This window comes from Pelagicoccus sp. SDUM812002 (assembly GCF_031127835.1).
Lineage (GTDB): Bacteria > Verrucomicrobiota > Verrucomicrobiia > Opitutales > Opitutaceae > Pelagicoccus.
On sequence record NZ_JARXHX010000003.1, the window covers coordinates 402,080 to 453,839 of the forward strand.

A 51,760-nucleotide genomic window follows, 5' to 3' on the forward strand; every position below is an offset into this window, starting at 1 on the left:
AACCACTACCTCGCCGCCATTGAGTACGACAAATCCGGCTTCTCCCTCGCCTGGATCGATCTCTCCACCGGAGAATTCCGAATCGCCCACGACTCCAAGCCTGACGACCTCCTCCCCGTCCTCATCTCCATCGATCCAGCCGAACTCCTACTCATCGAAGGCACCCAAGAGTCCTGGAAAAAACAATCGCACAACGCCCCCGTATTCGAAGAGCTCATACATTTCTCAAACTCTCGCTCCACCAGCGAGCAACCGGGGTTCCAATTCGACGGCGACTCCGGAACCCAAGCCGTCATGGAAACGCTCGGCGTCATCAACCTCGAAGGCTTCGGCATCGAGAAGAACCACGACGCCCTCGGCTGCGCCGGTGCGCTCCTCCACTACGCCCGCGAAACCCTCCGCTTCGAACCGAAAAACCTGTCATCAATCCGCGAATACAGCGCCAAGGCATCCCTGCTCATCGACCCCGCCACCCTACGCAATCTCGAGATCTTCAAGTCGACTCGCGGCCTGCGCGAAGGCTCACTCATCGACGCCATCAACGGCTGCAAGACCGCCGCCGGCGCCCGCCTCCTCGAGCAGTGGCTCATCGCCCCCCAACGCGACATCCCTGAGCTCCAGCGACGCCTCGACTCCGTCGAGCAATTTTTCCGCAACCCCATGGGAGCTGCCGAGCTGCAAACCTCCCTCAAGTCCGTACGTGACATCAAGCGCATCCTCTCCCGCATGCAAAACCGCCTCCGCAACCCACGCGAACTAGGCGGCGTCCGCGACACCCTCCTGCAAATTCCAGATTTAAAAGCCAACATTTCAGAAGTCGCTACGGACACGCATGCAAGCAACGAAACCTCGCAGACCTCCCCTCTCGACAACCTCATCAACCGACTCCACGAGCTCCCCGCCCTTACCGAGCTGCTCGACCGGGCCCTCAAGGAAGAGCTTCCCAGCAAGCTCGACGACGGCGGCTACATCGCCACCGGCTACGACCCCGAGCTCGACCGCATGCTCTCCCTCACAACCGACAATAAAGTCTGGCTGGCCGACCTCGAAGCCGCGGAGCGAACCCGCACCGGCATCAAGAATCTCAAGGTCAAGTACAACGGCGCCTTCGGCTACTTCATCGAAGTCACCAAATCGAATCTCGCGAACGTACCCGAAAACTACATACGCAAGCAAACCACCGTCAACGCCGAGCGCTTCATCACCGAGGACCTCAAAGCCAAAGAAAAGGAAATCTTCCACGCCGAAGAAAATTCCAAGCGCCGCGAAGAAGAGCTCTTCCTCGGGCTCGTCGAAGCCGTGCTCGAAGAAAGCGTCGCCCTCACCCAAACCGCCGAAGCCCTCGCCGAGCTCGACGTATTCTGCGGATGGGCCGAGATCGCCCGCCGCTGGGACTACTGCAAGCCCGAGCTCAATGACACCGACCTCCTCGAGATCGAGCAAGGCCGCCACCCAGTCGTCGAACAAATGCTACGCAAAGATACTCAAGGCATGGCCGGCAGCCACGCCTTCGTACCCAACGGCATCGGCATTTCCGCATCACAAAACCAAATACACCTCATCACCGGCCCCAATATGGCCGGTAAGTCCACCTTCATCCGCCAGGTCGCCCTCATCACCCTGATGGCCCAAATCGGCAGCTGGGTGCCCGCCTCCGCCGCCAAGATCGGCATCGTCGACCGCATCTTCTCACGCGTCGGCGCCAGCGACGACCTCGCCCGCGGCAACTCCACCTTCATGGTCGAGATGAACGAGACCGCTAACATCCTCAACAACGCCACCGAGCACTCCCTCATCATCCTAGACGAGATCGGCCGCGGAACCTCCACCTACGACGGGCTTTCCATCGCCTGGTCGGTCATCGAGCACCTCCACCGCGACCCCGAGACCGGCCCGAAAACCCTCTTCGCCACCCATTACCAGGAGCTCACCCAACTCGATAAACACCTCGGCCGCCTCGAAAACTACAGCGTCGCTGTCAAGGAGTGGAACGACGATATCGTCTTCGTTCGCCAGGTAGTAAAAGGTGCCGCCGACCGCAGCTACGGCATCCAAGTCGCCCGCCTCGCCGGCCTCCCAACGCCCGTCATCGACCGGGCGAAGGAGATCCTAGAACGCCTCGAGTCCGACGACGCCAGCGTCACCGTATCCAGCCCCACCCCCATCCCCGTAGCCAAGCCTCGCAAGAAGATCAAAGTCGCTAAAGACGAAAACCAGCTCGGCCTCTTTTGAACGTAGCAGCGCCCCCCGAAAGAGACGGCTTCCACGCTGTGGGAGGAATCGACGATCGCGGAGACCGTATGAAAAGAAGAGATTTTATACAAAAAGCCGGATTGCATCTCTTTGCTTATCATCGACCTTACAGTGTCTGGAACGGAGCAAATAAATATGTACGGAATAATCGGAAAGATGATCAGCACTGAGGGTAGCCGAGACACCCTCATCAACATTCTGCTCGAAGGCACGAAAGATATGCCTGGATGCATTAACTACGTCATATCGAAAGACACATGCGATCAGAACGCCCTGTGGATTACGGAAGTATGGAAAGACAAAGAGAGCCACGAAGCCTCACTATCTTTACCGAGCGTCCAGGAAGCAATATCGAAGGGTAAGCCTCTGATCGCTGGATTCGCGGATCGTCACGTTATAGAGCCGATCGGAGGACAAGGAATATAACCCCATCGTCCCGCAATCGAAGCCTCGCTCTTGGGTGGGTGCAGTGCTACTTCGACGTCAGACAGATTTACGATGAAACCTAAGCTCCAACTCTTATCTATCACCTGTCTGGCCATCTTCGTAACAAGCAATCTTTGGCCTTCCGATACCTTAGCTAGGATAAGCGATCAAGTCGTGTATCCAGCCGAAGATGGAAACCACGACATGGAGAACATACAGTCCATCGTAGTGGTAAGAGTTTCGAAAGTGGATGGTGCAGATCCGGTCAGGGAAACAAAGAACCTCAAAGGAAGACCGCCTTACGTCCTGTTGGAAGAGGGTACTCACCAACTTGAAGTAGCGAGAAGCAAAGTGTTTGAGAAACCTGAGGACCTCGAGGAAACAGAAATGATCGAGTGCTCGGTGAAGGCTGGTTCGGTTTACGAACTCAAATACACTGAGAGTGGAATCATACTCGAAGAGAGAAAAAAGAAGTAGCGAAACCTCCAAGTCGCTAGAACTCCGACCCGACCGCGGCGCGACGCTTCCCGTTGCACAGGAAAGAATGAACACCCCTGACAAACAAAATATCCTCGTCCTCGGCGGCTCCGGAACGGTGGGGAGCGCTGTCGTGGAGGCTTTTTCTGCAGCCGGAGATTTTGAGGTCCATGCCGTTTCACGACAGGGCCAAAGTGAGATCCCAGGGGTAGTCTCTCATTGCTTCGATCTTCACGCTTCCAGTATCGTGTCCAATCTCCCGGCAATCGAATTCGACTACATTGTCGATTGCGCCCAACCCCGATACCACGCGGAGGACGCGGCCGATTTCGGAATCGACCACATAAGAAAGATCGAAGCTGCGTGCTCGGCACGTACGAAAAAGTTGATCTATACCAGCGGAGTGTGGGTCTACGGCGATCAGGCTCGACCAAACAGGATTAGCGAGCAGAGCCCTCTCGCCCCGCTGGAATTTGCAAAGGCGAGGATGCCAATCTTGGAGTATCTCCAGGAGAGCTCTTATCCTTGGATTCAGCTTTGCCTGCCGAGTATCGTTTATGGATCCGTTGGTCCTTTCCAGGAAATGGTGAGGAAAGCACGCGAGTCCGATTTGGTATCAATCTACGATGAGGCGGTCCTTTGGTCCGTCGTCGAAAGATGCGACCTCGCTCAGGCATATCTATCGGTGATCAATGAAAGACTCAACCAACCGGTCTACTGTATCGCTGAACCTGATACAGTGTCCGTAGTCGCATTCTTCGACGCTATCGGACAAGCGGTCAAAAAACCGATTCCTCGAAAAACGCGCGAAGCCCTGAGCGAAAGCCTATCCAAAGGAGATCACGAGGTAACCTTCGCCAGTCAACCAGTGGACAGCGAGCTGATTCGAAGACAGGCAGGCTGGAAGCCCAAGCACCGTTATTCGAAGGATTTCTGGAAATTTGTTAACAATGGAGATCTCGAAGAAGAGACTTGAAAGCACACGGCTCGAGGCTGGATTAGGTTAACTGCATAACGGGCAAACCTGCGCTACTCCACCTCCGCAGTGTAGAATTTTTGGTGGGCAAAGAGATCGAGCTTGTGCATAGCCAGGCCCAACGCGGCAAAATGCTCTCCCGCATCCGCATCTAGTCCACCCGCGGAAACCTGACGTTGCACGCGGCGAAACCGGGCTCCTACGGAAAGGGTATCTTCCGTTTCTCCGAGCATGCGCAGGAGTTGCTTTACTTTCTCCGCTTTTCGTCTGCCGGTCACCACGGATCGATGGGCCGATTCGTAGGTGATCTTTCCTGAGCTCGCGTCCTTGAATACGCCGCATTCAAACGAGCGGCATTGGTGCGGACGGTCTTCGTAAATGCGACAAGTGCAGTCCCCGCAAAGAGCCGGGCAGGGTTGGCGAACGAAAGCGATTGGTAGCTTGGCACGAGACCGTTTGACAGGCAGACCCAGAGTCTTGAAATACTCAGGATCTTCATCGCCACCCAATCGAACATTGTCAAAAAGGGATCCGTCGCAGCACATTCCACAGGATAGGCAAAGTTTTTCGGCAGCATTCACACCTGAGCTTCCGCATTCAACCCCGCCACTAGCAAGCAAAGACTGTGAGAGTGGTCAGAAACTGAAAAGCTGCAAAAGGCCCCTTCGACAGGAAATGATGATTCCACTGAATACGCCAAAACCTTGACCCTTGCCACCGTCCCAAAACAAGCTGGCACTTTCCAACCTGACACAAACCCAGAAGAAAAATTTGCACATGAAAGACCAAAAAATCGGATTCGTCGGACTCGGCCGCATGGGCGGCAACATGGCTCGTTGCCTCAAAGACAAGGGCTACTCGGTTTCCGCTCTCTTCGATATCGACCAAGACCTCGCCAAAGACCTCGCCTCCGAGATCGACTCCACCGCATGCAAAACGCTCGCTGAGGTGACCGCTAGCGCAGACATCATCCTAACGGTGGTCACAAACGACTCCGCCATGGACGCCATATATTTCGGCGACGACAACCTCTTCATCGCCGCCGAGGGCAAGCTCTTCATCAACTGCGCCACGCTCACGCCTTCCATTCACGTAAAGCTCGAGGAAGCCGCTGCCAAGATCGGAGCCAAGACGCTCGAGGGCTGCATGGCATCCTCCATACCACAAGCCCGCCACGGAGAACTCTACCTTATGATTGGCGGACAAGAGGCAGAGTTCGAAGCAGCTAAGCCGCTTCTCGACGACCTGAGTAAAGCCCTCACTTATGTGGGCCCTTCAGGCAAAGCATCGGAAGTCAAAGCTCTCGTAAATATGGTCATGAACATTAACACCGGCGCCCTTGCCGAAGGCCTTGGACTGGGCGCCGCCCTTGGCATCGACCTTGAAATGCTCTGCAAGGTATTCAGCCAAACCGGAGCCAACTCCCGCGTCCTCGAGACAGATGCGGAAGACATGCTTAACCGCGACCACGACTGTTTCTTCTCCGCCTCGCACGCGGCTAAGGACTCCGGTATCGCGCTTGATTTGGGCAAGTCAAAAGGAGTATCCATGCCACTGGCCCAAGCCACGCTCGAACAATACAACAAGCTGTGCGAACTCGGGCTAGGCGAGCTCGACAAGTCAGGCATCGCTGAACTCACCTTTCCGGGCCGCAAAGGAAGCGAATAGACTAACTCAACCCCGTATTTACATGTTCGATACAGTCAAAAACAACCAAGGCGAGCGGCTGGACTGCAGCTATCAACAGGCCGACCCTCAAGCTCCATCCGAATGGCTCTACGTCCTCGGACACGGTGTCACCGGCAATAAAGATCGCCCGATCATAGTCGAATCCGCAGCCGCCTTGAATGCAGCGGGATTCGATACACTCGCCTTCTCCTTTTCGGGAAACGGCGACTCGGAGGGCCGGTTTGAGGATTCAAACGTCAGCAAGGAAGTTGAAGACCTTGGCTCCGTGCTCGACGCCATAGGCGACCGAAAGATCGCCTACCTCGGACACTCCATGGGAGGCGCGGTCGGCGTTCTGAGAGCAGCGAACGATCCACGCATCCAGCGTCTAGTCTCGCTCGCAGGAATGGTCGACACAAAGAAATTCGCCCTCACTGAATTTGGCGATGAAACGCCTGACCAAGGCCTCATGTGGGATGAAGAAAGTTACCCGCTCAGCCAAGCCTTCATGACCGATCTCTGTGAAACGGTCGGAAGCGTCATTGAGGCCGCAAAGCGAGTATCCATTCCTTGGCTACTATTGCACGGTACGGAAGACGACGTCGTCCTCATCGAAGACAGCGAATCCATCGCCGCACTTTCAAAGGAAGAGGTCACCTTTAAAAAAATAGAAGGAGCAGACCACTCGTTCGACGGAGCTCGAGAAGTGGCCACCCAAGCCCTCACAAATTGGGCCTTGAAAGTCTAGCAATCCACCAGATAGGGCAGCTTCTTTATAACTTCCCCCACTTGCCATTTCAACCTACGGTTAATCGATCCAGCGGTAGGAAGCGGCCTTGCGCCGCCATCAGCTAGAACCCTTCGGGATTTGCGACGAACTTACCTCGGCATGCTTTCAGGTAGTTTAGAGCATGCACCTGACCGGACATTTCCAATTCGCCATTATAGATCGGATCGTGCCAGCCCTCGATGTCGATCGTACCCTTGTATCCACCACGACGCAGTTCGCTGATGATGTCTGTCCAGTTACTGTCTCCAAATCCTGGATGCCGATGTTCCGAGAACGGCTTAGGACCTTCCACCCCAAACTCCCTTATCACCTCCGGGTAGTTGCTAGCGTCCTTGCCATGAACGTGAAAGACTTTGTCGACCCATTTGCGTAGCTGCGGCATAGGTTCGATCAATTGCCCCATTTGATGGCAAGGCTCCCATTCCAGACCGACGTTCTCTGCTGGAAGGGCATCGAACATCATTTCCCAAGCCGTGGGATTGAAAGCGATATTCCAGTCTCCCCGTTCCCACGAGCCGCCCATCGGACAATTCTCGAAGGCTATCTTGACGCCCTTATCCGCAGCATGCTTTGATAACTCTCCAAAAACCTCCACGTAACGTCCAATCGAATCCGGCACCGGCACATCCTTCACCCTGCCGGCAAAACCACAGACGATATCCGTCCCGAATAGGTGAGCATTTTCGATACACTGTCGCCAACCTTCCCGCGTCTGCTCGTCCAACTCCGAATCGCCTAATGGATTTCCATAGATCCCCAGTGTCGACACGATGGCATCGCTACCGTCCAGAGCTTTCTCCGTATCTTGAGCGAGCTTCTCCAGACTGACTCCAGCTAGGGTCTGCCAGAAGTTTACTTGGAAGCACTCGAACCCGTGCGGCAAAATCGCTTTAATGTAATCTGGCGTGAGTTCACCTTTCCCGGTCAAAGTTCCAATTCGTATATCGTATTCGGTGTTTACGGACATTTCTAATTTCAGGGTATCGTTAAAGATCAAAGTGCAACCGTCTTGTCGTTTCGATCCGACTCGAAGCATGCGTCTAGAACGCTTTGGATAGCAGCGCCGCGTGCGAAGTCAGGCTGATCCTGCACGCCGGTCTCGACCGCCAAAATAAACCGTTGGAAGTTTGAAGGCGTAGCTCCGCAATCCAGCTTTTCCCAAGGCATCGACTTGCGTCCTAGGATGCGGCTGATTTTCAAAGTCGAGTAACTTTCATCCAGATCGATCTCGATGGAGGCCATGTCACCATAGAGGTTGAGGCGCAGCGAATTCGAATGAGGCTGTGCCCAGCGAGTCGTGTGGATCGTCGCCAAGGCACCATTACTGAACTCGGCCGTGATAATTGCCGAATCATTCGCATCCAACTCGTATCCACCCATCAAGTTGTTTTCCCCTTTGTCGAAGGTCTTGAGCTTGCAGTTCACGGATCGATAGGATCCCACAGGCATGCCAGCGAAGTCCAAGATGTGCACACCAATATCACCCAGCACGCCCATGCTACCTGCTTTGGTGGACAGTCGCCACAGCCACTGCGGGCTCGTCTCCCAAAAGCCCCAATCATCCTGGGCCAACCAACCTTGAAGGTAGTGGGCATGAACATGACGAATCGTACCCAGTTCACCACTACGGGCTAACTTAGAAGCCATCTGGATAGCGGAGCTATTACGGTAGGAAAAGTTCACCATGTTGATCACTCCAGCCGCCTCGGCTGCGGTGCTCATCTCATGCGCATCTTTGGCACACAGGGCGAGCGGCTTTTCACAAAGCACATGCTTGCCAGCTGCGATCGCTTTGAGAGTCAAAGGATGGTGAGCCGCGTCCGGAGCCACAATGGTAACCGCGTCGCAATCGACCTCCTCAAAAAGTCGATCCACATCCGTGTATCGTGCTTCGAGCCCGAATTTCTTTCCGAATTCGCACACTCGTTTCTCGTCGATATCGCAGGCCGCCACTACTCGACAACCCTCGATCTTTTGGAAGGACTCCACCTGATGGTGGGCCATTCCACCCGTGCCGATTACAGCCAACTTAACCATATAGCAGCGAAACTCGCAGGCTTTCTTGCTCAGCACAATTGATTTCTTTCCCAGACCCTCGAGACACATCTCGGTCAACTAAACTCGGCTAAATCCATTCAACTCGCCTGCGGGTTACCCCTAATCGCTTAACCGTATTCGCTTTCGTAATACTATCCGTGATCCCCCCAACTCCTCCAAGCCACTTCACCCCGTCCTGCTCCTTGACAGGAAAGTTAAAGTGGTCTGGCCTCTTTACTAATGGTCTGACCACTATATTATACCACGTAGTTTGAAAAAAACGCTTTTATCGATGAAACCGACAACACGATTTGGACGCATCGACACGGTCACACAAGTATTGCGGGAAGAATACTCAGGACCGGAACGTGATTGGCTGCCACCCGAGCGCGCTTTGGCAAATGAGTTGAAAGTGAGCCGCCCCCTCCTTCGTGAAGCCATCAAACGGTTGCAGATGCAGGGATACCTCGAGCCCATACATGGAGTTGGAGTAAAGGTTGTTCATCATCCGACAGCTCCGATCAAAACGCTTCTGGAGAACGAGATTTCATCGGTTCTGGACCAAAAGCGGCAATTCGCGGAGCTGCGATGCTTAGTCGAACCGCAAATCGCGGCTTGGGCGGCCCTCAACGCAGCTACCGATCCTAAAACCGTGATTCGCTTGCGTTCAATTCACGTCCGAATGCGAACTGCACCTACTTACGAGGATAAGGTGACGTTCGACATCGACTTCCACCGCACGCTCGCAGAGCTCGCCCAAAACCAAGTACTCTCGCTCATGCTGTCAGCCGTAGCCGATATTGAACTACAAAGTCGCACCCACACCCTCGCGGCAGTCGGCGTGAACGTTGCTCTACATCAGCACGAATCCATCCTCATCGCCATCGAAAGCGGCGATGCCGCGACCGCCAAGAATGCTATGCAAACACACGTGAATGCCGCAAGTGAAGCCCATCTTGCCTCCGACTAATTTTATAACTCGATGCGCGACCAACTCGAAAAACTCCTTCGCCCCGAACAAATTCTTACCGAGCGCGAAGACCTTATTCCTTACGGATTCGACGGTACCGCTATGCTCAAGGAAAAAGCGATAGCAGTCGTTTTTCCTGAAACGGTCCAGGAAGTCGCCTCACTCGTAAAGTTTGCCAAGGCTCACAAAACACCGATCGTCACTCGTGGTTCTGGCACCGGTTTATCTGGCGGATCCATACCTGTAGCGAATGGTATCGTCGTATGCTTGGTGCGGATGGACCGTATCCTCGAGGTAGATACACGCAATCTAACCCTCATGGCGGAAGCAGGTGTTCTCACTCAGGCGATCGACGATGCAGCAGCTGCAGAGGGACTCATCTACCCGCCGGATCCCGGTTCCATGAAGATCTCCACCATCGGAGGAAATGTTGCCAACAACTCGGGCGGACTACGGGGACTCAAATATGGAGTCACTCGAAACTATGTAATGGGGATGGAAGTCGTCCTTCCAGATGGAGAAACCGCCTGGCTTGGGAACAAATGCGTCAAGGATGTTGCAGGTTATTCGCTGAAAGACCTCTTTATCGGATCCGAGGGCACGTTAGGGATTGTAACGAAAGTACTACTACGTCTCCTCCCTCGGCCGCAAGCAAGGAAAACGCTTCTGGCAACGTTCAACGATATCGAACAAGCGGCTCAAACAGTATCCGATATCATTGCAGCTAAGATAATTCCTTGCACCCTAGAATTTCTCGACCAAACGACAATACGGTGCGTGGAGGACTTCGCGAAAATCGGGCTTCCAATCGAGGCGAAGGCCCTCCTGCTTATGGAAAGCGATGGTCCTCTTTCAGTGGTTACGGAAGAAACAAGGCGCATGCAGGAAATCGCTGAAAAAAACCATGCCATCAGCCTTCGCCTCGCCGCTAACAACGAGGAGGCCGTCCAACTCGCAACCGCTCGCCGGTCCGCTTTTTCCGCGCTCGCTCGCATCCGTCCTACCACAATTCTGGAGGACGTCACGGTTCCGCGAAGCGAACTAGCATCAACCGTGCGTTTCATCGAATCGGTCGCCCAGAAGCACCACTTGACCATCGCTAACTTCGGACACATGGGGGACGGAAACCTACACCCGACCTTCCTTACCAACGAGCGCGACGTGGAGGAGGTCGAACGAGTCGAATTGGCCATGGTCGAGATTTTTGAATACACGATAGCTGTTGGTGGTACGATCACCGGAGAGCATGGAGTCGGCCTAGCCAAAAAAGCGCAACTCACAGCCCAGTTCGCCGACGCTTCGTACCCTCTGCTGCAAAGTATTAAGCGCAGCATCGACCCTGACAATTTGCTCAATCCAGGTAAACTCTTCGACGTCTAGCCCACGAAGGAACTCAAGCCAACGCATGCTATCCGCAAAAAACTTCCTCAAAGAGCTCGACTACTCTGTCCTCCAGCAATGCATGCACTGCGGTATGTGCCTACCGGTTTGCCCCACCTACACCACGACCAAAAAAGAGCGGAACAGTCCACGCGGGCGTATCTCCCTGATGCGAGCAGTCGCTGACGACGAACTTCGAATCAGCGAGGCTTTCGGCGAGGAGATGTATTACTGCTTGGGCTGCCTCGCCTGCACCACGGCATGCCCAGCTGGTGTAGACTATGCAAATCTCTTCGAAAACGCTAGAGCGCAGGTCGAGGAAGAAGGCATCCTTGATACCCCGGAGCGCAGCTTTTGGCGTTGGTTGACACTAAAAGTCCTCTTCAGTCATCCCCGTCTTCTTCGCGCCTCGGGACGTCTCCTTTACCACTATCAACAGCTGAAGCTTGACGAACTCATTAGGAAATCAGGCCTCCTCAATTGGATCGTGCCCGAGCTCGCTAAGCTCGAGCCGATGACGCCCAAAATCTGTCATTGCTTTTCCGATACAATTATCAAGGAACGCGAAATCCCAAGAGAATCGAGATACAAGGTCGGCTTCCTGTCCGGTTGCGTGCAGGATCTAGCGTTTTCCGATGTAAATCGCGACACGGTAGATGTGCTTCTCGCCAACCGATGCGAAGTCGTAACCCCTCGAGTTCAACCCTGTTGCGGATCCCTGCACGGACACAACGGAGCCCACGAACTCGCCAAGGACCTCGCTCGAAAAACGATCGACCAGTTCGACGACCTTGGCTCGTTCGACGCCATCATCTCAAACGCTGGCGGCTGCGGCTCGCATCTCAAACATTACCACCGCCTACTGGCCGACGATCCCGACTACGCCGAGAAAGCAAGCCTCTGGGATAGCAAACTCAAGGATATCCACGAATTCCTTACTATGATCGAGCGAGTCCCTTTTCCCAGTACGGCAGGGCAACAGAACGTCACCTACCACGATTCCTGCCACCTTTGCCACGGTCAAAAGATCAGCCAACAGCCACGAGACCTGCTGAAATTGATTCCGGGACTTAAGTTTGAAGAACTCCCTGAAGCGAACCACTGCTGCGGAAGCGCGGGGATTTACAATATCACGCAGCCCGAGGAATCGCAGCGCCAGCTCGACCGAAAACTAGACCAACTTGCCAAGACGCGATCGGAAACCGTAGCGACCGCAAACCCCGGCTGTCACCTGCAAATCCAAAATGGTATCAACGGCCGCCAACTCGAGAAGCGGGTCGCCCACCCTATCACGCTGCTAGCGGAGGCCTACCGATCCCAAGCCTCTGAGTCTCTTCCAAAACGATAGCCAGTAACATCGTTCGCCGACAACCTGCGTCTGAAGCTCCCAGGACGAAGTCTTGAGAGAATCCTAGGGTTCCAACGGCTCCTCTACAAAAGCTTCCTCAGCGGGCGTTTCGAAGTGGTTGTTCAATTCCCTCATCATCTCGGAGAGAGTGTCCTCCATCGTTTTCACGAACACTTCTTCCGTACGCTCGTAATTGCTCATCATATTCGGGGTTTCCCGACTTCTGAAAGATCCGAGTGTATTCACCTCACCATACCGTTCAAGTCTGGCTCGAATCACAGCAGTGATCTCACCCATCCTATCTTGCTCCCATCTGGTAGCGAAAATATCAAGCAACGGTCCGTCGCCTGGCTGCTCTCGCTCGCCTAGGAGGTGGACATTCACCGGCAAACGATACAACTGCACGAGTGACCCCATAGAGTTGAGGTACTGTCGAAAACGACGGTCCTTTGTAGAGTCGGCTATATCAGGAAAACGCTGCTCGAGCATCAGATCCGAGGCGATAGTCATACGCACATACAAGGTCTCTCCTGGCTCCAAGAATATGAAAGTATCGCTATCAGGCTTCTCCTGAAACGTTTCGCATCCCGCGATCAGGAACAAAACTGCGAGCGAGCATAAATGACCTAGGGACAATTTGGTATACTTCTTTGATGACGGCATAACATACGTTGGGTACGCGCAAACTTCGAACCCAGTTGCATGAGTTCAAAACAATCTCTGTTCGCACTAGATTAGCTAAACAACTTTCCCCCGTTACGCGAACCGCCAAGCAACTACTCGCCAGAGGTTGCTTCCTCTGAGTGCGACCCGTCCTTCGTAAACTAGGGTCAAAGGGAATCAAACCCAGTGGATCTAAACCTCCGCACCTACTGGATCGCCCTGCCTCGGAGCTTGCTCCCATTCCTGCATTCGATCATCACTCCGCTCCATGCCCCGCAAACCATACGACTGGCAACTCCCTCCCGAAATAGAGTCTCGGCTCAGCGAGGACTCTTACGGTCCGCAGAGAGCCATTTCCGAAGCCGAACACCTTCTGCTCGTCTTACACCGTCCGCCCAACGAGGACGACCTACGGCGCGAGCACATCCTCTTCCTCCTTACGCCTGACGAAAAGCTGCTTTGTAACGGTAGCCCTGATGGAATCCCCAAACTTGACCAACTGATCTCCGACTACCGGACCCGCTGGGAAGAGCTGGAAAACCGCTACAAGCTCGACTCCGGAGCCTCTGAGCTCTTCGACCTTATCGAGGCTGTTACTCCGCTCAAGCGCTCCTCCGCAAACATGGCCAATGCCATCCAAAAGGCCCGCGAGTTGAGCAAAGACTACCGGTACTTTATCGGAGTTCGAGACGCGGCCATGGATGTCTCCCGCGCCTTTGAAATCCTCCTAGCCGATCTTCGAGCCGCCCTCGATTTCCGTATCGCCCAAAAAGCGGAACAACAGTACGTGCGCTCGGAAGAAATCGCTGCTGCCCAACATAAGCTAAATGTACTGGCGGCATTCACATTTCCAGTTATGGCCTTCGCGACCCTACTCGGCATGAACCTACAGCACGGATTTGAGAAACAAAGTCCCTTCATCTTCTGGGGGGTGCTAACGGGTGGCGTCCTCATCGGCGTTTTCGTTAGGAGTTGGATACTGCGGAAACCGAGGTCTTAGGATGCTAAAACTTGTTCAAATATATCACCTTTTTGGATACACCTTGACTCCGAGGAAGCTGAAATAACAACCGCTTCTTGGAAAGCCTGCCTCTACTTCCCGCGCGAGATGGTAAGGGTGTCGGCAGCAAACCTGCTCCCCCGCAACGCGTCACCTGATTCGCGTTCCATTTTTTTATCGCTCCATTGGAAGCGATTCTATGCTCTCTGACGCATCCGTAGCCCAAATGTCGACCACTGCTAAAGCCCCTTTCCATGTGATGACCAAGCCGATTGGTCCGATCTGCAACCTGGATTGCAAATACTGCTTCTACTTGGAAAAGGAGGCCCTCTATACGGACGGTAAATGGCGTATGGCTCCGGACGTTCTGGAAAACTACATCCGCCAATACATCGAGGCTCAGCCCACTCCGCACGTCAGCTTCGCCTGGCAAGGCGGCGAACCTACCCTACTCGGCGTCGAATTCTTCCGCAAAGTTGTCCAGCTGCAAAAGCAGTACGCCAACGGCAAGACCATCGAAAACGCCTTCCAGACTAACGCAACCTTGCTCGACGGTGAATGGGCGCAATTTCTTAAAGAAAACGACTTTCTCGTTGGAGTCTCCATCGACGGTCCGAAGGAAATCCACGACGCCAACCGGGTCGACAAGAAGGGCAACTCAACCTTCGACGACGTTATGCGTGGAATCGAGTTCCTGCAGAAGGGCGGCGTACGCTTCAATACCCTCACCTGCCTCAACCGTGTCACCTCCAAAAAACCGCTGGAAATCTACCGATTCCTCAAAGAAATCGGCAGCGAATTTCAGCAGTTCATCCCTATCGTCGAACGCCGCCCCGGGCAGCAAGCCAAGAAATGGGGGCTCGACCTCGCCGCTCCGGAGGAGGGCGCCAACCACGAAGAGAAGCTCCCTGTATTTGGGTGGAGTGTTCTGCCCGAAGACTTTGGCGACTTCTACATCAGGATATTTGATAAGTGGATACGCAAGGACGTCGGCACTACCTTTATACAAATGTTCGAAACCGCCCTCAGCAAATGGCTCGGAACTCCAGGCGGAATTTGCGTGCACGCCGAAACCTGCGGGGACGCCCTAGCAGTCGAGCACAACGGCGATCTCTACTCCTGCGACCATTTCGTGTATCCACAATACAAGCTCGGCAACCTCAAGGACACTCCATTGGTCGACCTCGTAAGCCTGCCAAAGCAACGGCAATTCGGACTCAACAAACGGGATACACTTCCGCAGTATTGCCTGGACTGTGAGGTCCGTTTTGCCTGCAACGGCGGCTGCCCAAAGGACCGCTTTTTGCACACGCCTAGCGGAGATCCCGGCCTTCACTACCTTTGCAAAGGCTACCGCAAATTCTTCAACCACATCGACGTCCCGATGAGAGCGATGGCCCACCTCAACCGCAATCGCCGCCCCGCTAGCGAAGTCATGGAGCTTGCTATCTCGAAGAAGCTCCCCGGCTACAAGCCGATGAAGTGAAGGTACCTTTTCAAAAAGCGCCCAACATGACAGAGAGTAAAACCCGACTTCCTAAGAACATCGAACTCGTCCCCGACGGCGAGGCCCTAGTGATTCGACGCACATGGCGTTCCGGACCTTCCTACTTCCTCATAGCATTCTCGTTGTTTTGGGATCTGTTTATCGTGGTGTGGTTTACTGCCGCTATTCGGGAAGAGGAGTGGGGTACCCTGGCTTTCGGTATGATTCACCTCTTGTTTGGGCTAGGTATTTCGTATCTCACCCTCGCCTACTTCCTGAACAAGACCGACATCCGCATCGATACGAATAACTTGACCATCTCTCACGCTCCAATCCCTTGGTCGGGTACATACGTTCAAGCCAATTCCGAAATCGACCAACTCCACAGCAAAGAGCGAGTCCACCAGCGCAACAACATGAAGACCTACTACTACGACCTCGTCAGTCGCGACAAGTCCGGCACCGACAAAAAGCTGCTCATCGGTCTCACCGACAAAAACCAAGCGCTGTACCTCGAGAAGGAAATCGAAAAGACGCTCGGTATCAAAAACCGAACCATCGAAGGCCAGATCTGAACGGAGAAGGAAAACCGCCGCGAGCGGTGGCGAGGTCGCTAGATCTTCAAGCCGTAACCGTTTAGCGACTACACTTTCAAAATTTATTGAACTGCCGTTCCCAGCAAATCGCCAACTCTGGCGTAAACCTCGAGTTGTTTGGAACCGTACTCTACAAGGTCATCGGCAAGCTTTACCCTACCATGCTCGAAGATTGTGATCACACAAGATCCGCCGAAAGCGAAGTACCCGAGTTCGCCACCTTTTTCGACGGTTTCGCCTTCCTTCGCAGTCATAAAAATAGACCCCACGCAAGTCGCCCCGATCGCTACGAAACATACCTTCCCGAGGTCCGGCGTTTCGATGACCGTTAGTATCCGCTTGTTTTCCCAAAGGTAGCCCATGGATTGGCGAAGCGCGATTGGGCTGACGCTAAAAAGAGGCCCGTTAATCAAACGCTGCTCCACGATCCGTCCAGCTACTGGTGAATGGTAGCGATGGTAGTCGACGGGACAAAGCCGAGAAATCACCGCAGCGCCTCGTGGGTAGTTATCAGATAACGACACGCTTCCCAGTAACGCCTTGAGATCAAAAAACTGTCCTTTGGCGAAGAGGCCATCCACCTCGCCTAGGTTCGGAACGCCTAAATGGCGGGCATCCGCCGGCAGAGCGATTTCATTCGTGCCCCGCACTAGAGGTCGAGCAGAATCCTTGAGCTTTCGGTAAAAGAAGTCGTTGAAGCTTGAATACGATTCAGTCGCCTCAAGGAACTCATTTTCGTCTAGACGGTAATGCTCGATAAAGGGGCGTATTCGTTCTGCACTGACATCTTTATTCATACGCCAGCCGTACCAATGCGAAAAGATCACCCGTTTTGCTAAGACCCAGAGTCCGATCTTCCCCATTGTCGTCTCGTAGGTCCAGCGAAGGAAGCCCTCGCCGTAAACGACTTCGGTTTCTTCCTGCCCACTGTAGCGGTTATAAAATCTAATGTCTGACATGCTTAGTGCTTCAATTCCTCTCTGTAGCGTCGGCGCTGGCGCCGTACCGTATTTCCATGGATTGCGAGGCGCGGCACGAGCTCCAAGCCTACCATTCTAAAACTCCGCATGGCCCGGTACACGAGGATAGGGAATCACGTCACGAATGTTACCCACCCCAGTCACGAACATGAGAAGGCGCTCAAAACCGAGACCGAAGCCAGCATGCGGTACGCTGCCATAACGGCGCAGGTCCACGTACCACCAGTAGTCCTCCTCGGAGATTCCGTGCTGCTTCATATTCTCGAGCAGAAGCTCGAGACGCTCCTCGCGTTGGCTACCGCCCACAATTTCGCCGATCCCGGGAACGAGGACATCCATAGCCGCAACCGTCTTTCCGTCGTCGTTCGCCCGCATGTAGAAAGGCTTCAAGTTCTTCGGGTAGTCGTAGACTGTAACCGGGCTCTTGAAATGTTCCTCCGTCAAGTAGCGTTCGTGTTCCGACTGTAGGTTCACACCCCAATCTACACGATTGTCGAACGTCTTGCCTGACGCCAAAAGGATATCAACCGCCTCAGTGTAAGTGACACGCTGGAAGGGACGCGAAAGCACGAACTCGAGCCGTTGCTCGAGCTCTTTATCCACGAAGTTGAAGAACAATGACAAGTCCTCCTCGCAGGTCTCCATGACCTCAGAGATGACGGACTTCACAAACTCTTCCGCGAGGTCCATATCACCGGCAAGGTCGCAAAACGCCATCTCCGGCTCTACCATCCAAAACTCGCTAGCGTGGCGGCTGGTATGGGAATTCTCAGCACGGAAAGTAGGTCCAAAAGTGTAGATATTTCCGAGGGCCGTGGCATAGGTTTCTCCCTCAAGCTGCCCGCTCACGGTTAAATACGCGGCACGGCCGAAAAAGTCTTCCTTGTAGGCGACCTCCCCCTCCTCGCTCAGCGGCGGATTCTTGGGATCGAGCGTCGAAACTCGAAACAGCTCGCCCGCGCCTTCGCAGTCGCTGGCCGTCACGATAGGAGTATGTACGTAGAAAAACTGGCGGTCGTTAAAGAAACGATGTATGGCAAATGCCAGTTTGCTCCGGATTCTGAATACAGCTCCGAAAAGATTGGTACGTGGTCGCAGGTGGGCGATTTCGCGAAGATATTCGTTCGAGTGACGCTTCTTTTGCAGGGGAAAACTCTCGTCTGCACCGCCTACTAACTCGACCGATTTGGCCTGGATCTCCCACATTTGGCCTTTTCCTTGGGATGCGACGAGACGACCCTTCACGGAGACGGATGCACCAGTGGTGATCCCTTTGGAATCGGCATAACCCTCCGCGTCCTCACTAACCACAACCTGCATGGACTTGAGGCAGGAGCCGTCGTTCACTTCGAGGAAGAAAAAAGTTTTAGAATCGCGGCGGGTCCGGACCCAACCTTGCAGGAGAATCTCCTCCTGCTCTCCCTCGCTCTTCATCAAATCGGCAATCAACAGTCGCTTCATAAGGCTCAAAAACAATCAAAGAAAGCCGAGGATGCAAGACCCGTAGCGTACGCGAAGCTCAGCGCTTTCACTTGACCCGCCGCATCAGGAAGTAAGCCAAGGCAATCATGATCACCATCGGCGACCAAGCGGCGAACTCGGGCGAAAGCGATCCTTCTCGACCAAGCGCATTGAGGACGCTGGTCAAAATGTAGAAAACGAAGAACAAGCCAATCGACTTGGAAACACCCACCGCCGGGTTGGTACGAACCCCGGAAATGGCGAAAGGGATAGCGATTCCTGCCACGATCAAGCAACTCGCCGCGCTCGCCATGAGCGCGTGCAGTCGGGCCTCGTAGGCAAGCACCGAAGGATTGTCTTCCTTGCTAAAGTTGTCGGTAATCCGCTTCAGCTGGAGAAAGGACAAGTCCTTGGGACGCTTGCCAAAAAGCAGCATTAGCGATGGGTCGTCGTCCAGGTCCTTGGCCTCGAGACGTTCGAAAGGCGGCCATTGCTCGCGGCCCGTATCCAAATCGACTAGACGCTCGCGGCCGTCGAAGAGCGACCAGTAGCCCTCTTCTTCGTTGTACCACCCGTAACGTGCCATTACGCGGCGCACTTCTCGACGTTGCTCGTCCATGATGGAGACGGAGATTCCGTACGCTTCCTTCTTGTACTCGCTGTAGCGGTTTATAAACCACATGCGATTTTCATTTCGATTGTCGAAAGCGAGTCCCTCGACAATGCCGACTTCATCGGTATTCAAGCTTTTTGCTTCACTATCCAAGCGAATCGTCTTGATGAGCTGGTCGGATTGCTCGACCGACCAAGGTATGAGGCTGGAGTTGAGGTACCAGAGCCCCGCCGAGATTAGCAAGCTCGCCAGCCATATCGAACGCGTCACGCGAAAGACGCTCATGCCCGCCGCTCGCAGCGCGATAAACTCGTTCGAGCGGTGCAGCTGTCCTAGCGCGTACAAAATGGATACGAGCACGGTGGCTGGCAGCGTAATGGTCAGGAAACTCGGAGCGATGACTGCGTAGTACTTGAGGATTTGGATGGAGCTCGCCTCGTAGCCGATCAGATCCGTGAAGCTGTCCTGGATCTCAAAGAGGATCAGCAGCCCAAACATCGAGCCCAAAACGAGCACGAAGGCTTTGAGCCATTCTGAGAAAACGTATCTGTCGGCGACGCTATACATGCGGATTGACCAGAGACACTGCGAGCGACGCCCGCGAAGTCCAGCGGCTTTTGACAGCGGGTTTTGACTGGCGTTTCACAAGCCCTTCAATACAACCCATTTGCAATGACGTCCCAAGCACCGAAAGAGTCGTGGAACTCCCGGCTCGGTATCATCCTCGCCGTTGCCGGAAGTGCCGTAGGCCTTGGCAATTTCCTTCGATTCCCTGGATTGGCCGCTCAATATGGGGGCGGCGCTTTCATGATCGCCTATCTCGTGGCGCTTTGCCTTATCGGCCTCCCTATTTGCTGGGCTGAGTGGGCCATTGGCCGCGCCGGCGGCCAGCGTGGGTTCAATAGCTGCCCTGGCATTCTCGGAATCATCACGGGCAAGAGAAAGTTCCGCTATCTCGGCGTCATTGGAGTCATCATACCGGTCGTCATCTACATGTACTATGTCTACATCGAGGCGTGGTGTCTTGGATACGCCCTGAATTTCGCCTCTGGCAACATGAAGTTCGACACCGTCGACAAGGCCACGAATTTTTGGATGACCTTTATCGGTATCGCAGAGGACGGAGCAGCCGTCGGATTCGGTTGGCAGCAAGTCGGCGGTTTTCTGCTTTTCGTTTTCGCCCTGAATTTCTTTCTGATCTATCGCGGCATCTCGAAGGGCATCGAGCTCTTTTGTCGCTACGCCATGCCGACGTTGCTTGTGCTCGCGGTCATCATCCTCATCCGCGTGCTAACCCTTGGCACTCCGGACTACACACACCCTGGACGAAGCGTGTCCAACGGCCTCGGATACATGTGGAACCCCACAAAGATGGTCCTCTTCGAAAAAACCGCCGAACCTAGCGCTGGAAAGGAGACGTGGACCGCCCTGCCTGACGGAGAAGTCGTCGGTAAGACCATGATCGCTGCCGCGAAAGCCAAAGCCGCCGACGATCCCAATCTCGAGCTCCGCTCTCTCAATATGTTCAACCAGTTGAGCAACCCTCAGCTCTGGCTCGCCGCCGCTGGCCAGATATTCTTTTCCCTCTCCGTAGGGTTCGGCGTCATCATCACCTACTCGAGCTACCTGAAGAAGAACGACGACGTCGTGCTCTCGGGACTGGCTGCCACCAGTACCAACGAGCTCTGCGAGGTCGGCCTCGGCGGCCTCATCACCCTTCCAGCTGGCGTCGCATTTCTCGGTGTTGCGGGGGTCGCAGGTATGGGCACATTCGACCTCGGCTTTCGTGTCCTGCCAATGATCTTTTCCGAGATGTGGGGTGGGCAGTTCTTCGGCTTCGCCTTTTTCTTCCTCCTCTTCCTCGCCGCAGTGACCAGCTCTCTATCCATGCTTCAGCCGGGTATCGCCTTTCTTGAGGAAGCCATGAAGATCAACCGCAAGCAGTCCGTCGCTATCCTCGGATTCGTCACGGCGATGGGGTGCGCCTTCGTGGTTTACTTCAGTAAGGACGTCAAAGCCCTAGACACTATCGACTTCTGGATTAACAACCTCTTCATGGTAACCTTGGCACTGGTCGAAATCATTATTTTCGGCTGGATAATCGGTACCGACGAAGGCTTCAAGCTCGCCCACAGAGGCGCCGCCATCCGCATCCCGAACTTCTTCAAGTTCGTCATGAAGTACGTCAGCCCGGCTTTCCTCATTATAATCTTCGGCTCCTGGTTCTACAGCCAGGTTCTTGGATTCAGCTTCACCGATGAAGGAAGAAACTACAGCTCCTACATCGTGGACCTCTTCATCGAGCCAAACAAAACAGCATGGTACAGTGTGGGGCTCATAACTCTCACGGCGGGCTTCCTCCTCTTGCTCACAGCGGGCGGAGCCTTTTCAAAGCAATCCAAACCAAAAAAGGAGGAACAGTGACATGACAATCGGCGGCCTCATCATAATGGTCCTATCCATCGGTTCTGTAGTTACGCTCTTCAGCTGGTGCATCTGGAAAGTCCTCACCACTGAAGGCGAGGAAGAGAAAGTACACGGTTTCGATATTGATACGCCTGACAAGTAGTAGCGGAAGACGCGGCGTTTCTGCCAAATTCCCAATTTCAGCCCGCTTCTCCGGAGGCGGGCTTTTTGCGCGATGACGCTCCTTCTCCAGTTGAGGGTTCCTACTTAGATCATGCTTAAGTTTTTTTAACCAAAAAAGCCTCGAGACCTCTCAAGGGACAAGCCGGCCAGACCGATAACTGACGGTAAAAGCCCTCATCAAGCTCTCTTCCTGTATAAAGTACCAACCAGTAGTGGACCAAAGCAACGAAACGACCGATCGCACATGTCACAGCAAAGCACCCTAACGAAGGCTAGCACCAAGACCGATATCCTCCTCGAGGTCGGGACCAACGAAGTAGAAGTCTTCGAGTTTAACCTAGCTGGCCAACACTACGGCGTTAACGTCGCCAAGGTAAACCAGATCGTCCAGCGAGAGCAGCTAAAGATCACCCGCGCAGACTGCCCGCCAAACGGCGTGCTCGGCAGCATCACTTTCCGAGGTCAGCCCATCATGGTGATCGACCTCCGCGCGATCCTCGGCATCTACGACGAAGAGCCAGATCCAAGCCGCGCCCTTATGCTGGTGACGCAGTTCAACGATCAGATCGTCGCATTCGCCATAGATGGAGCCGAACGCATCCACCGCGTATCGTGGAAGAGCTTCGAACCCATCAGTTCCAATTTCGCACAAGAAAATCCGTACGTGAACGGCATCATCCGGCTTGAAGATCGCCTGATCCTCATTCTCGACCTCGAGTATATCCTCACTTTGATCAACCCGCGCCTCGGCATGTCGATCAATCACAGCCAAATCGCTAAGATCGAGCAGGAATTCAAGCCGCGCGACCACATCAAGATCCTGTTCGCGGAAGACTCTGCAATGATCCGCAAGATGGTACACAATCAGTTGATGGACGTCGGGTTCACCAATGTCGACCTAGCGACCACCGGTAAAGATGCGCTGGATAAAGTCGCAGCCGCCCACGCGGAATCGCAGGAGAGCGGAAAACCGTTCTCGGACTATTACGATCTCATTCTCACTGACATCGAAATGCCAGTCATGGATGGACTCACTTTCTGCAAAAACGTGAAGCACGAGTTCAAGCTCGATACTCCCGTCATCGTCTTCTCTTCACTCATCAACGATCAAATGATCGCTAAGTGCAAAGCCGTGGGAGCGAATGGTTGGGGCACCAAGCCGAAGGTCAATCTGATCGTGGATATCATCGACCGCCTCATCGTGCAGGGCGAAGATAGCATCGGCGACTTGCTTCAATAGTCCGTTAGCGATTGCTTCAAAAATAATTGCAAAAACGCCTGCCGCCTTCATTGGAAAGCGACGGGCGTATTTGTATTCCCAGCACAGGAGCCGTACTTCCCATGCTGAGCTTACGACTAAAACAAAACCTATCAGTAAGGTGCAAAACCACCTAAGCTGAGACGGAGCTCAATCTCATCGGCAACCTTGTCCTCCGAATCTCCCGGATTCACTCCGAAATCAGAGCGCTTAACCGAGAACTCCGAGCGAATGACGAGGATGTCACCTGGAGTGCGCTGACGATCCGCTAGCTTCCCCTCGAGATAGGACAATGAAACAGGAACCTTGATCTCCTTGCTCACGCCCTTGATCGTCATCACTCCGTGAGCCATGCCTTCGACCTTGGTACCATCTTGCGAGACATCGCTCAGCCCCTTCATTTCAAAATTGATTGTCGGATGCTTGTCAGCAGCCAGCCACTTTCCACCCATCATGTGCTCAACCATCGTAGGGTTCGCCACCGAGAGAGAATCCACAGCGACCACGACATTCCCCACGGTTTCCTCTGGTTTGGCGGGGTCGAAGGAAACCGAGCCAGTGATTCCCGTCGCGGTCCCGTTGATGGACTCAAGCGGAGCATCGAGCAAAAAGACGATATTGTTGACCCCTTTGGGATCTTCGAGATCGAACTCGATCGCATTGACGATCGGAGCGAAGCCAAAGGCAGCAGTGGCAACGAAACTAAGGATGGATTTCTTCATATTTATATCTTGGTGTTGAAAAAGTGGTTACACCTGAGCGGACGACTTCTTGCGGTCGATGAATGCACTGATGCTTGTCAGGGCAGCAAAAGCGCAAAAGCCCAAAGCGAGCGTCTCGACGCCGGGAAGGAACGCTTTCACCTCCTCGGTGTAGCTCAGCTCCATGATCGGATCGAACTTTTCCACCCGGTAGAAGGTCTTGTAAAAGCCGACCTGCGCTCCTCCGTACATCCAAAGCGAAAAACAGAGCACCATGGCTCCAATACCTGTTAGTCTAAGTGCAAGTGCCTTCATCCGAGCTAAAAGCGAAACAATCCGCTTCGCCCACCTAACGAGGCCCTCATCCAACTGCATGCGCGGCCCGCGCAAGAAATATGCAAGATTCAGAATATCGACCTCGGAGGCATTCCAGAGTCCTTACCTTATACCGGAACTGAAACAAATTACTGCTTGAAGCCTGCTCTCGGTAGATTAGCCAATTATCCCCTTAAATTTACTAAGCACTTAGCAAATCTAATCATGAGCGCACAAAACACTGAAAAGCACGAATTCAAAGCTGAGATCAAGCAACTGCTGGATATCGTTATCCACAGCCTCTACACCGAAAAGGAGATCTTCGTCCGCGAACTCATTTCCAACGCGTCCGACGCCTTGGAGAAGCTACGCCATCTGAAGATCACTGAAAAGGAGGTGCACCAGGACGAGCTCGACCTTGAAATCAACATCAAGACCGACGAGGAGGCCAACACCATCACCATCCAGGATTATGGTATCGGCCTGACCCGCGACGAGCTCGTGGAAAACCTCGGCACCATCGCGCACTCCGGCTCCAAACAGTTCCTCGAAGCCCTCAAAGAAGGCGGCGAGAAGAACGCCGACCTCATCGGCCAATTCGGCGTAGGTTTCTACTCAGCATTCATGGTCGCCAATAAGGTCGAAGTCTTCACCCACTCTTGGAAAAAAGACGAGCCCGGCCACCTTTGGTCATCCGACGGAGTCGGAGCATACGAAATCGAAGAGTCCGACGATACACAGCGGGGCGCCCGCATTGTCATACATCTGAACGACGACTCCAAGGACTACGCAAAGGCCGATACGATCAAGGACATCATTAAGCGCTACTCCAGCTTCGTTCAGTTCCCCATCAAGCTCAACGACGAGAAGATCAACACCGTCAACGCTCTCTGGCTCCGCTCCAAGTCCGAAATCACCGACGAAGAATACACCGAGTTCTACAAGTTCCAGGCCAACGCCTTCGACGAACCACACTACCGCCTGCACTTCTCCGCAGACGCCCCGCTCGACATCAAGGCCCTCATCTTCACCCCGAAGACGAATCCGGAGCGCATCGGCTTCCCGCGCATCGACCCTGGCGTCGCCCTGCACTGCCGCAAGGTCCTCATCGACTCCAAGCCGACCGAGCTCCTCCCGGAATGGCTGCGCTTCCTCAAGGGCGTCATCGACTCCGCCGACCTCCCGCTCAACATCTCGCGCGAAACGATGCAGGACAACGGCCTGACCCAGAAGCTCAGCCGCGTCATCACCAAGCGCTACCTCAAGTTCCTCAAGGAAGAAGCCAAAAAGCGTCCCGAGCAGTACGCGGAATTCTTCAAGAACTTCGGCGTCTACATAAAGGAAGGTGTCGCCACCGACTTCACCTACCGCGACGACCTCGCCAAGCTCCTCTACTTCGAGTCCTCCGTCACCGAAAAGGGCAAGACTACCAGCCTCGCTGACTACGTCTCCCGCATGAAGGACGAGCAAAAGACCATCTACTACATCCTCGGTCAAAACCGCGAGTCCATCGAATCCGGCCCCTACCTCGAAGGCTTCAAGGCCCGCGGCATCGAAGTTCTCTTTCTCTACGAGCCCATCGACGAATACGTCATGTCCAACCTCGGCACCTTCGAGGAAAAGGAGCTCACCTCCGCGGACCAAGGCGACATCAAGCTCGACGACGCGCCCAAGCCCGAAGGCGAAGCTCTCTCAGACGACGACGCCAAGGCCCTCTGCGAGTGGCTCAAGACCGCCATCGGCGACCGCGTCAAGGAAGTCAAAGTCTCCGAGCGCCTCGTCAGCAGCCCAGTCATGGCCCTCTCGCCCGACGCCATGTCCACGCAGATGCGCCGCATGATGAAGCAGATGGGCCAAGACAATCCCATGCCCATGGAAGTGCTCTTCGAGATCAACCCGCGCCACGAGCTGATCAAAAACCTGAATACGCAGCGAGCATCCAACGAAGGCCTCGCCAAGCTCATCGCCCAGCAGTCCTTCGACAACGCCCTCGTAGCCGCCGGTCTCATGGAAGACCCCAAGGACATGGTCGCCCGCATGTACCAGATCCTCGAGCAAGCCGCCACCAAGTAGGCAGGAGCGAGCTTGCTCGCGAACACACAACCCAATCTCCCCCAGCCCGGATCGCTCCCGCGATCCGGGCTTTTTCGTGCCTGATTCATCATGTCCCCGAAAAATAAATAATTTTTGCGGCGACAGTGTGCGATTCAATGGCTCGTCGGGTATTATAGGGTGCAAGAGCTCTCAAAACCTCTACTCTAGCACCACTCTCCCTTAAAATAAGAGTCCTATTCAGCCATGCCTCTCCAAGAAGAATCCGATTTCGAACTGCTCGGTCGCTTTTATTCCAAATGTGATGAAGCCGCTTTCACTCTCCTCGTCGAGCGGCACCTAAAGATCGTCTTCGCGGTCGCTCAAAACTGCCTCGGCGGCGATGCACAACTGGCGGAAGACGTCTGCCAGATCGTTTTTGCCCAACTCGCCCGCAAAGCCAAAAGCCTGCACCACGATAACGTGAAAGCCTGGCTCTTCAAGACCAGCCGTTTCACCGCAGCCAAAATAGTCCGCTCGCGGACTCGCCAATCAGCAAAAGAACGACGCTACGAACAAATGAGCGAAAAAACCGTCTCCGACGAAAGCGAGGAGCTGAAGGCGTTCATCGACGAATCCATCGAGCAACTCCCGCAGTCCGATCAGGAAGCCATCCTTCTCCGCTACTTCGAATCGATGGACTACAACACCATCGGAACACGTCTTGGCATGCAGCCAAACGCCGCTCGCATGAAAGTCTCCCGAGCCTTGGACAAGCTCCAAACCCGCTTCAAAGGAAGAGGTATCGCCACCACTGCGACTGCATTGAGCGCCGCCTTAACCGGATACGCCAGTTGCTCCCTGCCCGCCCATCTGGCAACAAGCGTCGCAACGGTAAGCCTCGCGAACATCGGAAGCCTAGCGTCCGTTGGACTCGTATCCGCTCTCAAACTACCCCTCGTTGCGACCGCGGCGACTATCGTAGCCGGACTCGCGCTGGAACAACAAACAACCCCAGAGACTGCGGATCCAGTCGCCCAAGACACCCAGCTACTTATCGTTCACGAGGAAACGGAAGTTCCCCAGCCCACTGAGACCACTAGAACCTTAGACAAAATCGATATCGCCTATGCTGCCTTGGATCAAGACGCCACCGTGCTGGCTCAACGGTTGAAGGAGGTGGAATCCCAGATACAAAAGCTGCACCACCGCAGACCGCAGGGAGGAAAAGTATACAGTATCAAAGAATTGGATATGAAACCACGAGCAACGGCAATGATGATGCCGGACTATCCAGTTGCCCATGCAGTGACCCAAGAATCCGGTTCGGCCGTCGTCGAGTTCATTCTCGGAGTAGACGGAAAGACCAGCGACCTCCGAGTGCTTAAAGCGTCGCACCCTGATTTCGCCGAAAGCGCCTTAAAAGCCGTAGCAAAAAGCGAATTCACGCCTGGCCGAATCGGTTCAACCGCCGTCCAGACCCACGTCCGAATCCCCATACACTTCACCCCTTCCGCCGCCGAAGGACAACCTAAAACAAAAAACTGGTTCTAGATGGTTTCGCCTCGTATCGCCTCGGCCTTTTGGCTCATCCCTCTTGCAGTCGCTGTCGGTTTCGCTGCGCGAATCGTCGATTCTTCGAACTCACGTCCTGCCAACACAAGCATTCCACAATCGCCAGACCAACAGGTTAAAAAAGAAGCGATTCCCGAAAAAGACCCAAGCGAAGCCGCTGCGCTCAACTCATTACAGGCAGAAATCAACGCTCTCGAGGAGCGTGTGAAAAAACGAGAGCACGTCCTTGCCCAACGAAAAAAGGAACAACAACCTTTCACCGACGCCTCCTCCCTCAACCACAAGGGACTCGATCCCGAGCAATGGAGTAATAAGGGTTACGCCACCCCGTACGAAAGCGTGGAAACTCTCATATTCTCCGCCGCCAGTGGCGACCTTCAGACAATGAAGGACTCGCTCGTCTTTTCGCCCGAAAGCGAATCCCTCGCGAAGCGACTATTCGAAAAACTACCCAACTCCGTTCGCCAAGAACAAGGCAACCTCGAAACCGTGATGGCCATGATGACCATCGACCAAGTTCCCTTGGCTCACGCCCAAATAACCGCTTACAAAGAGATCACCGACGAAGCCAAAGAAGTCTTCATGCTCTTCTCCTCGAATCTCGATTCTCCGTATTCCGTAAAACTCGATCTTATCCAGTTTCCCGATACAACCTGGAAAGTATTGGTCCCCCCGCAGGCAATTAGCGAATACGCTGAGAAGCTCGGAGTTAACCTTGAAAACACGAACTTCGAATAAATTCCTGTCTCTCAAAGTGGAGTCGCGACATTCTCAGTCCTGAGAACTCGTCCTCACCACTTGAATACCGCGGCTACGCTCTTACCCCCAGGAATCTCACTTTCCGGCATTACTATCGCATCGCCATCCTTGAGAAGCGTTTCCAGATAAATGCGGTCTAAGGCTTCGAACGCGTCTTCGTCGTCCGAACTCGCGGACTTAGGCCTCTCATCCTTGCCTATGCGGCACCAAATGTCGTCATCGCAAGCGAGTACAGCAGCGGATATGCGACCCTGTTTGGCTGCCTCGTAAACCTCTCTGACATTATTGGAGAAAATTCCTTCGCGAGAGCGCATCTCTTCAATTGTCTCAAGCACTTGCGCTTTACGGCGCTGTTGTTCTTCCCAGGCAATCTCGCTGCAAACTTTCGAAATTTGGCGAGGACTCGGATGTGCCTCCACGTTGCTTACTCGAACAACTTCCCCGCCTGAGTGGCTATATGTATCCAAAAACTCTGCCACGACCCGCTTATCACCAATTACTACAAGAGGAAGTTCTTTTGATTCAGGAAAATCGTTTAGCGCATGGGCAATCTCTCTCATAAAGATCGTTTCGTTCAGCTCTCTAGGGGACTTAGCGGCGTTCATCCCCTGATTCACCATGTGAGGAGCACCCCCCTCATTCGAACTGCGAACGTGAGCTTTCTGCCCATTGTCGAGAGCACCATTTTCCGAAAAGCTCCTGACGCTGCTCGGCAGCTCTACATCCTTCAGAGGGCGAGCACTCTCGCCATCAAAACGAAAAAGGCGAGGAGCTTTCAAGCTAACGTCTAAAGCCAACCATTCGCTTAGCGCCGCAATCGCATCTGCGGCAGGTCGGATACTGAAATAATCTTCGATCGTCGCTTTTTCGACCGGCGGGTAAGGCAATTTCAAAAAACGAGTTACCTGTTCCGAAATATGGATACATACACCTTGGTATTCCCCTCCCCACATCTCTCGGTCGTGGACCAACGATTCAAGCTTGGCAAGGATGGTTCGAATCGCAGGGGCTGCGCCCGACTCTTTTGAAATGTGAACCGATTCACGACGCAATCGATCCCTGTGGATTTGAGAGTTTTTTCCGCCACCATCACATTCCAGAGAAACCGTCAGGCAAGGTCCGCTCTGTTCGTTCATTTCGTTCAAATATTCACGCCCTTTGCTCCGTAATTGCTTTTTCATCACTAAAAATTTCCTCTCTTTCGATGGTTATTAGTAGCCGGCTTGGAATGGGTTTCGCTAGATGCAATTCTCATAGTTCCACATCCTCCTCACTACTAATCGAGTCAACATTGCAAACTGCGAGGCGGCGCGTATTCGCTTATTGCAGAGTGCAATTTTCAAACGTCTTTACGCACTAGAAAGCAACATACTATCCGATACCCTTGGTGCTCGATTCCGCTTTAAAGTCGTACTCTTTTTCGAAGTCACGGACAGGGGGATCCTCAGGGCCACCCTCGGGGAAAAAATGCTCCCGCCCTTCCTCCAATCGTTCTTCAAATTTGAGAGGACTCGTCGCGTTGTCTGGATCCAGTTTCAAATTGTAAGGCGGTGGTGGCGACTCTCCGTTTTCGCTGACCTCTACACCTCCTTCAGTTTCGTTCGCTATTTTCTTAATCATTTCGCTGCCCCGACTTGCATAGCCTGCGCCAATCCACCACCCACGTGCCCGACATACCTCTTGGTCGCCCTCAACTAAACTCTTGGAGAAGCACTGTTACGAACCTCTCTTACGGCATAATCACAACCGTATCCAGCACCTCAACCCTCGCAGAGACCTACGCCGCGCTAGACGCGCCACGTGCCGAGACCGCCATTCTCTACCTCAAAGCCCAACAGTACACCGAAGCTCAACCGACGTCTCGCGCAGGCCCAAAGCGACGCCCTCCATCTTCGCGATGCATTATACAATCTTAAGATTGTTCGCAAGTCCACCAAGGGTGAGGAGGATTGGCCCCTTTTCAGCGATGCCTTGGCCTACGCGGCTATGCTGACCGCTATTCTCGGACGCATCGAAGAAGCCAACAAACTGCTCCGAGAGGCACTCGCACTCGCAATCAAAAAAGATATGCCAGAGCAAATAACGAATGCTTATCGGCACCAAGCAAACGTCAACGAATACGCTTCCAAATACGAAGCCTACCGCGACTCAGAACCTGCCGCTCTCTCGATCAAAAGGGTGGTACTCAAGCTTGCCTCACCTGCGTTTCGTAAACGTTTTCGGACTAGGCCAATACGAGGAAAGCCTTTCCGCCATCCACGAAGCTGTAGAGAACTTGCAGGTTGAAGGGGAACTTCTAGTGCATTAAACAATGTATCCAATCTTTGCAGACAAGCCATCACGACATCCACCCTCAACTCGACGAAGCCCTTCGTTTCAATCGTATTCACGGCAGTCGCGTATTCGAATTCTACGACCTCTGGGCGATGGGAGCTAACGCAGTCCACACCGAACAGTCAGAGCGAGCCCCAAGACTCGTTCGCCCGCCTCATTCGATTTTGGAAAGAGACAGACGACCACAAAGACGTCGCCCTGGTCTTCTCTGTGCAGCTGCCTACCATTCATCGGAAAACCGACCCAATGACCTCGCGCTTTGTATCGATATTTTCAACTCGATCTCTCGCCGCAACGAATCGCCAGAACCGAGATTCGGACTTCTCGCTGCGAATGCCGAAGACGCTTGGCTCCACGGCAAGATAGGTCTCGCAATCGCTCCTTTCAAGAAAGCAAGTGAAGGCTACCGCAGCATGCTGCCTTCCTTTCGAGCATGCGTGGACACCCTGGCGACTCGCGTTCGTTCAATCTCAGGCAGGTAATGGAAGCGAAGCGTTGCTCTCTAGGAAAGTGGCAGAAGAAATCGCAAAGAAACACTCGCTCCGCACTCTCGTGCAAAATATCGCCCGCGACCGCCGCGAATTCCAGGGCACCAGCAACGACACCCCCCGCTTTAACCGCTCGCCAGATTGAAGTCGCTCGGCTAATCGCTGCCGGCTGTTCGAATAAGGAAGCTGCAGACCAACTCGCAATTAGCCCTCGCTCAAGACGGACTCGGAGTCGGTGCGGCATGGGGAGAGGGATTGACCGTCCTGTTCGTAAAGGACGCTGGTTTTCAAACAGTCGATCGACACGCCCTCGATCATGATATACAAAACTACTACTACTATATCGCTCGCTAAATAAACAAAGACGCGGCAACCATAACGGATGCCGCGTCGATAATAATTTGATCCAGATCCGACTTAGTCGAAGATCTTCTTCGCCTTTTCAAAGAAGCCTTTTGGTTCGTCGCCATCTTCTGCGTCACCACAAGCTAGGGCAAACTCTTCGAGTTTCTCGCGTTGCTCGGAGGTCAACGACTTGGGCACCTCGATTTTGACGCGTACCATTTGGTCGCCGTAGAAACCGCCACGCAGGCTCGGCATCCCCTTACCCTTCAGGCGGAACGTAGTGCCAGACTGGGTACCGGGTGGTATTTTGAGGCTTGCTTTGCCGCTAAGCGTCGGGACCTCGATAGTACCACCGAGGGTAGCCAACGTGAACTTTATGGGGATCTCACAATAGAGATTCTCCTCTTGGCGTTCAAAGATCTCGTGGTCGCGAACGTGCAAGACGATGTAGAGATCACCAGTCGGACCCCCGTGCGAGCCAGCTTCCCCGTTGCCCGCGGAGCGGAGCTTCGAACCGGTGTCGACGCCAGGCGGTACCTTGACCTTGATCTTAGTCGTCTCGTTTACGCGTCCTTCGCCCGCGCAGCTACCGCATGGTTTCTCAACTTTCTGGCCGCTGCCATTACAGGTCGGACACGTTTGCCGAACCGAAAAGAAGCCCTTGGATGCTGTCACTTGTCCATGGCCAGCACAGGTCGGACAGGTCTTCACGCCGCTGCCCGGTTCCGCACCTGAGCCAGAGCACTTGCTGCAGGTGGTGGGCTTGCGGAAGGATATTTCCTTTTCCACCCCCTTGGCCGCCTCTTCCAAATCGATTTCGAGGTCGTAGCGTAGATCGGAGCCACGGGATGCGCCGCCGCGTCCGCGTCCTCCGCCAGCTCCGCCGCCACCGAAAAACTCTTCAAAGATGCTGCCACCGCCACCGCCGCCGCCGAACACCTCGCTGAAGATGTCGAAAGGATCGTGGAAAGGACCTCCTGAGGACGCTCCGCCTCCCCCACCGCCCATGCCGCCGCTAAAGGCTGCATGGCCATAGCGATCGTACGCTGCCCGCTTCTGTTCGTCCTTGAGTACCTCGTATGCTTCGGAGACTTTCTTAAAGTTCTCCTCAGCCTCGTGATTTCCTGGGTTCTTGTCCGGGTGGTACTTGACCGCCATCTTGCGGTAAGCCTTCTTGAGCTCGTCTTGGGTCGCTTGCTTGCTGGCGCCTAAGAGTTCGTAGTAGTCTTCTTTCACAGTGTTGCTTATCCTCCTGGTACCCTTGTTAACGGAGCGATTACTGGTCTTCCTGCGCAGGTCCGCCACTCACCACGACAGAAGCCGGGCGGATCAGGCGTCCGTTTAACGTGAAGCCCTTGCGCATGAGCGAAAGGACCTTGCCCTCCTCGATCTCGTCGCTGGGCTGCGTCTGGAAGGCTTCCGCTTTGTTCGGATCGAAATCGTCGCCGGGTGCCGGAGCAACCTCTGCGATCCCGTTGTCCGCAAGCAAGGACTTGAATTGCATCATCACCATCTGGATACCTTGCACCACGACCTTCGGATCCGTCGTTTGCTCAGCCGACATGAGACCGAGTCCGAGATTGTCGTAAACCGGCAGGAAGTCTTCCAGCAGGCCGGAAATCGCGAACTGCTTGAGTTCGTCCTTCTCGCGCATGACGCGTCGACGGTAGGTATCGAGGTCGGCAACCGACCTCAGGTAATTGTTGTAGTTCTCAGCAGCTTCAGCCTTCGCGGCTTCGAGTTGCTCCTCAAGCGTCAACTCCTTCGGCTCTTCAGCGACTTCCGTCGCCTCCTCAACCACCTCTTCAGGGGCAGTATCAGTTGCCTCCGCAGAAGCCTCTGCATTTTCAGCATTAGCCTCCTCGGTCTGCGCGTCTACGTTTTCTTCTACTTCTGGTGTATCCTTAGCGTTTTCCATAGCCAAACTGTGATTCTCTAGATCAGTTCCTCCGGGAATCAAAGAGATTTTCGACAAGGTCGAGCCCCTTTTTAGAAGAAAGGTTCCGAACAAGGGAGGTTTTAGCTCGATTACGTCTTGGATAAACGGGGTTTGCGAACCGTCGGGCGGTTATTATCGACCGGTTTCATGCCGAGCGGTTTCGGCTCGCTCGAGTCCACAAATGGCTGCTCTTTGCCCCGCCAGTCCTTTTCCACCTCGGACCTCAATTCATGGAGCTTAGCATCGCACATCCCATGAGATACAGCATAACCAAGCTGCTTGCTGAGGAATTCCCGGAATGAAACCCAACGCCCGTCGACCTTGACCTGATGCGTCCAGGCACAAACCACCACCATATCGCGCATAGCGTTCGACTTGCTAAGATAATGTAGGGTGATCCAAACGCTAAACGCTCCGACCAACCCGACCAAACAGGCAGAGACATAGGCGGACTTGAGCGAAATCGAAGTATTCTCAGCTCCGATGCTCGCTAGAAAATCGTAACGTTGGTTCGCAAAAATAAAGGTAATGATGAGCAGGAACGAGAGTACCTGACCAAGCACCACGGCAATTTGGGTTCGGTTGAGTGAGCGGATTCTTGGCATGAGATCGAAGCAGCCCGATCGCCGGGCAAGGTGCTTACAGAAAATTCGACTCCCTCGCTCGCACCTGACTCGGGACTCCTCAATGCAGTAGATTACCACATCAAATTGAGTTACCAAACACCGAGTAGTCCCTATCGTACAGTGAGGAGTGCACCTCTTTTTCCCTTAAGGGATCTTCGATTATCTCAACTTAGCGGATCGGAAGTGAACCGACACCCTTCGCCAAGTCGAATAAAGGTCCGAAGATATCACGCGAGTTCTCTAGACCAGCCCGTTCGGATGGCAAAGAGACTCTCATCTCCCGACGCGTTGGCATAAACGCGCTCTGATCGATAAACACGACCTCATCAATCAAAAGCCGCACATTTTCCGCGTAAAAAGGCAGCGGAGTGCCGGTGACGGGATCGGAGAAGAGCCGGCTGGCAAAGGCGTCCAAATTAAGTCTTCCATTCTCGTTCACCACGAGGGTCGCCCGAGTGATGTGCATTTCCAATTCGTTGATCCAAATCTCGCCACGCATCAAGGAGGGCAAGCTTGCACTCCCAGATATGCTCTTGATCTCTAGCATCGCGTCCCCCCCCCCGTAGGTTCCGGGATTTCCGACAACCAAATTCTTCCCATTAAGAGTAAGGCCGCCTAACGGATTAACCGCCATCGAATCCGCCGACGCGGGGAAACCGGTGCGAGTTTCTATTTCTAGCTGAACAGCTCCCGGCATCAGCAACATCCAACCAAGCACTCCACCCGCGCTCAGCACCGTCAGCATAGCCAAGGCGGATTTCATGATCCCCCCTCGCTTAATGGGCATCGGACAATTTCGAATTCTCATCAGTGATGGGATTCAATCACAGCAGTCGCGCAAATCCCACCTCCATCTGAGAACGGAGACATCTGCGGGCAATCACATTTCTGAGGCTTCTAAACAAAACGCTCGGTCACTAGAAAGGCCGCGCCGGGTACACCGGTGATCTCCCAGTCGGAATCCGCGCTGAGCAAAACATTGTCGCCGCGCGTCACGCCAACTCCATTTGCCAAAACTTCTCCTTCCACTGGACTGAGCAAACGCCCTTCCCCCGCAGCCATGGTGACAACGCTCTGTTCATCACTGAGCGTGTACTTCACTAGTCGAAACTCCTCACAATCTGCCAATACCACCTCTTCCCCGGCTGTCTTCATAGCGCTCGGTTCAAAGTCGTTCCACTCGATGCTGGCTAGCGATTCCTCTATATGGAGCTGGCGAGGCTGGCCGTCTAGGCCAACGCGTCCCCAGTCGTAAACCCGGTAGGTCGTGTCCGAGTTTTGCTGGATCTCCAAAATCAAATTGCCCGCGTCAATCGCGTGCAAACGGCCGCTCTCTACCAAGATAGAGTCGCCCGGCTCCACCTTGAACCGATGGATGCATTCCTCGAGCGAGCCATCTTCCAAGCGACGCTCAAACTCCTCGCGAGTCGCCCCTTCTTTGAGGCCCACAATCAGAGACGAGCCGGGCTTGGAGTCCGCGATGTACCAATTCTCAGTCTTCGGTTCGCCCTTCAGTCGGGGAGCTACCTTCGCTGGCGGATGCACCTGCAGGCTGAGCCGGTCCGCGCAATCGAGCCATTTTACCAAAATCGGAAAGGGACGCTGCGGATCGTAACCTTCTCCCATTATCGCTGTCGCATTCTCGGAAATGAGCTCCCGTATCGTCTTTCCCTCAAATTCACCGCTCGCGACGACCGACTGGGCTTCCGGCCGGTCGACCACTTCCCAGGCCTCGCCTATAACTTTTCCGTCAGGCAGATCCCTCCCCAGAGCCTCGCTCAAGTTTCGGGCGCCCCAGACGCGTTCTTGGTAGATCGGTTTGAAGAAAATTGGTGCTGACATAATAAAGGTGGTTCTGGATCAAAACCAAAGCCCCGCTACCCTGTCGAAACAAGCAGTAAATCCCTGCGAGCCAACAAAGTCCCGGGAAGCCGCCAACAATCTCAATTTCGCTCGCCTCTTTCTCTAGAATCCGCATCCAAGCCCCCTTCCAACAAATCAATCCGTTGTGCTCTCGCGAAAAGAGTTTAATTGCAAAGCCGAACCAATCCCATCTTCTCGACTCCACATAAAAGACCAGCGCCAGCCTACGGCCCTACAATATCCTCCTTCTCTCCTCCCAATGGCGAAAAAGCGAACTTCGACCAAAGAACCTGAATCCGACATCAAGCAAGCGAGCATGAAAAGCCGCTTCGTCTGGGCTGGGCTGTGCTTTCTAATAGCTGTACTGCTGGCACTCGCCCTCGGCGACTACACACCTTACCAAGTCTCCTTCGGACGGTCGGTAGGATCCACGAATCCAAACGAAAATAACATGATCGGCATCCTAGGAGCCGAATCCGCCGAGCTGCTGATTGCCGCCTTTGGACGGATGTCCTGGTTCGTCCCTCTCTTCGTCGGCTGGCTAGGAGGGGCTTTCCTCGCACGAGATAGACGAAACAAGCTCATCCTCACCGGCGTCATGCTATTGGCCATGATCACCGGGTCCGGCCTTTTTACAGCCACCGGCGCTACTTTTTCGAATCCTGAAGTCTACGTAACCGGCACAGGCGGCGCCGTGGGGAACTTGCTCTACAACAACCTGCTGCACGTTTACCTCGGCACAGTCGGATCTGCCGTCATCCTTGGGGCTATCTACTTGGCTTGCTTGACCATGATCGTCTTCCCGAGCCTGCCGGAATCGGGCGAGTTCTTTAGGCACTCCTTCTCCGAGTGGCGCGAGCGCCGTGCCGCCGCGGCCGAAGAACGTCGCGAGGCAAGGAAGCTCGCCAAGATAGCAGCCCAAGAGGAAAAGCAACGACTCAAGGAGGAGAAGGCCGAAGCCAAACGCCTTGCCCAAGAGGACCGCGAAGCCACCAAAGCCCTCATTCGCGAGGCCAAGGGCAAGAAATCCTCAGAGTCAGAGATAGACCCGGAGCCGAGGATAAAGATCAACATCCCCGCTAAAAAGAAAGCCGTGGCTCAACCTGAGCCGGAAGAGCAAGAACCCAAGAAAAAGACACTTGGCGAAGTCCTCAAATTCGTCGCCCCAGAGAAAACAAAGAAAGCCCGCTCTGCCACGCTACCAGTCAGCACCGGCAACTACACATTCCCAAAGCTCGATATACTCGCTGAACTGGAAGCTCCCGAAGGGGCAAATTCGGAGGAAGAACACACTGAGAACGCGGAACGCCTCAAGCAAACGCTGAAGGAATTCGGCGTCGACGTCACCATGGGTGAAATTCACATCGGCCCGGTCATCACGCGTTACGAGGTGTACCCTGCTCCGGGTGTACGCGTAGAAAAGATTTCCAACCTCGACAAGAATATCGCCCTCGGGATGCGAGCCGTCTCCGTACGAATTCTCGCCCCTGTGCCGGGCAAAGGCTGCGTAGGTATCGAAGTGCCGAACCAAGTCCCCATGCCAGTCGGCATTCGCGAAATTCTCGAGTCGGAAGACTGGGTCAAATCCAAGGCTGAAATCCCCATCGCTCTTGGGCGCGACGTATCCGGAAAACCGATCATCTCCGACCTTACGAAGATGCCTCACTTGCTCATCGCGGGTGCCACCGGAGCGGGTAAGACGGTTTGTATCAACGCCATCATTACCTCCCTGCTCTTCCATTCGAGCCCAGAGAACCTGCGCTTCATCATGGTCGACCCCAAGATCGTGGAAATGAAGGTATTCAACTCCCTGCCCCACATGCTGATTCCGGTCGTAACCGACCCGAAGAAAGTGCCGGGAGCTCTCAAGTGGTTGCTTAACGAAATGGAGTCCCGCTACGAAATGTTCGCCAAGGTAGGCGTGCGTAACATCGCCGGCTTCAACGGACGCAAGAAACCCGAAAAGGAAAAGTCCGAAGAAGAGAAACTCGAAGACGAGCTGCAGAGCGAGCTGGAGATCAAGGTCCCCCGCGACGACGGCGTTCTCGACGAAATCCCCGACAAGCTTCCCTACATCGTTTGTATCGTGGACGAGCTGGCCGACCTCATGATGGTCGCCCCGGCCGACATCGAAACCGGTATCGCCCGTCTCGCCCAGTTGGCCCGTGCCGCCGGTATCCACCTCGTGCTCGCCACTCAGCGTCCTTCGGTCAACGTCATCACCGGAGTCATCAAGGCCAACCTGCCTTGCCGTATTTCCTTCCAGGTATCATCCAAGATCGACTCGCGCACCATTCTCGACGGCGGCGGAGCGGAGCAGCTTATCGGTCGCGGTGACATGCTCTTCTCACCTCCCGGTTCATCCCGACTCATTCGCTCCCAAGGCGCCTTCGTGTCCGACGAGGAAATCGCCGATATCGTAGAATTCCTCAAAGCGAACGGACCGCCAAAGTTCGCGGAAGAGGTGCAGAAGCAAATCGAAGCGGGCGACGAGCTCGACCTCTCTGGCGGTGGGGACGACGGCGACGGCGGAGACGAGCTCTTTTCAAAAGCCATCGACGTCCTACGCTCCACCAAGCGAGCTTCGACCTCCATGCTGCAACGCCGCCTCAGAATCGGTTACAATCGGGCAGCCAACCTCATGGACCAGCTCGAAGACCGCGGCATCGTCGGTCCGGAAAACGGCTCCAGTCCCCGAGAGATTCTCGTAGATCTCGACTCGATGTGACGAGTCCCTCGTTAGCTGTCAAATAAGCTTACAGAACCGAAACCACTGATTCGCTCCCATAAGTTACACATCTGCTATGACTTAAGAGAAAAAATCGGGATTTCAGCTTCACGTTTGTCGTCATCGCTTACAACTCTCGGTGAGTGAGAATAACCGCTAAATTTGTAATCTATTACAAATCAACGAGATAAAGATCTGACAAAGATACTGCCTTAAGGGTGGCGCGCTCGATGCATTAAGGGTGTTAATCTTGGGCTGATCAGCCCAAACGATAGAAACGCAAACACCACCCGTACAATGAAAAGACTTATTTTCTCAGCAGCGCTGGCCTTAACAGCGATTGTTAACCTCCACGCGATTCCCACCGAAAACCGCTTAACCTTAATCCAAGGCAGTTACAGCCCTGGTTCCCAAGGCGACCCCCAGACTGAAGGCTACGTAAATGCACTGCCTGCATTTTCAGATCTGGAATGCGATCTCGTTTTGATAGCAAAGTGGACTGGTGGCAATTGGAGTAGCCTTGCTTCCGGTGTAACTGGGGCAAACTTCAGTGTTAACACGAGCGGAGGACAAGGAAACGCCATCGCAGACATCACTTGGAACCTCGTTGGAACCGGTTTCGGACTGTACTCAGTCATGGGAAGCCAATCCAGCGCGATCAACTTCTACGAAGTGCTAAGCGGTAAAGAAATGATGGGAATGGGCCAAATCAACGCTCCAGGAAACGGGAACGGTTGGTCTCACATCTCCTTCTTTGGAGCAAATTGCGACGCGCCTCCACCCTCCGGCCCGCCCAACACTCCCCCTTCGTCGGTTCCTGACTCGGGTTCTACCCTAGCTCTCTTGGGAGCTGGTGTTCTCGCACTCGCTGGATTCCGCAGCCGCAAGAAATAAGAGGGCACGCCCTAAACTCCTTTTGAGCCAAGCGATATTCGCTTGGCTCTTTTCTTGTGCCAACCCTGAGGCAAGGGACCCGACGCTCAGTTCTGCCTCCTTGATCCCGCCATGGGTCTCGTCCTTATTTTTCCAATACAGCTAGACGTTGGTCACAATCCTATCAATCGGCGATTCACGTGCCAATTCGGATGGTTCGGTTACGCTTCACCAAACCGCAATTGCCTAATCGGAAAAGTGTTTAGCCCTCCAAGACTGGAATCAGATCACGCACGAAATCTGCAGTGTTTGGCCTTACTAGATCCATTCTCGGGTAAAACCCCGTCCGCGGCGACTGACAATAGAATGCCGAAATCCTTGCTTCCATGAGATTTATGCGATCTCTCTTCTATGGAGGCTTGTTTTACAAAAAATTCCGTTTAAACACAGAAACCGATGCAGAGTATTGGCGAAAGACTGGAAGAGGCGCGAAAGCGCAAGGGTGTCACGATCCGCGAAGCGGCCGAAGCTACGAAGATTCGCGGTGATTACCTCAACAGTTTCGAGAATAACAATTTCCAGATAAACGTGCCTGACATCTACGTGCGGGGATTTCTCCGCTCGTACTGCAACTTCCTCAAGGTCAGCAGCGAGAAGGTTATCACCGACTACAACGCGGAACTGCTCGGGGAGGCGAAAGCCGCCAAACGCGAACATCGTGAGTTCTTTGGCCGCATGGAACTCCAGCAAACACCGCTCGTAAGCGAGGAAAGCAAGACTGCCGCGCCTAATTCGATCCAAGAAGAAAAGTCGCAGACTGATGAGGACGATTCCGGAAGATTCGGTTTCCTAGATAAAATCGACAAGGAAGCAGCTATCAAAATTGGAATCGTAGCAGCTATCGCTATGATGCTACTCCTCGTAATCATTTGGCTATTCCGCACCCTCACCAGCGGCGGGATTGACGACACTGTCGCTACAAACTCCACAGGTCTCGTCCCGACCCAGCAAACAACCTCCAGCCCCTCTGCGAACAATAACGCCCCATCTCAGGCCACGGAATCGATCGTTCTCATTGCCACCGGCGACGTTCGCGTATCCGTCACAGAGAGAAATACCGGTCGCGTGCTGCTCGATTATTTCCCAATGGTAGCCGGACAGAGAGAGCCTATCGAGAAAAGTGGACCTGTTAAAATCGATTACACAGCAGGCGAAAACCTTCAGGTCGAAGTCAGAGGAACCGCGTACGGCACTGGCAAAACTGGTCAGAACTACTCGACTATCCCTTAATCCCGAAAGAGAGCGGGATCGTCACCGTTTGATCGGTTGGATAGCCCTCGATGACAGCCGGTAGAAAAATCCATTCTGTCACGGCTTCAAGCGTTTCATCGGCAGCGGGCGATTCAGCACCCTCCAAGATCTTCGCGTTCACGACTCGCCCCAGCTTGCTCACCAAAAGCTCGACTTTCAGAACCACCTTCTTGGCTACTTTCACTTCAGGGATAGGAGAATAGACCGGCGTGGCATCCCTGTCCTTCATTTCCGGATACGGAATCATCTCCAAAGCCTCCGAGAAAGGAGCAAACTCATTGAAGAAGAAGTTTTGGCGTACGGTCGTCACCAAGGGCTCTCCTTGGTAGGTTCCCGCTTCGTATCGCGTTTCGACTACAGTCTTCCAAACCTCTGGAATGAATTCCACATGATCCGCGGCAAAGTCAATGATCTCGATCACCCGTCCCTCTTGGTCGATGGAATAAATCGCCGACGCGTATCCGCCTCCCGCTTTACCCATGAGCGATTTCGGAAAATCCAACAATCGCGCCTGTAGTACTCCGGCGGGTTCGACCGGACCGGACGCATCCGACGATCTCCTTACAGAATCATCACTCGAGGTTGAACCTCGGCTTGTGCCATCCACAATGATCGGATCATCCGGTTCGTAGCGACGGATCTCTTGGCCTTTCGAAAAGATTTTATATCCGAATGCTCCACCTCCAAATCCTGGGTTGACTGGCAAGGTGATCAGAATCCGTTCCGTCCCCTTCGTATTGATATCTGGAATTTCTCGAAGCAGATAGGTATTCTCGCCTTTTTCCGGAGTGATGGCGAAAAGAATAAAACAATCCTCGAAATCCCTTTCCGCCCGAACCGTCGCCACGAAACGGAAGAAAAAGCCCCCTAGGGCAGATCCATAATCCTGTCCCATGAGAGCATCGTGCTCGAGAACTTCGATTGAACCATCCGTAAACTCGTTGCCATTCTCTACCCGCACAAACGCATCCGGCACCATTAATCGCTCTCCTGAAACCTCGACTAAAGGAGTCGCCCCACTCATCGCCACCACGGGCAACATCTCGTCTTCGTATGAAACCAAAACCTGAGACTGACCGAGAAGCGCTCGAGTGAGAAACGAGATGGTAACGACTAAACCGTGTACACGAAAGAAACTGGGAATTCGGTTTCTTGCTAAATACTTCATACTTCAAAAAGACCAGGAATTAGCGAGACTACCATCGGCCCGTAACGGCCGCAAGTACTAGTCCAACAAATCATAATGAGATTTGCGATTCGGTCGCGACCTTTGCAAACTACACTTCCCTTTTAGGTTTGAACCTCCGCTTCCCTCACCATAAACACCGCCCCACCATGAGCAAACTCACCGTTGCAATCGGCTCCGACCACGCCGGCTACACTTACAAGCAAGCCATCATCGCCTATCTCGAGGGCAAGGGCTACACCGTCAAGGACTTCGGAACAAACTCCGCAGAGTCCTGCGATTACCCTGATTTTATCCGTCCTGTCGCCGAAGCAGTCGCCGCTGGCCGCTACGATCGTGGCATCGTACTTGGCGGCTCCGGCAACGGAGAAGCCATCGTAGCCAACCGAGTCAAGGGCGTGCGCTGCGGCCTCTGCTGGAACGAGCAAATCGCCATCTGGAACCGCTCCCACAATGACGGTAACGTCCTCTCAATCGGCGAGCGGACCGTCAATCAAGAGGATGCGCTCCACATTGTGGATACATGGCTCAACACCGAATTCGAAGGCGGTCGCCACCAACCCCGCATCGACAAGATCGACAATCCGTCGCTCTAATTATTTGAGGGACGAGTTTCACCTCGTCCCTACCCCACCAAAACCATGCAATACCGACGCCTCGGCAAATCCGGCCTTCAAGTCAGCACCCTATCCTTCGGATCATGGGTCACGTTCGGAGACCAAGCATCCAATAAGACCGCCGAAGCTTGCCTTCAGCTTGCCTACGACTCCGGGATCAACTTCTTCGACAACGCTGAGGGCTACGCCAACGGCCAGTCCGAGGAAGTCATGGGTTCTGCCATCGCCAAGGCTGGCTGGGCCCGCGACACCTTCGTCGTCTCATCAAAAGTCTTTTGGGGAGGCGACAAACCCAATCAAATCGGCCTCTCGAAAAAGCACGTCATCGAAGCCTGCGAAGCTGCCCTTAAGCGCTTGAGAGTTGACTACCTCGACCTTTACTACTGCCACCGACCCGATCCCGACACCCCTATCGAAGAAACCGTCCGCGCCATGGACGTACTCATCCAGCAGGGCAAGATCCTCTACTGGGGAACCTCCGAGTGGTCCGCCACGGAAATAATGGAGGCCTATTCCATCGCCCGGCAGAACCACCTGACGCCGCCGACCATGGAGCAACCCGAGTACAACTTGCTCAAGCGCCATCGCTTCGAGGTCGAATACGCCCGGCTTTACTCCCAAATCGGACTCGGCGCCACGACCTTTTCTCCCCTCGCGGGAGGCATATTGACCGGTAAATACAACGACGGCATCCCCACCGATTCCCGACTTGCCCACACCCAATTCGATTGGATGCAGGAAAAGCTCACACGTCTGCAAGCCCAAGGCGGTATCAAAGTTCTGCAAGAGCTCACCGCTATCGCCCAAAAGCTCGGAGCCAACCTGCCACAGCTTAGCATCGCCTGGTTGCTCAAAAATCCCAACGTAAGCTCTGTCATTCTCGGAGCTTCCCGCCCCGAGCAATTGGAACAAAACCTCAAGGCCTTGGACATTCTCGATACACTCAATGACGAGATCATGGATGAAATCGAAATCGCCATCAGCCGCTTTCAAGAAATCGACGCCTAAGGCGCATCCCGTGGGGCACAGCGTTAGCCCGCATCCACGATGCAGAAACAAGGGCGACAAAGCCCCATGGCACCTAGCAAGCCTGCTGTCGCTCGCTATGCTAATCCTCGCCTCCTGCAACCAAGCTCCTTCATCATCCGAGTTCGAAGAGACTCCTCCGAACCTCAATAACGAGGCCAACGAGACCCAAGCCGTTACTCGCACCACCACCATTCAAACGCCGACACCGGCTTGGAAAATGGTTCCCACCACACTCTACCGCACCGGCGAGAATAAATACCTTTGCGTCCACACCCTCGACGCACCCGACGGCATGGTCGCCCAGATGCTTTCCTCCACTTCCGACCAACTATCCTTCCGCCACGACGCCGTTGGCGAGCCCGTCATCGACCACTACATCCTCGGCAAAACCTGGAATTGGGACGGCAACCCAGAGGTTACCTTCATCGATTCCCTTGATGAGATCAAAGATGCCCTTGCCGACGCCCAATGCGTCCCTTTCACTACGCCTTAAATTTCCCGGAGCCCGCGAGCTCCCACTCCCTTCATCACTACTCACCACTCACTCCTTTAAATGCCTGTTGCACGCAGTAAGGTCCCTTTCCCCGAAACCCCGAGCATCCTGCTCGATCGCGATCTCCGCATTGCTGACTCCGGCGCCACCGACGAGGATCTGCTCCTCGCGAATCGCTGGATGACCTACAGCCGCTTTACCGACCAGCGCATCTTCGAGCTCTACCGCCAAGGGAAGATGAAAGGCACCGTCACCGTATCCGACGGCAACGAAGGCCTTGTCGCCCCGCTCGCCCTTATGATGGACAAAGAGATCGACTGCGTCTCTTGGACCCATCGCGGCATGCCCGGGCACCTCATCTGGTCCGACCATCTCGGTGACCACGTCTGCCAATTCCTCGGCAACTCAGGCTCCCCTACCAAAGGACGCGAAGGAAATGCCCACCACGGCGACCCCGCTAATCGCTCCTACCCGATGATCTCCCACCTCGGAAAAATGTCATCCAACGTCATGGGTGGCACCGATTCCCAGAGGCGCAAAGGCCACAAGGCCATCGGCATCACATTCTTCGGCGACGGCGGTTCTTCTACCGGAGAAATCCACGAGAGCATGAACCTCGCGTCCGTGCTCGACATCCCCGTCATCTTCGTCGTCGAGAACAACAATTACGCCTACTCCACCCCGCTCCATGAGCAATTCACCGGCAAGCTCGTCGACCGCGCCCAAGGCTATGGCATGAAAGGCATCGAACTCGACGTCGCCAACATCAAAGAAAACCTCAAAGTCTTCCAAGACGCCATCGACGAAACCCGTGAAACCGGCCGCCCAATGCTCATCGAGGTGCATACCCTGCGCCTCCTCGGACACGCCGGTTACGACACGCTCGACTACATAGATCCCGAGCTCACCCAAAAATGGCACAACGAAGATTGCCTTAAAAACCTCCGTGTCCGCCTGGTTGAAAAAGGCTACGCAGAACGGATCGAAACCGAAGAAGCCGAGCTCAAGGCCTTCGTCAACGCCACCGTCAACCAAGCCCTCAAGCTCCCCAAGTGCGAACCCGACGGTCTCATCGAAGATGTCTTCGCTCCCACTACTACACCGGTAACTTGGAAGACGGAACCCGAGACCTCAGCTTCCCCGCCCCTCACCTTCGCCCTCGCCATAAACAAGGCGCTCGACCGCATCCTCGCCGACTCTCCCGAATCGCTCATCATGGGCCAAGACATTGCCGACTACGGCGGTCCCTTCAAAGTTACCAAAAACCTCTTTAAGAAATACGGCCGTACCCGCGTTCTCAATACACCAATCTGCGAATCCGCCATGGTAGGCTTCGCCACTGGCCAAGCCATCAATGGACACCGCCCCATCGTCGAATTCCAATTCGCCGACTTCGCGACTGACGCCACTACCCAGATCACTCTCAATGCGGCCACTTACCACTTCCGCTCAGGAGCCAAGGCTCCCATGGTATTCCGCTTCCCCTGTGGCGGTGGCCTCACTTTCGGTTCATTTCACTCTCAGGACCTAGAAGCGCTTTACCTGCACATTCCAGGCCTGAAGCTCCTCTACCCGAGCACACCGCAGGATGCCCACGACGCCATGCTAGCCGCCTACGAAGACGACAACCCCGTCATCTTTTTCGAGCATAAGAACCTCTACAACCTCCTCAAGGCACCCATTAGGTTCAACCCGAATTACAAAGACGTTTGGCAACCCGCTCTCCGCCGCCAAGGCGACTTCGCTACGGTAGTCACCTACGGAGAAATGACCCTCTGGGCTAACGACGCAGTCCAGTATCTAGAAAAAGAATACGACGTTAGCTGCGAACTATGGGACCTCCGTGCCCTCAACCCGCTCAAGCTCGAACGTGTCCAAGAATCGGTACGAAAAACTGGCCGCCTCGTTGTCATCACGGAAAGCCGCCGCAACGTCGGCTTCGCCGCAGAACTCATCGCCCGTATCACCGAGAGTCAGTTCTTCGATCTCGAAGCCCCGCCGCTACGCATCACCTCACAGGACATGCCAGTCCCTTTTGCTTCCGAGCTGGAAGCTGGCTACCGCCCGAGCACCAATTCTATTCTCAGTCAAATGATCGACTGGATCGAAGCCGAATAGGCCCTCTAGGAATCTCGCTAATCTCACGGAAATTTATATCGAAATTTATTCAGGCCCATTCGTGTAACACTTGGACCAAAATTTAATGCCTAATTCTTCTTCCACCTATCTTGACTGGTCCGCCATCAAAGTCTTCGCCATGGACGTAGACGGTATCCTAACCGATGGCACGATCTACACCCACTCTGACGGCACTGAAGCCAAGCGCTTCTCTATTATAGACGGACTCGGCCTCGCACGCCTCCGTGAAGCTGGCATCATCCTAGCATGGATTTCCGGACGCCACTCTGACTCCACCACCGTGCGAGCCAAGGAACTCAAGATCCCACACCTCGTCCAGGGCAAGATCGACAAGATCTCCGGCCTCAAAGACCTGCTCGCGGAATTGGAACTCCAGCCCGACCAAGCCGTCTACATGGGCGACGACGTGATAGACGTCGATGCAATCAAGTACGCCGGTATCGGCGTCACCGTACCCGAGGCCCAAGAAGAGGCTCTCGCTGTGGCAGACTATGTCACCTCAAGAAACGGAGGCAACGGAGCCGTACGCGAAATCTGCAACCACATATACAAAGCCATTTCCAAATAGATGCTTCGCGTCACCAAAAACAAACTACTCGCTCTCGGAGCTGTCGCAGCAACACTCGCCGCCTACGGCCAGCTACGCCCTGACACCTCCATCGAAGGCTTCCGCATCCCCCTTTTCGACGAGACCGGCTACCGCACCTGGCAGCTCCGCGGCGACCTCGCTACCTACCAGAGCGAGACTCAGATCAAGATCACTGGCATGCACGTTAGCCAATTCGTGGCCGACGATGAAAACCGGGAAATCGCCCTGCTCACCAGCCCGGAAGCGATTTTTCACTTCGACACCACCACCGCCTACGGCCCCGGCGAGCTGCACGTCGAGACCAAGGCATTTGAAATCACCGGCTTCGATTGGATCTGGCTCGGCGAGAAAAAGCAGATCACTTTTAACGACACGGTGAAGGTCACCATCTACGAACAAATCGGAGACATTTTGAAATGAGAACCCGCACGCCCCTATCAATTCTAGCTGCCGGAATCCTCGCAGTCACCGCCTCCGCCCAAAGCGAAGATAGAAAGCCCGTCGCCACCGAAATCGAGTCGATGAGACTGCAGGTCGAGAACGACGGCGAAAAAGCGTACTTCCACTTTAGCGACGCTGTGAAGCTCACCGCAACCAACATGGTCGTGGAGTGCGACAGTCTCGAAGTCTTCGCCACCCGCGAAGCCGAGGAGCAAAGCAACATCGGCAAGTTCAGCGCTATAAAGGAAATCGTCGCAACTGGCAACGTGCGCATCGTGCAAGAGGAACGTACCGCCACCTGCCAAAAGGCCATCGTCAAGCCCAACGAGGAACGCATCATCCTTACCGGCAACCCCGTCGTTATACAACCGGGTGGACGCATAGTCACCTACAACCCCGAGGACGAAATCCTGCTGGACCGCGGCAACGGACGTATCTCGATCATCGCCAAAGGACCACGCCGCCTTCGCCTCACCAGCTCCGCCATCGGCGACCTCGGATTCGAAACCAAGGAACCGATCCCCACAAATAGCGGCCACGAAATCGAAGGCGAAGAAGTCCCCGCCTCCTTCGACTCCGAGGAGGAAGAAACCACAGATGAAGCGCCCGCAGATGCAGAAGCAACCGACACGGACGCAGAACCAAAATCCGATAGCGAATAATGACTGAAGCCACCGCGCCGGCCGAAGCCGAACCTAAAGAAGAGCAGGTCGACAAACGCCCCGCCAAAAGCATCGTCGCCAAAGGACTCGTCAAAGCATACGGTTCAAAAACCGTCGTTAAAGGCATCGACCTTGAGGTGAATACTGGCGAAGTCGTCGGACTGCTCGGCCCTAACGGTGCCGGCAAGACCACCACCTTCTACATGATCGCTGGACTTGTGGAGGCGACTAAAGGCCACGTGATGCTCAATGATCGCGACGTCGCCCACCTGAAAATCCACCGCCGTGCTCGCCTCGGCATAGGCTACCTCGCCCAAGAGCCCAGCGTATTCAAAAAGTTGACCGTCTGGCAAAACGTGCAGGCCGTGGCCGAGACCATCCCCTTCACCCGAAAGGAGCGGAAGGACGTAATCGAGCGTCAGCTCAACGACCTTGGACTCCTGTCCCTGGCCAAGCAAAAGGCATACACCCTTTCCGGAGGTGAACGTCGACGCCTCGAGATCGCTCGCTGCCTCGTCACCCAGCCAGACTTTCTTCTGATGGACGAACCTTTCGCGGGTGTCGACCCGATCAACGTATCCGAAGTCCAGCGTATCGTGCTTGGCCTCAAGGATCGCGGTATTGGAATTCTCATTACCGACCACAACGTACGCGACACCCTCTCTATCACCGATCGGGCCTACATCGTGAACAAGGGAGAGATACTTGCTAGCGGCGACCGACATTTCCTCGTCAACGATCCCAAAAGCCGTAAGATCTACCTCGGCGAGAACTTCAACATGTGACCCTAAGGCTGAAGACCGAAGTCCAACAACTGGAGGTCAATCAACGTCAGCCTTTCCTTCCTCCCTTCAGCCCTCAGATTAACCCCACCTATGCCTCTTCCCAAGCCAGTCAAGCGCATCGACGGACTCTCTGTCCGAGACTTTCTCGAAAAACACAAAGAGCTCTTGAAACTCGAGGTCGTAGCTGGGCAAAGAGGACTGCGCCGCATCATCAAGGAAGGAAGTGTCAACCGCCCCTCCCTCGCCCTCACCGGATTCTACAAGTACTTCGCGAACAAGCGGCTCCAAGTCATCGGCGCTGCCGAGATGACCTACCTGCGGAGCTTACCCACCGATGTCGTGTACGAGCGCTTCAATACTATGATCAGCAAGGGCATCCCCTGTCTGATCATCGCCCGTAACTACAATCCATTGCCGGTGATGCTTGAGCTCGCGGAAAAGCGCAGCCTTCCCATACTGCGCACATCCATGATCACGATGAATTTCCTCAACGCCGCGACCCTCGCGGTCGACGGAGAATTCGCGCCGACCACTACCGAGCATGGTACCATGATGGACATCAAAGGCATCGGTACCATGATTCGCGGCTCCAGCGGCGTCGGCAAAAGCGAGTGCGCCCTCGCGCTGATCGAACGTGGACACTCCATTGTAGCTGATGACATGACTCGCATCAAACTCATCGACGAACGCGAACTCACTGCTTCCTCCATGGAACTCAACCGCGGGCATATGGAATGTCGCGGCATCGGCATCATCAACGTCGGAGAAATGTTTGGCGTTCGCTCTGTCCGTCTCGAGAAGCGCATCGATCTCGTCGTCTCTTTGATCGAGGCCAACAGCGAAACCGAAGAGGACCGCACCGGCCTCGAGCAGCAACACTACCCAATCCTCGGAATCGACGTTCCTCACGTGGAGCTCTTCGTGCGCCCAGGCCGCGACATGGCACGCCTCGTGGAGGTCGCCGCCATGGTACAGGCCCTAAAGCTTCTCGGTCACGATCCGGCCAAAGAATTCAACGACCGTCTGATTGCCTTCATGGCCAAAAACGCGTGATTGAAGCCGCAACGCAGATGCTCGAAAAAAAATCTATTTTCGAAACTCTCAAGATGGCAAATCGATGCACTCTTTTCACTCATTTGTGACATCAACAGAGCCGAGATCTCCCTCCACGCTGGGCTTTCGCAAAGGTTGATCTGCGCTCGAAAAAGCAATAAAAAGTTATCCTCAATCGACTGTTAACAACTTGTCGAAAACTAGGGCTTGAGAAAGCGGATTCAGTTTACGTTACTGTGACACTCATCAGCACCCCTTCCCTCCCACGTGGAGCCTCGGTTGCTCTAACCCTCTGACTTACAGCCCTTAACAGAACAGACAGCTTTAAGACACTGTCTTGCAACACCTTAGCGATCTCACAATTTCCTTCGTCACCCACGCAGTATTTTTTATTCTCAAAGCATCGCTATGACTGGCAGAAATCACGTTAGAAAAAACCTTGTCCTCCATTCCTCACCTCTCCTGTGAATAACCGCCTGCTTTAACGTAAACCAATGCCACAGCTCACTGAGCACACCCTTCTCTGGGAAAAAGTCAGAACCGAACTTTCCCACGTCCTGCCGAACGACATCTTTCAAAGCTGGTTCACCGACCTCAAATGTCTCGAGGTAAACGGCGAGAACATCTTGCTGGGCGTTCAAAACGCGTTCACCGCCTATTGGATCAACGACAACTATTTGGACCTTATCGCCAAGTCGTTCCAAGCCGAGCTTGGACACCCTGTCTCGGTGTCGCTTTCCAACGACACCGCCAAAGCTGAAGCTGCATCGCAAGCTGCAGCACCCACTCGCGAACGCCTCGTCACCGAAACGCCTCGTCCTCGCGTCAACACCGCCAAGAAGACAGGCGACGCAAACCTTAACCCCCGCAACACCTTCGAGAATTTCGTCATCGGTTCCAACTCCCAGTTGGCACACGCCGCGTCCATCGCAGTTGCCCACTCTCCAGCAGGAGCCTACAATCCCCTCTTCCTCTACGGCGAGACCGGGCTCGGCAAGACCCATCTCATGCACGCCGTGGGTCACCACATCCTGCAAAACCGCCCCGAGGCCCGCGTAGTCTATCTCTCCTCCGAGAAGTTCACCAACGAGTTCATCTCCGCCATTCAGGAAAACACTCTGACCAAGTTCCGCCAGCGCTACCGTAGCGTAGACGTCCTCCTCATCGACGACGTACAATTCCTATCCGGCAAGGAACGTATCCAAGAAGAATTCTTTCACACCTTCAACGACCTCTTCGAGTCGCAAAAGCAGATCTTCCTCTCCAGCGATCGCCCAGCCAACGAAATCGCCAAGCTCGAGTCTCGCCTCGTATCCCGCTTCCAGTGGGGACTCGTCACCGACATCCAGGCGCCAGACTTCGAAACGCGCGTGGCCATCCTCCGCAAGAAAGCGCTGCAGCATAACTACGATATTCCCGACGAAGTTGTAAACTTCATCGCGAAGCACATCGTAAAGAACATCCGCCGCCTCGAAGGCGCCCTGATCAAGGTCTGCAGCTACTCTTCGCTTACCAACAAGCCGCTCAACATCGCGACCTGCGAGCAGCTCCTCTCCGACGTGCTCATGGAAGCTGCCAAGCAGCAGCTCAACATCGACACCATCCAGAAGAAGGTCGCCGAGTATTTCGAGCTCCGCCATTCCGACATGCTATCCCGTCGCCGCCCGGCCCACATCGCCGTGCCACGCCAGATCGCCATGTACCTCAGCCGCGAGCTCACCAAGCATTCCCTCCAAGAAGTGGGCGAAGCTTTCGGCGGACGCGACCACGGCACTGTAATCCACGCCTGCAAGCAGGTCGACAACCTCGTCGAGCAAGACGATTCAGTCCGCCACAGCGTCGAGTACCTCAAGAACATTCTCTCCAAGTAGATTTTCCCTTACAAACCCTTGATCCTAAAGCGCCTC

General features: G+C 54.4%; 52 protein-coding genes (1 of these 52 only partly in view). 35 read left to right on the plus strand and 17 right to left on the minus strand.

Annotated features, from left to right (window positions below):
• The 4 genes from mutS to QEH53_RS07290 form a co-directional block, all read left to right on the plus strand.
• Window positions 1–2,232, plus strand: partial view of a DNA mismatch repair protein MutS gene (gene mutS / locus QEH53_RS07275; RefSeq protein WP_309022492.1) — the 3' portion only. It extends 363 nt beyond the left edge of the window; only the last 2,232 of its 2,595 coding nucleotides appear in the window; its start codon lies beyond the left edge, outside the window; its stop codon occupies window positions 2,230–2,232.
• A gap of 156 nt (window positions 2,233–2,388) precedes the next feature.
• On the plus strand, window positions 2,389–2,679 hold the full coding sequence (locus QEH53_RS07280) for a putative quinol monooxygenase (protein WP_309022493.1): 291 nt from the start codon (window positions 2,389–2,391) through the stop codon (window positions 2,677–2,679).
• A gap of 72 nt (window positions 2,680–2,751) precedes the next feature.
• A complete protein-coding gene (locus QEH53_RS07285) occupies window positions 2,752–3,156 on the plus strand; it encodes a hypothetical protein (protein WP_309022494.1) in 405 nt (134 codons plus the stop codon).
• A 67-nt stretch (window positions 3,157–3,223) separates the two neighbouring features.
• A complete protein-coding gene (locus QEH53_RS07290; RefSeq protein ID WP_309022495.1) occupies window positions 3,224–4,132 on the plus strand; it encodes an NAD-dependent epimerase/dehydratase family protein in 909 nt (302 codons plus the stop codon).
• Window positions 4,133–4,185: 53 nt separating this feature from the next.
• Here the strand turns inward: QEH53_RS07290 and QEH53_RS07295 are convergent, their stop codons facing one another.
• On the minus strand, window positions 4,186–4,713 hold the full coding sequence (locus QEH53_RS07295; RefSeq protein WP_309022496.1) for a YkgJ family cysteine cluster protein: 528 nt from the start codon (window positions 4,711–4,713) through the stop codon (window positions 4,186–4,188).
• Between the two features lie 166 nt (window positions 4,714–4,879).
• Here QEH53_RS07295 and QEH53_RS07300 point away from each other — a divergent pair, with 166 nt between their 5' ends.
• Complete coding sequence (locus QEH53_RS07300; protein WP_345785709.1) at window positions 4,880–5,800, plus strand: NAD(P)-dependent oxidoreductase; 921 nt, start codon at window positions 4,880–4,882, stop codon at window positions 5,798–5,800.
• Between the two features lie 22 nt (window positions 5,801–5,822).
• A complete protein-coding gene (locus QEH53_RS07305) occupies window positions 5,823–6,548 on the plus strand; it encodes an alpha/beta fold hydrolase (RefSeq protein WP_309022498.1) in 726 nt (241 codons plus the stop codon).
• A 103-nt stretch (window positions 6,549–6,651) separates the two neighbouring features.
• On the opposite strand, the gene QEH53_RS07310 is transcribed toward QEH53_RS07305, so the two are convergent.
• The gene (locus QEH53_RS07310; protein ID WP_309022499.1) at window positions 6,652–7,557 is read right to left on the minus strand and encodes a sugar phosphate isomerase/epimerase family protein; all 906 of its coding nucleotides are present in this window, start codon (window positions 7,555–7,557) and stop codon (window positions 6,652–6,654) included.
• Between the two features lie 26 nt (window positions 7,558–7,583).
• On the minus strand, window positions 7,584–8,663 hold the full coding sequence (locus QEH53_RS07315; RefSeq protein ID WP_309022500.1) for a Gfo/Idh/MocA family oxidoreductase: 1,080 nt from the start codon (window positions 8,661–8,663) through the stop codon (window positions 7,584–7,586).
• 256 nt (window positions 8,664–8,919) lie between these two features.
• Here QEH53_RS07315 and QEH53_RS07320 point away from each other — a divergent pair, with 256 nt between their 5' ends.
• Genes QEH53_RS07320 through QEH53_RS07330 form a run of 3 tightly spaced genes read left to right on the plus strand, consistent with a single transcriptional unit; the run spans window position 8,920 to window position 12,325 of the window.
• Window positions 8,920–9,597 (plus strand): FCD domain-containing protein, encoded by a 678-nt coding sequence (locus tag QEH53_RS07320; protein ID WP_309022501.1) that lies wholly within the window; start codon window positions 8,920–8,922, stop codon window positions 9,595–9,597.
• 12 nt (window positions 9,598–9,609) lie between these two features.
• Window positions 9,610–10,977, plus strand: a complete 1,368-nt coding sequence (locus QEH53_RS07325) for an FAD-linked oxidase C-terminal domain-containing protein (RefSeq protein WP_309022502.1) — start codon at window positions 9,610–9,612, stop codon at window positions 10,975–10,977.
• A gap of 25 nt (window positions 10,978–11,002) precedes the next feature.
• Window positions 11,003–12,325 (plus strand): (Fe-S)-binding protein, encoded by a 1,323-nt coding sequence (locus QEH53_RS07330; protein ID WP_309022503.1) that lies wholly within the window; start codon window positions 11,003–11,005, stop codon window positions 12,323–12,325.
• Between the two features lie 63 nt (window positions 12,326–12,388).
• Here the strand turns inward: QEH53_RS07330 and QEH53_RS07335 are convergent, their stop codons facing one another.
• Window positions 12,389–12,988 (minus strand): hypothetical protein, encoded by a 600-nt coding sequence (locus QEH53_RS07335; RefSeq protein ID WP_309022504.1) that lies wholly within the window; start codon window positions 12,986–12,988, stop codon window positions 12,389–12,391.
• 268 nt (window positions 12,989–13,256) lie between these two features.
• Here QEH53_RS07335 and QEH53_RS07340 point away from each other — a divergent pair, with 268 nt between their 5' ends.
• From QEH53_RS07340 to QEH53_RS07350, 3 genes are all read left to right on the plus strand, one after another.
• Window positions 13,257–13,988, plus strand: coding sequence for a hypothetical protein (locus QEH53_RS07340; protein WP_309022505.1), 732 nt, complete (start codon window positions 13,257–13,259; stop codon window positions 13,986–13,988).
• 199 nt (window positions 13,989–14,187) lie between these two features.
• Window positions 14,188–15,474, plus strand: coding sequence for an anaerobic sulfatase maturase (locus QEH53_RS07345; protein WP_309022506.1), 1,287 nt, complete (start codon window positions 14,188–14,190; stop codon window positions 15,472–15,474).
• A gap of 26 nt (window positions 15,475–15,500) precedes the next feature.
• On the plus strand, window positions 15,501–16,049 hold the full coding sequence (locus QEH53_RS07350) for a hypothetical protein (protein WP_309022507.1): 549 nt from the start codon (window positions 15,501–15,503) through the stop codon (window positions 16,047–16,049).
• Between the two features lie 83 nt (window positions 16,050–16,132).
• On the opposite strand, the gene asd is transcribed toward QEH53_RS07350, so the two are convergent.
• The 3 genes from asd to QEH53_RS07365 form a co-directional block, all read right to left on the minus strand.
• Window positions 16,133–17,029, minus strand: a complete 897-nt coding sequence (gene asd / locus QEH53_RS07355; protein ID WP_309022508.1) for an archaetidylserine decarboxylase — start codon at window positions 17,027–17,029, stop codon at window positions 16,133–16,135.
• Window positions 17,030–17,125: 96 nt separating this feature from the next.
• Window positions 17,126–18,511, minus strand: coding sequence for an asparagine--tRNA ligase (asnS, locus tag QEH53_RS07360; RefSeq protein WP_309022509.1), 1,386 nt, complete (start codon window positions 18,509–18,511; stop codon window positions 17,126–17,128).
• 67 nt (window positions 18,512–18,578) lie between these two features.
• Window positions 18,579–19,691: an LptF/LptG family permease gene (locus QEH53_RS07365; RefSeq protein ID WP_309022510.1), complete on the minus strand. Its 1,113-nt coding sequence runs from the start codon at window positions 19,689–19,691 to the stop codon at window positions 18,579–18,581.
• 105 nt (window positions 19,692–19,796) lie between these two features.
• On the opposite strand from QEH53_RS07365, the gene QEH53_RS07370 reads away from it, so the two are divergent.
• The 3 genes from QEH53_RS07370 (at window position 19,797) to QEH53_RS07380 (ending at window position 22,953) form a co-directional block, all read left to right on the plus strand.
• Complete coding sequence (locus tag QEH53_RS07370; RefSeq protein ID WP_309022511.1) at window positions 19,797–21,548, plus strand: sodium:calcium symporter; 1,752 nt, start codon at window positions 19,797–19,799, stop codon at window positions 21,546–21,548.
• 1 nt (window position 21,549) lies between these two features.
• Entirely contained in the window at window positions 21,550–21,693 is a 144-nt protein-coding gene (locus tag QEH53_RS07375; RefSeq protein ID WP_309022512.1) for a hypothetical protein, read from the plus strand.
• Window positions 21,694–21,957: 264 nt separating this feature from the next.
• Window positions 21,958–22,953: a chemotaxis protein gene (locus QEH53_RS07380; RefSeq protein ID WP_309022513.1), complete on the plus strand. Its 996-nt coding sequence runs from the start codon at window positions 21,958–21,960 to the stop codon at window positions 22,951–22,953.
• Window positions 22,954–23,084: 131 nt separating this feature from the next.
• Here QEH53_RS07380 and QEH53_RS07385 read toward each other — a convergent pair whose 3' ends face one another.
• Complete coding sequence (locus tag QEH53_RS07385; protein ID WP_309022514.1) at window positions 23,085–23,693, minus strand: YceI family protein; 609 nt, start codon at window positions 23,691–23,693, stop codon at window positions 23,085–23,087.
• A 27-nt stretch (window positions 23,694–23,720) separates the two neighbouring features.
• A complete protein-coding gene (locus QEH53_RS07390) occupies window positions 23,721–23,987 on the minus strand; it encodes a hypothetical protein (RefSeq protein ID WP_309022516.1) in 267 nt (88 codons plus the stop codon).
• 225 nt (window positions 23,988–24,212) lie between these two features.
• Here QEH53_RS07390 and htpG point away from each other — a divergent pair, with 225 nt between their 5' ends.
• The 3 genes from htpG (at window position 24,213) to QEH53_RS07405 (ending at window position 28,331) form a co-directional block, all read left to right on the plus strand.
• Window positions 24,213–26,060: a molecular chaperone HtpG gene (htpG, locus tag QEH53_RS07395; protein WP_309022517.1), complete on the plus strand. Its 1,848-nt coding sequence runs from the start codon at window positions 24,213–24,215 to the stop codon at window positions 26,058–26,060.
• 225 nt (window positions 26,061–26,285) lie between these two features.
• Complete coding sequence (locus QEH53_RS07400) at window positions 26,286–27,572, plus strand: TonB family protein (protein WP_309022518.1); 1,287 nt, start codon at window positions 26,286–26,288, stop codon at window positions 27,570–27,572.
• Window positions 27,573–28,331, plus strand: coding sequence for a hypothetical protein (locus tag QEH53_RS07405; protein ID WP_309022519.1), 759 nt, complete (start codon window positions 27,573–27,575; stop codon window positions 28,329–28,331).
• A 53-nt stretch (window positions 28,332–28,384) separates the two neighbouring features.
• On the opposite strand, the gene QEH53_RS07410 is transcribed toward QEH53_RS07405, so the two are convergent.
• On the minus strand, window positions 28,385–29,533 hold the full coding sequence (locus QEH53_RS07410; RefSeq protein ID WP_309022520.1) for a hypothetical protein: 1,149 nt from the start codon (window positions 29,531–29,533) through the stop codon (window positions 28,385–28,387).
• Window positions 29,534–29,723: 190 nt separating this feature from the next.
• Window positions 29,724–29,972, minus strand: a complete 249-nt coding sequence (locus QEH53_RS07415) for a hypothetical protein (RefSeq protein ID WP_309022521.1) — start codon at window positions 29,970–29,972, stop codon at window positions 29,724–29,726.
• A gap of 180 nt (window positions 29,973–30,152) precedes the next feature.
• Here QEH53_RS07415 and QEH53_RS07420 point away from each other — a divergent pair, with 180 nt between their 5' ends.
• From QEH53_RS07420 to QEH53_RS24155, 4 genes are read left to right on the plus strand one after another with little or no spacing between them, the layout of a single operon-like run.
• Window positions 30,153–30,638, plus strand: coding sequence for a hypothetical protein (locus QEH53_RS07420; protein WP_309022522.1), 486 nt, complete (start codon window positions 30,153–30,155; stop codon window positions 30,636–30,638).
• Window positions 30,639–30,676: 38 nt separating this feature from the next.
• Window positions 30,677–31,168 carry a hypothetical protein gene (locus QEH53_RS07425; RefSeq protein ID WP_309022523.1) on the plus strand — a complete coding sequence of 164 codons (492 nt, stop codon included), beginning with the start codon at window positions 30,677–30,679 and terminating at the stop codon, window positions 31,166–31,168.
• A gap of 28 nt (window positions 31,169–31,196) precedes the next feature.
• Window positions 31,197–31,319, plus strand: coding sequence for a hypothetical protein (locus tag QEH53_RS07430; protein ID WP_309022524.1), 123 nt, complete (start codon window positions 31,197–31,199; stop codon window positions 31,317–31,319).
• Window positions 31,320–31,332: 13 nt separating this feature from the next.
• Complete coding sequence (locus QEH53_RS24155) at window positions 31,333–31,494, plus strand: hypothetical protein (protein ID WP_345785710.1); 162 nt, start codon at window positions 31,333–31,335, stop codon at window positions 31,492–31,494.
• A 97-nt stretch (window positions 31,495–31,591) separates the two neighbouring features.
• On the opposite strand, the gene dnaJ is transcribed toward QEH53_RS24155, so the two are convergent.
• The 5 genes from dnaJ to QEH53_RS07455 all read right to left on the minus strand — a co-directional run bounded on the left by dnaJ (window position 31,592) and on the right by QEH53_RS07455 (window position 35,926).
• Entirely contained in the window at window positions 31,592–32,755 is a 1,164-nt protein-coding gene (gene dnaJ, locus QEH53_RS07435) for a molecular chaperone DnaJ (protein ID WP_309022525.1), read from the minus strand.
• Between the two features lie 40 nt (window positions 32,756–32,795).
• Window positions 32,796–33,437, minus strand: coding sequence for a nucleotide exchange factor GrpE (locus QEH53_RS07440; protein ID WP_309022526.1), 642 nt, complete (start codon window positions 33,435–33,437; stop codon window positions 32,796–32,798).
• 110 nt (window positions 33,438–33,547) lie between these two features.
• Complete coding sequence (locus QEH53_RS07445; RefSeq protein WP_309022527.1) at window positions 33,548–34,063, minus strand: hypothetical protein; 516 nt, start codon at window positions 34,061–34,063, stop codon at window positions 33,548–33,550.
• Window positions 34,064–34,253: 190 nt separating this feature from the next.
• Entirely contained in the window at window positions 34,254–34,871 is a 618-nt protein-coding gene (locus QEH53_RS07450; RefSeq protein WP_309022528.1) for a hypothetical protein, read from the minus strand.
• A gap of 110 nt (window positions 34,872–34,981) precedes the next feature.
• Window positions 34,982–35,926, minus strand: coding sequence for a type I phosphomannose isomerase catalytic subunit (locus tag QEH53_RS07455; RefSeq protein ID WP_309022529.1), 945 nt, complete (start codon window positions 35,924–35,926; stop codon window positions 34,982–34,984).
• 280 nt (window positions 35,927–36,206) lie between these two features.
• On the opposite strand from QEH53_RS07455, the gene QEH53_RS07460 reads away from it, so the two are divergent.
• From QEH53_RS07460 to QEH53_RS07470, 3 genes are all read left to right on the plus strand, one after another.
• Window positions 36,207–38,675: a DNA translocase FtsK 4TM domain-containing protein gene (locus QEH53_RS07460; protein WP_309022530.1), complete on the plus strand. Its 2,469-nt coding sequence runs from the start codon at window positions 36,207–36,209 to the stop codon at window positions 38,673–38,675.
• A 297-nt stretch (window positions 38,676–38,972) separates the two neighbouring features.
• A complete protein-coding gene (locus QEH53_RS07465; protein WP_309022531.1) occupies window positions 38,973–39,569 on the plus strand; it encodes a VPDSG-CTERM sorting domain-containing protein in 597 nt (198 codons plus the stop codon).
• Window positions 39,570–40,004: 435 nt separating this feature from the next.
• Window positions 40,005–40,838 carry a helix-turn-helix domain-containing protein gene (locus QEH53_RS07470; RefSeq protein ID WP_309022532.1) on the plus strand — a complete coding sequence of 278 codons (834 nt, stop codon included), beginning with the start codon at window positions 40,005–40,007 and terminating at the stop codon, window positions 40,836–40,838.
• On the opposite strand, the gene QEH53_RS07475 is transcribed toward QEH53_RS07470, so the two are convergent.
• Window positions 40,828–42,027 (minus strand): energy transducer TonB, encoded by a 1,200-nt coding sequence (locus QEH53_RS07475; RefSeq protein ID WP_309022533.1) that lies wholly within the window; start codon window positions 42,025–42,027, stop codon window positions 40,828–40,830. The two genes, QEH53_RS07470 and QEH53_RS07475, sit on opposite strands and share 11 nt — an antisense overlap.
• Before the next feature lie 167 nt (window positions 42,028–42,194).
• On the opposite strand from QEH53_RS07475, the gene rpiB reads away from it, so the two are divergent.
• The 10 genes from rpiB to dnaA all read left to right on the plus strand — a co-directional run bounded on the left by rpiB (window position 42,195) and on the right by dnaA (window position 51,724).
• Entirely contained in the window at window positions 42,195–42,641 is a 447-nt protein-coding gene (gene rpiB / locus QEH53_RS07480) for a ribose 5-phosphate isomerase B (protein ID WP_309022534.1), read from the plus strand.
• A gap of 45 nt (window positions 42,642–42,686) precedes the next feature.
• On the plus strand, window positions 42,687–43,670 hold the full coding sequence (locus QEH53_RS07485; RefSeq protein ID WP_309022536.1) for an aldo/keto reductase: 984 nt from the start codon (window positions 42,687–42,689) through the stop codon (window positions 43,668–43,670).
• Window positions 43,624–44,184, plus strand: a complete 561-nt coding sequence (locus QEH53_RS07490) for a hypothetical protein (RefSeq protein WP_309022537.1) — start codon at window positions 43,624–43,626, stop codon at window positions 44,182–44,184. Before QEH53_RS07485 ends, QEH53_RS07490 begins: the two co-directional genes overlap by 47 nt.
• A 60-nt stretch (window positions 44,185–44,244) precedes the next feature.
• Entirely contained in the window at window positions 44,245–46,302 is a 2,058-nt protein-coding gene (locus QEH53_RS07495) for a thiamine pyrophosphate-dependent enzyme (RefSeq protein ID WP_309022538.1), read from the plus strand.
• Between the two features lie 85 nt (window positions 46,303–46,387).
• Window positions 46,388–46,891 carry an HAD hydrolase family protein gene (locus QEH53_RS07500; RefSeq protein WP_309022539.1) on the plus strand — a complete coding sequence of 168 codons (504 nt, stop codon included), beginning with the start codon at window positions 46,388–46,390 and terminating at the stop codon, window positions 46,889–46,891.
• Entirely contained in the window at window positions 46,892–47,332 is a 441-nt protein-coding gene (locus QEH53_RS07505; protein ID WP_309022540.1) for a hypothetical protein, read from the plus strand.
• Entirely contained in the window at window positions 47,329–48,015 is a 687-nt protein-coding gene (locus QEH53_RS07510; RefSeq protein ID WP_309022541.1) for an LptA/OstA family protein, read from the plus strand. Before QEH53_RS07505 ends, QEH53_RS07510 begins: the two co-directional genes overlap by 4 nt.
• Window positions 48,015–48,800 carry an LPS export ABC transporter ATP-binding protein gene (gene lptB, locus QEH53_RS07515; protein ID WP_309022542.1) on the plus strand — a complete coding sequence of 262 codons (786 nt, stop codon included), beginning with the start codon at window positions 48,015–48,017 and terminating at the stop codon, window positions 48,798–48,800. The genes QEH53_RS07510 and lptB overlap by 1 nt, the downstream gene beginning before the upstream one ends.
• Before the next feature lie 90 nt (window positions 48,801–48,890).
• Entirely contained in the window at window positions 48,891–49,853 is a 963-nt protein-coding gene (gene hprK, locus QEH53_RS07520; protein ID WP_309022543.1) for an HPr(Ser) kinase/phosphatase, read from the plus strand.
• Between the two features lie 494 nt (window positions 49,854–50,347).
• Window positions 50,348–51,724, plus strand: a complete 1,377-nt coding sequence (gene dnaA / locus QEH53_RS07525) for a chromosomal replication initiator protein DnaA (protein ID WP_309022544.1) — start codon at window positions 50,348–50,350, stop codon at window positions 51,722–51,724.
• Window positions 51,725–51,760 lie beyond the last annotated feature (36 nt).

Bases quoted from the DNA above. Each gene is read 5' to 3' on its own strand.
- QEH53_RS07280 (WP_309022493.1), top strand. From the start codon at position 2,389: ATGTACGGAATAATCGGAAAGATGATCAGCACTGAGGGTAGCCGAGAC.
- QEH53_RS07285 (WP_309022494.1), top strand. From the start codon at position 2,752: ATGAAACCTAAGCTCCAACTCTTATCTATCACCTGTCTGGCCATCTTC.
- QEH53_RS07290 (WP_309022495.1), top strand. From the start codon at position 3,224: ATGAACACCCCTGACAAACAAAATATCCTCGTCCTCGGCGGCTCCGGA.
- QEH53_RS07305 (WP_309022498.1), top strand. From the start codon at position 5,823: ATGTTCGATACAGTCAAAAACAACCAAGGCGAGCGGCTGGACTGCAGC.
- QEH53_RS07310 (WP_309022499.1), bottom strand. From the start codon at position 7,557: ATGTCCGTAAACACCGAATACGATATACGAATTGGAACTTTGACCGGG.
- QEH53_RS07320 (WP_309022501.1), top strand. From the start codon at position 8,920: ATGAAACCGACAACACGATTTGGACGCATCGACACGGTCACACAAGTA.
- QEH53_RS07325 (WP_309022502.1), top strand. From the start codon at position 9,610: ATGCGCGACCAACTCGAAAAACTCCTTCGCCCCGAACAAATTCTTACC.
- QEH53_RS07330 (WP_309022503.1), top strand. From the start codon at position 11,003: ATGCTATCCGCAAAAAACTTCCTCAAAGAGCTCGACTACTCTGTCCTC.
- QEH53_RS07335 (WP_309022504.1), bottom strand. From the start codon at position 12,988: ATGCCGTCATCAAAGAAGTATACCAAATTGTCCCTAGGTCATTTATGC.
- QEH53_RS07340 (WP_309022505.1), top strand. From the start codon at position 13,257: ATGCCCCGCAAACCATACGACTGGCAACTCCCTCCCGAAATAGAGTCT.
- QEH53_RS07345 (WP_309022506.1), top strand. From the start codon at position 14,188: ATGCTCTCTGACGCATCCGTAGCCCAAATGTCGACCACTGCTAAAGCC.
- QEH53_RS07350 (WP_309022507.1), top strand. From the start codon at position 15,501: ATGACAGAGAGTAAAACCCGACTTCCTAAGAACATCGAACTCGTCCCC.
- asd (WP_309022508.1), bottom strand. From the start codon at position 17,029: ATGTCAGACATTAGATTTTATAACCGCTACAGTGGGCAGGAAGAAACC.
- asnS (WP_309022509.1), bottom strand. From the start codon at position 18,511: ATGAAGCGACTGTTGATTGCCGATTTGATGAAGAGCGAGGGAGAGCAG.
- QEH53_RS07365 (WP_309022510.1), bottom strand. From the start codon at position 19,691: ATGTATAGCGTCGCCGACAGATACGTTTTCTCAGAATGGCTCAAAGCC.
- QEH53_RS07370 (WP_309022511.1), top strand. From the start codon at position 19,797: ATGACGTCCCAAGCACCGAAAGAGTCGTGGAACTCCCGGCTCGGTATC.
- QEH53_RS07375 (WP_309022512.1), top strand. From the start codon at position 21,550: ATGACAATCGGCGGCCTCATCATAATGGTCCTATCCATCGGTTCTGTA.
- QEH53_RS07380 (WP_309022513.1), top strand. From the start codon at position 21,958: ATGTCACAGCAAAGCACCCTAACGAAGGCTAGCACCAAGACCGATATC.
- QEH53_RS07385 (WP_309022514.1), bottom strand. From the start codon at position 23,693: ATGAAGAAATCCATCCTTAGTTTCGTTGCCACTGCTGCCTTTGGCTTC.
- QEH53_RS07390 (WP_309022516.1), bottom strand. From the start codon at position 23,987: ATGAAGGCACTTGCACTTAGACTAACAGGTATTGGAGCCATGGTGCTC.
- htpG (WP_309022517.1), top strand. From the start codon at position 24,213: ATGAGCGCACAAAACACTGAAAAGCACGAATTCAAAGCTGAGATCAAG.
- QEH53_RS07400 (WP_309022518.1), top strand. From the start codon at position 26,286: ATGCCTCTCCAAGAAGAATCCGATTTCGAACTGCTCGGTCGCTTTTAT.
- QEH53_RS07405 (WP_309022519.1), top strand. From the start codon at position 27,573: ATGGTTTCGCCTCGTATCGCCTCGGCCTTTTGGCTCATCCCTCTTGCA.
- QEH53_RS07410 (WP_309022520.1), bottom strand. From the start codon at position 29,533: ATGAAAAAGCAATTACGGAGCAAAGGGCGTGAATATTTGAACGAAATG.
- QEH53_RS07415 (WP_309022521.1), bottom strand. From the start codon at position 29,972: ATGATTAAGAAAATAGCGAACGAAACTGAAGGAGGTGTAGAGGTCAGC.
- QEH53_RS07440 (WP_309022526.1), bottom strand. From the start codon at position 33,437: ATGGAAAACGCTAAGGATACACCAGAAGTAGAAGAAAACGTAGACGCG.
- QEH53_RS07445 (WP_309022527.1), bottom strand. From the start codon at position 34,063: ATGCCAAGAATCCGCTCACTCAACCGAACCCAAATTGCCGTGGTGCTT.
- QEH53_RS07450 (WP_309022528.1), bottom strand. From the start codon at position 34,871: ATGCCCATTAAGCGAGGGGGGATCATGAAATCCGCCTTGGCTATGCTG.
- QEH53_RS07455 (WP_309022529.1), bottom strand. From the start codon at position 35,926: ATGTCAGCACCAATTTTCTTCAAACCGATCTACCAAGAACGCGTCTGG.
- QEH53_RS07460 (WP_309022530.1), top strand. From the start codon at position 36,207: ATGGCGAAAAAGCGAACTTCGACCAAAGAACCTGAATCCGACATCAAG.
- QEH53_RS07465 (WP_309022531.1), top strand. From the start codon at position 38,973: ATGAAAAGACTTATTTTCTCAGCAGCGCTGGCCTTAACAGCGATTGTT.
- QEH53_RS07470 (WP_309022532.1), top strand. From the start codon at position 40,005: ATGCAGAGTATTGGCGAAAGACTGGAAGAGGCGCGAAAGCGCAAGGGT.
- QEH53_RS07475 (WP_309022533.1), bottom strand. From the start codon at position 42,027: ATGAAGTATTTAGCAAGAAACCGAATTCCCAGTTTCTTTCGTGTACAC.
- rpiB (WP_309022534.1), top strand. From the start codon at position 42,195: ATGAGCAAACTCACCGTTGCAATCGGCTCCGACCACGCCGGCTACACT.
- QEH53_RS07485 (WP_309022536.1), top strand. From the start codon at position 42,687: ATGCAATACCGACGCCTCGGCAAATCCGGCCTTCAAGTCAGCACCCTA.
- QEH53_RS07490 (WP_309022537.1), top strand. From the start codon at position 43,624: ATGAAATCGAAATCGCCATCAGCCGCTTTCAAGAAATCGACGCCTAAG.
- QEH53_RS07495 (WP_309022538.1), top strand. From the start codon at position 44,245: ATGCCTGTTGCACGCAGTAAGGTCCCTTTCCCCGAAACCCCGAGCATC.
- QEH53_RS07500 (WP_309022539.1), top strand. From the start codon at position 46,388: ATGCCTAATTCTTCTTCCACCTATCTTGACTGGTCCGCCATCAAAGTC.
- QEH53_RS07505 (WP_309022540.1), top strand. From the start codon at position 46,892: ATGCTTCGCGTCACCAAAAACAAACTACTCGCTCTCGGAGCTGTCGCA.
- QEH53_RS07510 (WP_309022541.1), top strand. From the start codon at position 47,329: ATGAGAACCCGCACGCCCCTATCAATTCTAGCTGCCGGAATCCTCGCA.
- lptB (WP_309022542.1), top strand. From the start codon at position 48,015: ATGACTGAAGCCACCGCGCCGGCCGAAGCCGAACCTAAAGAAGAGCAG.
- hprK (WP_309022543.1), top strand. From the start codon at position 48,891: ATGCCTCTTCCCAAGCCAGTCAAGCGCATCGACGGACTCTCTGTCCGA.
- dnaA (WP_309022544.1), top strand. From the start codon at position 50,348: ATGCCACAGCTCACTGAGCACACCCTTCTCTGGGAAAAAGTCAGAACC.